General features: G+C 37.7%; 66 protein-coding genes, 3 tRNA genes and 1 riboswitch (1 of these 70 only partly in view). Of the genes, 63 read left to right on the top strand and 6 right to left on the bottom strand.

Features of this window, described 5'->3' with window-relative positions:
- The 7 genes from EYB29_RS11670 to EYB29_RS06730 form a co-directional block, all read left to right on the top strand.
- Positions 1 to 477, top strand: the end of a protein-coding gene (locus EYB29_RS11670) for an SEC-C metal-binding domain-containing protein (RefSeq protein ID WP_035855615.1). Its footprint begins 564 nt before the window's first position; the window shows 477 of its 1,041 coding nt (coding positions 565–1,041); its start codon lies off the left edge, out of view; its stop codon occupies positions 475 to 477.
- 50 nt (positions 478 to 527) lie between these two features.
- Positions 528 to 1,076, top strand: a complete 549-nt coding sequence (locus tag EYB29_RS06755; RefSeq protein ID WP_370545355.1) for a chromate transporter — start codon at positions 528 to 530, stop codon at positions 1,074 to 1,076.
- The gene (locus tag EYB29_RS06750) at positions 1,073 to 1,603 is read left to right on the top strand and encodes a chromate transporter (RefSeq protein WP_026866027.1); all 531 of its coding nucleotides are present in this window, start codon (positions 1,073 to 1,075) and stop codon (positions 1,601 to 1,603) included. The genes EYB29_RS06755 and EYB29_RS06750 overlap by 4 nt, the downstream gene beginning before the upstream one ends.
- A gap of 85 nt (positions 1,604 to 1,688) precedes the next feature.
- Positions 1,689 to 2,195: a GNAT family N-acetyltransferase gene (locus EYB29_RS06745; protein ID WP_026866026.1), complete on the top strand. Its 507-nt coding sequence runs from the start codon at positions 1,689 to 1,691 to the stop codon at positions 2,193 to 2,195.
- A 64-nt stretch (positions 2,196 to 2,259) separates the two neighbouring features.
- A complete protein-coding gene (locus EYB29_RS06740) occupies positions 2,260 to 2,469 on the top strand; it encodes a hypothetical protein (RefSeq protein WP_026866025.1) in 210 nt (69 codons plus the stop codon).
- A gap of 41 nt (positions 2,470 to 2,510) precedes the next feature.
- On the top strand, positions 2,511 to 2,855 hold the full coding sequence (locus tag EYB29_RS06735) for a carboxymuconolactone decarboxylase family protein (protein WP_051220440.1): 345 nt from the start codon (positions 2,511 to 2,513) through the stop codon (positions 2,853 to 2,855).
- A gap of 2 nt (positions 2,856 to 2,857) precedes the next feature.
- Positions 2,858 to 3,565, top strand: coding sequence for an ATP-binding cassette domain-containing protein (locus EYB29_RS06730; RefSeq protein WP_026866023.1), 708 nt, complete (start codon positions 2,858 to 2,860; stop codon positions 3,563 to 3,565).
- Here the strand turns inward: EYB29_RS06730 and coaW are convergent.
- Positions 3,558 to 4,358, bottom strand: coding sequence for a type II pantothenate kinase (gene coaW / locus EYB29_RS06725; protein ID WP_026866022.1), 801 nt, complete (start codon positions 4,356 to 4,358; stop codon positions 3,558 to 3,560). The genes EYB29_RS06730 and coaW overlap by 8 nt on opposite strands.
- Positions 4,359 to 4,430: 72 nt before the next feature.
- The gene (locus EYB29_RS06720) at positions 4,431 to 6,014 is read right to left on the bottom strand and encodes a BCCT family transporter (protein WP_026866021.1); all 1,584 of its coding nucleotides are present in this window, start codon (positions 6,012 to 6,014) and stop codon (positions 4,431 to 4,433) included.
- 162 nt (positions 6,015 to 6,176) lie between these two features.
- Here EYB29_RS06720 and EYB29_RS06715 point away from each other — a divergent pair, with 162 nt between their 5' ends.
- The 29 genes from EYB29_RS06715 to fabZ all read left to right on the top strand — a co-directional run bounded on the left by EYB29_RS06715 (position 6,177) and on the right by fabZ (position 30,070).
- Complete coding sequence (locus EYB29_RS06715) at positions 6,177 to 7,007, top strand: GNAT family N-acetyltransferase (RefSeq protein ID WP_035855590.1); 831 nt, start codon at positions 6,177 to 6,179, stop codon at positions 7,005 to 7,007.
- A gap of 73 nt (positions 7,008 to 7,080) precedes the next feature.
- A complete protein-coding gene (gene rpoE / locus EYB29_RS06710; RefSeq protein ID WP_026866019.1) occupies positions 7,081 to 7,593 on the top strand; it encodes a DNA-directed RNA polymerase subunit delta in 513 nt (170 codons plus the stop codon).
- Positions 7,594 to 7,720: 127 nt separating this feature from the next.
- A complete protein-coding gene (locus EYB29_RS06705) occupies positions 7,721 to 9,322 on the top strand; it encodes a CTP synthase (protein ID WP_166626941.1) in 1,602 nt (533 codons plus the stop codon).
- A gap of 171 nt (positions 9,323 to 9,493) precedes the next feature.
- The gene (gene fsa, locus EYB29_RS06700; protein WP_166626940.1) at positions 9,494 to 10,135 is read left to right on the top strand and encodes a fructose-6-phosphate aldolase; all 642 of its coding nucleotides are present in this window, start codon (positions 9,494 to 9,496) and stop codon (positions 10,133 to 10,135) included.
- A 34-nt stretch (positions 10,136 to 10,169) separates the two neighbouring features.
- Complete coding sequence (locus tag EYB29_RS06695; RefSeq protein WP_166626939.1) at positions 10,170 to 11,441, top strand: UDP-N-acetylglucosamine 1-carboxyvinyltransferase; 1,272 nt, start codon at positions 10,170 to 10,172, stop codon at positions 11,439 to 11,441.
- Between the two features lie 160 nt (positions 11,442 to 11,601).
- Positions 11,602 to 12,894, top strand: a complete 1,293-nt coding sequence (rho, locus tag EYB29_RS06690) for a transcription termination factor Rho (RefSeq protein WP_370545427.1) — start codon at positions 11,602 to 11,604, stop codon at positions 12,892 to 12,894.
- A 115-nt stretch (positions 12,895 to 13,009) separates the two neighbouring features.
- Positions 13,010 to 13,270: a type B 50S ribosomal protein L31 gene (locus EYB29_RS06685; RefSeq protein WP_026866014.1), complete on the top strand. Its 261-nt coding sequence runs from the start codon at positions 13,010 to 13,012 to the stop codon at positions 13,268 to 13,270.
- Between the two features lie 100 nt (positions 13,271 to 13,370).
- Positions 13,371 to 14,450, top strand: coding sequence for a peptide chain release factor 1 (gene prfA / locus EYB29_RS06680; RefSeq protein ID WP_026866013.1), 1,080 nt, complete (start codon positions 13,371 to 13,373; stop codon positions 14,448 to 14,450).
- On the top strand, positions 14,437 to 15,291 hold the full coding sequence (gene prmC, locus EYB29_RS06675) for a peptide chain release factor N(5)-glutamine methyltransferase (RefSeq protein ID WP_166626938.1): 855 nt from the start codon (positions 14,437 to 14,439) through the stop codon (positions 15,289 to 15,291). Before prfA ends, prmC begins: the two co-directional genes overlap by 14 nt.
- The gene (locus EYB29_RS06670; RefSeq protein ID WP_235678860.1) at positions 15,284 to 16,333 is read left to right on the top strand and encodes an L-threonylcarbamoyladenylate synthase; all 1,050 of its coding nucleotides are present in this window, start codon (positions 15,284 to 15,286) and stop codon (positions 16,331 to 16,333) included. The genes prmC and EYB29_RS06670 overlap by 8 nt, the downstream gene beginning before the upstream one ends.
- Positions 16,326 to 16,736 carry an arsenate reductase/protein-tyrosine-phosphatase family protein gene (locus EYB29_RS06665; RefSeq protein WP_026866010.1) on the top strand — a complete coding sequence of 137 codons (411 nt, stop codon included), beginning with the start codon at positions 16,326 to 16,328 and terminating at the stop codon, positions 16,734 to 16,736. The genes EYB29_RS06670 and EYB29_RS06665 overlap by 8 nt, the downstream gene beginning before the upstream one ends.
- A 62-nt stretch (positions 16,737 to 16,798) precedes the next feature.
- Complete coding sequence (rpiB, locus tag EYB29_RS06660; protein ID WP_026866009.1) at positions 16,799 to 17,227, top strand: ribose 5-phosphate isomerase B; 429 nt, start codon at positions 16,799 to 16,801, stop codon at positions 17,225 to 17,227.
- Entirely contained in the window at positions 17,196 to 17,744 is a 549-nt protein-coding gene (locus EYB29_RS06655; RefSeq protein WP_026866008.1) for a TIGR01440 family protein, read from the top strand. Before rpiB ends, EYB29_RS06655 begins: the two co-directional genes overlap by 32 nt.
- 16 nt (positions 17,745 to 17,760) lie before the next feature.
- Positions 17,761 to 18,996 (top strand): serine hydroxymethyltransferase, encoded by a 1,236-nt coding sequence (locus tag EYB29_RS06650; RefSeq protein WP_026866007.1) that lies wholly within the window; start codon positions 17,761 to 17,763, stop codon positions 18,994 to 18,996.
- Positions 18,997 to 19,058: 62 nt separating this feature from the next.
- A complete protein-coding gene (gene upp / locus EYB29_RS06645) occupies positions 19,059 to 19,688 on the top strand; it encodes a uracil phosphoribosyltransferase (RefSeq protein WP_026866006.1) in 630 nt (209 codons plus the stop codon).
- Positions 19,689 to 19,707: 19 nt separating this feature from the next.
- A complete protein-coding gene (gene wecB / locus EYB29_RS06640; RefSeq protein ID WP_166626937.1) occupies positions 19,708 to 20,847 on the top strand; it encodes a non-hydrolyzing UDP-N-acetylglucosamine 2-epimerase in 1,140 nt (379 codons plus the stop codon).
- Between the two features lie 118 nt (positions 20,848 to 20,965).
- Positions 20,966 to 21,334: an ATP synthase subunit I gene (locus tag EYB29_RS06635; RefSeq protein ID WP_026866004.1), complete on the top strand. Its 369-nt coding sequence runs from the start codon at positions 20,966 to 20,968 to the stop codon at positions 21,332 to 21,334.
- 4 nt (positions 21,335 to 21,338) lie between these two features.
- Positions 21,339 to 22,073 (top strand): F0F1 ATP synthase subunit A, encoded by a 735-nt coding sequence (atpB, locus tag EYB29_RS06630; protein WP_166626936.1) that lies wholly within the window; start codon positions 21,339 to 21,341, stop codon positions 22,071 to 22,073.
- A gap of 46 nt (positions 22,074 to 22,119) precedes the next feature.
- Entirely contained in the window at positions 22,120 to 22,335 is a 216-nt protein-coding gene (atpE, locus tag EYB29_RS06625) for a F0F1 ATP synthase subunit C (protein WP_026859255.1), read from the top strand.
- 99 nt (positions 22,336 to 22,434) lie between these two features.
- Positions 22,435 to 22,953, top strand: coding sequence for a F0F1 ATP synthase subunit B (locus tag EYB29_RS06620; RefSeq protein WP_026866002.1), 519 nt, complete (start codon positions 22,435 to 22,437; stop codon positions 22,951 to 22,953).
- Positions 22,953 to 23,495, top strand: coding sequence for a F0F1 ATP synthase subunit delta (locus tag EYB29_RS06615; RefSeq protein ID WP_026866001.1), 543 nt, complete (start codon positions 22,953 to 22,955; stop codon positions 23,493 to 23,495). Before EYB29_RS06620 ends, EYB29_RS06615 begins: the two co-directional genes overlap by 1 nt.
- A gap of 15 nt (positions 23,496 to 23,510) precedes the next feature.
- Positions 23,511 to 25,019 carry a F0F1 ATP synthase subunit alpha gene (gene atpA / locus EYB29_RS06610; protein ID WP_026866000.1) on the top strand — a complete coding sequence of 503 codons (1,509 nt, stop codon included), beginning with the start codon at positions 23,511 to 23,513 and terminating at the stop codon, positions 25,017 to 25,019.
- 26 nt (positions 25,020 to 25,045) lie between these two features.
- Entirely contained in the window at positions 25,046 to 25,921 is an 876-nt protein-coding gene (atpG, locus tag EYB29_RS06605; protein ID WP_026865999.1) for an ATP synthase F1 subunit gamma, read from the top strand.
- Between the two features lie 21 nt (positions 25,922 to 25,942).
- A complete protein-coding gene (gene atpD / locus EYB29_RS06600) occupies positions 25,943 to 27,358 on the top strand; it encodes a F0F1 ATP synthase subunit beta (protein ID WP_026865998.1) in 1,416 nt (471 codons plus the stop codon).
- A 16-nt stretch (positions 27,359 to 27,374) separates the two neighbouring features.
- Positions 27,375 to 27,779: a F0F1 ATP synthase subunit epsilon gene (locus tag EYB29_RS06595; RefSeq protein ID WP_026865997.1), complete on the top strand. Its 405-nt coding sequence runs from the start codon at positions 27,375 to 27,377 to the stop codon at positions 27,777 to 27,779.
- A 51-nt stretch (positions 27,780 to 27,830) separates the two neighbouring features.
- Entirely contained in the window at positions 27,831 to 28,061 is a 231-nt protein-coding gene (locus EYB29_RS06590) for a DUF1146 family protein (protein ID WP_026865996.1), read from the top strand.
- Between the two features lie 69 nt (positions 28,062 to 28,130).
- Positions 28,131 to 29,423 (top strand): UDP-N-acetylglucosamine 1-carboxyvinyltransferase, encoded by a 1,293-nt coding sequence (murA, locus tag EYB29_RS06585; protein WP_026865995.1) that lies wholly within the window; start codon positions 28,131 to 28,133, stop codon positions 29,421 to 29,423.
- 12 nt (positions 29,424 to 29,435) lie between these two features.
- Entirely contained in the window at positions 29,436 to 29,624 is a 189-nt protein-coding gene (locus EYB29_RS06580; RefSeq protein WP_026865994.1) for a DNA-directed RNA polymerase subunit beta, read from the top strand.
- An 8-nt stretch (positions 29,625 to 29,632) separates the two neighbouring features.
- Entirely contained in the window at positions 29,633 to 30,070 is a 438-nt protein-coding gene (fabZ, locus tag EYB29_RS06575; protein ID WP_166626935.1) for a 3-hydroxyacyl-ACP dehydratase FabZ, read from the top strand.
- A gap of 38 nt (positions 30,071 to 30,108) precedes the next feature.
- Here fabZ and EYB29_RS06570 read toward each other — a convergent pair whose 3' ends face one another.
- Entirely contained in the window at positions 30,109 to 30,534 is a 426-nt protein-coding gene (locus EYB29_RS06570) for a YwpF family protein (protein WP_166626934.1), read from the bottom strand.
- Positions 30,535 to 30,726: 192 nt separating this feature from the next.
- Between EYB29_RS06570 and EYB29_RS06565 the strand changes: the two genes are divergently transcribed.
- The 8 genes from EYB29_RS06565 to yidC all read left to right on the top strand — a co-directional run bounded on the left by EYB29_RS06565 (position 30,727) and on the right by yidC (position 38,215).
- On the top strand, positions 30,727 to 31,263 hold the full coding sequence (locus EYB29_RS06565) for a single-stranded DNA-binding protein (protein WP_166626933.1): 537 nt from the start codon (positions 30,727 to 30,729) through the stop codon (positions 31,261 to 31,263).
- A gap of 284 nt (positions 31,264 to 31,547) precedes the next feature.
- Entirely contained in the window at positions 31,548 to 32,354 is an 807-nt protein-coding gene (locus tag EYB29_RS06560) for a transglycosylase family protein (protein WP_166626932.1), read from the top strand.
- An 81-nt stretch (positions 32,355 to 32,435) separates the two neighbouring features.
- Positions 32,436 to 33,311, top strand: coding sequence for an ABC transporter ATP-binding protein (locus tag EYB29_RS06555; protein WP_166626931.1), 876 nt, complete (start codon positions 32,436 to 32,438; stop codon positions 33,309 to 33,311).
- Positions 33,308 to 34,876 carry an ABC transporter permease gene (locus EYB29_RS06550; protein WP_026865989.1) on the top strand — a complete coding sequence of 523 codons (1,569 nt, stop codon included), beginning with the start codon at positions 33,308 to 33,310 and terminating at the stop codon, positions 34,874 to 34,876. The genes EYB29_RS06555 and EYB29_RS06550 overlap by 4 nt, the downstream gene beginning before the upstream one ends.
- Positions 34,877 to 34,913: 37 nt before the next feature.
- Positions 34,914 to 35,012, top strand: a riboswitch (TPP riboswitch).
- Between the two features lie 66 nt (positions 35,013 to 35,078).
- Positions 35,079 to 35,873: a bifunctional hydroxymethylpyrimidine kinase/phosphomethylpyrimidine kinase gene (gene thiD / locus EYB29_RS06545; RefSeq protein ID WP_370545429.1), complete on the top strand. Its 795-nt coding sequence runs from the start codon at positions 35,079 to 35,081 to the stop codon at positions 35,871 to 35,873.
- A 2-nt stretch (positions 35,874 to 35,875) separates the two neighbouring features.
- Positions 35,876 to 36,646: a hydroxyethylthiazole kinase gene (gene thiM / locus EYB29_RS06540; protein ID WP_051220438.1), complete on the top strand. Its 771-nt coding sequence runs from the start codon at positions 35,876 to 35,878 to the stop codon at positions 36,644 to 36,646.
- Positions 36,639 to 37,253, top strand: a complete 615-nt coding sequence (gene thiE / locus EYB29_RS06535) for a thiamine phosphate synthase (RefSeq protein ID WP_166626930.1) — start codon at positions 36,639 to 36,641, stop codon at positions 37,251 to 37,253. The genes thiM and thiE overlap by 8 nt, the downstream gene beginning before the upstream one ends.
- Positions 37,254 to 37,351: 98 nt before the next feature.
- Entirely contained in the window at positions 37,352 to 38,215 is an 864-nt protein-coding gene (yidC, locus tag EYB29_RS06530) for a membrane protein insertase YidC (protein WP_166626929.1), read from the top strand.
- A 56-nt stretch (positions 38,216 to 38,271) separates the two neighbouring features.
- Here the strand turns inward: yidC and cls are convergent, their stop codons facing one another.
- A complete protein-coding gene (gene cls / locus EYB29_RS06525; protein ID WP_166626928.1) occupies positions 38,272 to 39,756 on the bottom strand; it encodes a cardiolipin synthase in 1,485 nt (494 codons plus the stop codon).
- Positions 39,757 to 39,888: 132 nt separating this feature from the next.
- Between cls and EYB29_RS06520 the strand changes: the two genes are divergently transcribed.
- Positions 39,889 to 40,038, top strand: a complete 150-nt coding sequence (locus EYB29_RS06520) for an Lmo0850 family protein (protein WP_166626927.1) — start codon at positions 39,889 to 39,891, stop codon at positions 40,036 to 40,038.
- Between the two features lie 43 nt (positions 40,039 to 40,081).
- Here EYB29_RS06520 and EYB29_RS06515 read toward each other — a convergent pair whose 3' ends face one another.
- Entirely contained in the window at positions 40,082 to 41,266 is a 1,185-nt protein-coding gene (locus EYB29_RS06515) for an FtsW/RodA/SpoVE family cell cycle protein (RefSeq protein WP_026867251.1), read from the bottom strand.
- Between the two features lie 92 nt (positions 41,267 to 41,358).
- Between EYB29_RS06515 and EYB29_RS06510 the strand changes: the two genes are divergently transcribed.
- The 15 genes from EYB29_RS06510 to EYB29_RS06440 all read left to right on the top strand — a co-directional run bounded on the left by EYB29_RS06510 (position 41,359) and on the right by EYB29_RS06440 (position 54,582).
- On the top strand, positions 41,359 to 42,711 hold the full coding sequence (locus EYB29_RS06510; protein WP_166626926.1) for a UDP-N-acetylmuramoyl-tripeptide--D-alanyl-D-alanine ligase: 1,353 nt from the start codon (positions 41,359 to 41,361) through the stop codon (positions 42,709 to 42,711).
- Positions 42,704 to 43,405 (top strand): alpha/beta hydrolase, encoded by a 702-nt coding sequence (locus EYB29_RS06505; RefSeq protein ID WP_371807500.1) that lies wholly within the window; start codon positions 42,704 to 42,706, stop codon positions 43,403 to 43,405. The genes EYB29_RS06510 and EYB29_RS06505 overlap by 8 nt, the downstream gene beginning before the upstream one ends.
- A gap of 70 nt (positions 43,406 to 43,475) precedes the next feature.
- Positions 43,476 to 44,972 carry a DEAD/DEAH box helicase gene (locus EYB29_RS06500; RefSeq protein WP_166626925.1) on the top strand — a complete coding sequence of 499 codons (1,497 nt, stop codon included), beginning with the start codon at positions 43,476 to 43,478 and terminating at the stop codon, positions 44,970 to 44,972.
- 103 nt (positions 44,973 to 45,075) lie between these two features.
- Positions 45,076 to 45,531 carry a PH domain-containing protein gene (locus EYB29_RS06495; protein ID WP_166626924.1) on the top strand — a complete coding sequence of 152 codons (456 nt, stop codon included), beginning with the start codon at positions 45,076 to 45,078 and terminating at the stop codon, positions 45,529 to 45,531.
- Positions 45,524 to 47,098 carry a PH domain-containing protein gene (locus EYB29_RS06490; protein WP_166626923.1) on the top strand — a complete coding sequence of 525 codons (1,575 nt, stop codon included), beginning with the start codon at positions 45,524 to 45,526 and terminating at the stop codon, positions 47,096 to 47,098. Before EYB29_RS06495 ends, EYB29_RS06490 begins: the two co-directional genes overlap by 8 nt.
- On the top strand, positions 47,040 to 47,528 hold the full coding sequence (locus tag EYB29_RS06485) for a PH domain-containing protein (protein ID WP_240921843.1): 489 nt from the start codon (positions 47,040 to 47,042) through the stop codon (positions 47,526 to 47,528). Before EYB29_RS06490 ends, EYB29_RS06485 begins: the two co-directional genes overlap by 59 nt.
- Complete coding sequence (gene acpS, locus EYB29_RS06480; protein ID WP_026867245.1) at positions 47,525 to 47,878, top strand: holo-ACP synthase; 354 nt, start codon at positions 47,525 to 47,527, stop codon at positions 47,876 to 47,878. Before EYB29_RS06485 ends, acpS begins: the two co-directional genes overlap by 4 nt.
- Entirely contained in the window at positions 47,875 to 49,026 is a 1,152-nt protein-coding gene (alr, locus tag EYB29_RS06475) for an alanine racemase (protein ID WP_166626922.1), read from the top strand. The genes acpS and alr overlap by 4 nt, the downstream gene beginning before the upstream one ends.
- Before the next feature lie 86 nt (positions 49,027 to 49,112).
- Complete coding sequence (locus tag EYB29_RS06470) at positions 49,113 to 49,298, top strand: hypothetical protein (protein ID WP_198687400.1); 186 nt, start codon at positions 49,113 to 49,115, stop codon at positions 49,296 to 49,298.
- Complete coding sequence (locus EYB29_RS06465) at positions 49,299 to 49,682, top strand: type II toxin-antitoxin system PemK/MazF family toxin (protein WP_026867242.1); 384 nt, start codon at positions 49,299 to 49,301, stop codon at positions 49,680 to 49,682.
- A 44-nt stretch (positions 49,683 to 49,726) separates the two neighbouring features.
- Complete coding sequence (locus EYB29_RS06460) at positions 49,727 to 50,743, top strand: PP2C family protein-serine/threonine phosphatase (protein ID WP_051220551.1); 1,017 nt, start codon at positions 49,727 to 49,729, stop codon at positions 50,741 to 50,743.
- Positions 50,744 to 50,825: 82 nt separating this feature from the next.
- On the top strand, positions 50,826 to 51,155 hold the full coding sequence (locus EYB29_RS06455; protein WP_166626921.1) for an STAS domain-containing protein: 330 nt from the start codon (positions 50,826 to 50,828) through the stop codon (positions 51,153 to 51,155).
- Positions 51,155 to 51,628, top strand: a complete 474-nt coding sequence (rsbW, locus tag EYB29_RS06450) for an anti-sigma B factor RsbW (RefSeq protein WP_026867239.1) — start codon at positions 51,155 to 51,157, stop codon at positions 51,626 to 51,628. The genes EYB29_RS06455 and rsbW overlap by 1 nt, the downstream gene beginning before the upstream one ends.
- A complete protein-coding gene (gene sigB / locus EYB29_RS06445) occupies positions 51,606 to 52,385 on the top strand; it encodes an RNA polymerase sigma factor SigB (RefSeq protein WP_026867238.1) in 780 nt (259 codons plus the stop codon). The genes rsbW and sigB overlap by 23 nt, the downstream gene beginning before the upstream one ends.
- A gap of 55 nt (positions 52,386 to 52,440) precedes the next feature.
- Positions 52,441 to 54,582 (top strand): Tex family protein, encoded by a 2,142-nt coding sequence (locus EYB29_RS06440; RefSeq protein WP_166626920.1) that lies wholly within the window; start codon positions 52,441 to 52,443, stop codon positions 54,580 to 54,582.
- A gap of 53 nt (positions 54,583 to 54,635) precedes the next feature.
- On the opposite strand, the gene EYB29_RS06435 is transcribed toward EYB29_RS06440, so the two are convergent.
- Positions 54,636 to 56,135, bottom strand: coding sequence for a catalase (locus EYB29_RS06435; protein WP_166626919.1), 1,500 nt, complete (start codon positions 56,133 to 56,135; stop codon positions 54,636 to 54,638).
- A gap of 304 nt (positions 56,136 to 56,439) precedes the next feature.
- On the opposite strand from EYB29_RS06435, the gene EYB29_RS06430 reads away from it, so the two are divergent.
- From EYB29_RS06430 to EYB29_RS06420, 3 genes are all read left to right on the top strand, one after another.
- Positions 56,440 to 56,514, top strand: a tRNA-Glu gene (locus EYB29_RS06430).
- A 199-nt stretch (positions 56,515 to 56,713) separates the two neighbouring features.
- Positions 56,714 to 56,802, top strand: a tRNA-Leu gene (locus EYB29_RS06425).
- A gap of 39 nt (positions 56,803 to 56,841) precedes the next feature.
- Positions 56,842 to 56,915, top strand: a tRNA-Gly gene (locus EYB29_RS06420).
- Positions 56,916 to 56,991: the final 76 nt, after the last annotated feature.

The raw sequence follows: 56,991 nt of genomic DNA, 5'->3' as shown, positions 1-56,991 counted from the left end.
GATGATATGACAGATGAACAGTACCAAATTATTAGAAAAAATCAGCAAAAATACAACTACTATGAACCAGAATTTGCTAAGTTCATACAGTTTTCAAACCCGAACTACATTGATGAGTCTATTTATCATGAGTCACTAAAATCTTGGGTTAGTAGTCACTTAAATACAGACGTAGCTTCACTAGAAGAATTATATATTCAAATGTTACGTATGATTATTAGTGGTCAAAAACGGACTGATATCATCGCAGAAATTAACAATCTAGGCTATGAATTTTCTACTAAACAAGAAGAAGATGACTTCTTTAATTTAGTGAGTGGCGTGCTAAAACATACTCGTCATTTCCAATATAGAGGTAAGTCAGAAGCAGAACTTGGACAAAAAACAATCGTCAATGAGTTCAAGGTCGGACGAAACGATCCTTGTCCATGTGGCAGTGGAAAGAAATATAAAAAATGCTGTGGTAAAGCAGTTTGATATAAAAGCACCAGCCATGCTGGTGCTTTTTCTGATAAGAGGTGAGAATGATGCACTGGCAAATATTTAAGGCGTTTTTTAGAGTAGGGATGCTCGGTTTCGGTGGGGGTCCTTCATCGATTCCGTTAGTTAAAATAGAAGTTGTTGATAAATATAAATGGATGTCGAATGAAGAATTCCAAGATGTACTGGCAATCGCCAATGTTTTACCAGGACCAATTATTACTAAAGTCGCTGGGTACATATGTTATCAAATAAAGGGTTGGCTTGGTGTAGCCAATGCCATGGTTGCGATGATTTTACCAACGGCAGTGATTATGACCATCCTTCTTGCTTTATTTACAGGTTTTAAAGACCTAGCCTGGGTACAGGGAATGAGTGCAGGGGTAGTGCCAGTTGTCCTAGTCATGCTAGCGATTCTAACAATTGAATTTTTACAATCAGCGAAAGCGGTCACGACGTGGGCATTTTTAATTCCTTTTACTATAGGTATGTTGATTATCTTAGAAGTGCTAAATATTCATCCGGCAATTGTTATCGCCATTATTATCGTTATTAGTCTTTTAAGGAAAGATAAGGTTAGAGGAGGGTCAACATGATTTACATGGAAATTTTTCTGGCCTTTCTGATTCCAGGTATAATTGGATATGGTGGAGGTCCAGCCTCAATCCCTCTAGTCGAAAGAGAGGTTGTTGATACCTATGGTTGGATGACAACTGGTGAGTTTGCTGAAGTACTTGCACTCGGTAACTCACTACCTGGTCCTATACTAACGAAGATGGGTGCCTACATTGGATACGAAGCCGGTGGCGTACTTGGTAGTATTGTTGCAGTAACTGCAAGTGTCCTACCTTCCTTGGTTGTCATGATTTTACTTGCTGCACTTTTATATAAGTTGAAAGGGACGAATAAATTCAGCACCTTAACAACATTAATTAGACCAGTGATTGCAATATTAATGGGTGTAATCGTAGTAGATTTTCTATTTAACTCTCTAGAGGTTTCAGGTGGCTTCCACACAATATTCTTAATTGTCATTGCTTTTATACTTTTACAGATTGTTAAAATACATCCTGCCTTCGTCATTATGATTGGCTTAATTTATGGTGCCCTGTTTATTAGATAAGAAGCATGATATTTAATGGAAAAGTAAACTTGTAATATAATGAATGGGAATGATTAAAAACCAAGCTAGAAGGAGACGACTAAGTATGGCATATGAAATACGTGAAATGAGAATATCGGACGCTAAAAGTATTGTCAGGCACAAACATATTGTGACTGAGGCGTATCCAGATATTCTAGCAACAGCAATTGAAAATCGTGAGATAACTGTTGAAGAAGAAGAAGCAACTATAAAATCTTTAGGCACCAATGACCTAGGTATTGTTGCTGTAGATGGTGATACGGTTATTGGTATGTTAAATATGCGCCAAGATCACCGTAAGAAGTTTGAACATATCGCACAATTTGGTATCAGTTTACAACCAGACTATACTGGCTCAGGTACAGGGACTGCGATGATTGAACGTGCCCTAGAATTTGCTAAAGCTAACGATATAATTGAAAAAGTCATTCTAACTGTTTTCTCTAATAATCCTGGAGCAATTAAACTTTACGAAAAATTAGGCTTTAAAGAAGAAGCTGTATTGAAGAACCAAGTGAAATTGAAAGAAGGCTATACTAATTTAGTCTATATGTCGAACTTTTTAGAATAGATGAGAAAATAGCGGAATGTCGTGATATTATAAAGTTAAGAAGAATAATATGGTGGGTGAGCACATGAAATTAAGAAATGTTTTCATTTACGCAATAGCATTAACTTTATTTACGGCAGGGGTTATCTTTTCAACGACTGCATCCTACACACAGGATGCGCCATTATCACTTACAACAATAGGTATCTTTATGATAGTCATTTTTGCTGCCTACATCTGGGTATTAATGTGTTACAGAAAAAGAACAATCCACAAAAAAGAGAATCGCATTTAAGCGATTCTCTTTCTTTAAATAAATTAAAAGGATGATTATTCATGGGTAATTTTGAAGAAATTAATAAACGTGCGCAAAAAAACACAGGTCGAATTCAAGAAACGCAACCCGATTTTATGTCTGCTTTCAGAAAGCTTCAAAAAGAAGGGTATAAAGCTAATGCTTTGGATGAGAAGACCAAAGAGTATATCGCTTTAACTTATGCTATCGCAGATAAGTGTGAGGGTTGTATTGGTAACCATGTCAACAAACTAGTTAAACTCGGTGCGACACGTGACGAAATTTCAGATATCGTTGCGGTCTCTATAGTGATGGGTGGCGGACCAGCTAGTGTATATGGTGGTAAAGCACTAGAAGCATATGATGAAGCGACGACAGAGGTATAATCGTGTTAGACATTCATTCTTTGGTGGTCGATTACGATGACTTTAAAATTATAGTGGAAAGTTTGATATTCGAACCTGGCTTACACGTTCTAATTGGGGAGAATGGAAGTGGTAAAAGTTCAGTTTTAACAGGTGTTACGGGTTTTAATACAAAGTCCATAAAAAAACGTGAACTCTATGTAGACAACCACAAACTTTCTTCTACAGCAGAATACATCAGCTATCTTCCTCAACACAACGTACCTTTTCAAATTAATGTAGAAGATTTTGTAGGTTTGAGCACAGAGAAGAAAATTTCTGGTGAACAGTTTATTGGAATTCTAAACGATTACGATTTAATACATTATCGAAATCACAGCATTGAAAATTTAAGTGGTGGGGAGTTCAAACGTGCACTTCTTGCGCAAATTGAATTGGAAGACAAACCCATAATCATGCTTGATGAAATTGAACAAGGATTGGATGTTAACTATCAACACATTATTTTATCGAGATTGAAAGAATTAGCTAAAAATAAAGTGGTCATTCTTGCCATGCATGATTTAAGTTTGGCGATGACATATGCAGATTCAATTTCCGGCATGAAAAAAGGTACTTTAACCGCAGCTAAAGTACCGAATCATCAAGTAACAGAAGAGATGTTGTCTCATATATTTTCACGTGAAATGAAGGTTATCAGGCAAGGGAATAAGGTAGCTGTCCTCAGTTAGTTTCTATGGCACCAAGGGCACCTGAAAATTCACCGTTGGGTACAACATAGGCCTCTGCGCCTTTTAACTGACTATAATTATAAATGATGTCCGTCATTACAGTGTTATCGAGTAAAGTAGAACCAATAAACACCATTTTTTTAGTGTCAAAGGCATCAGCTAGATTTAAAGCCATTGCTGTAACAGTTTCTGCTACAAGACCAATAACTGCGATCAGTTGATCTTCAATTGACTGGTCGCTTTTGTGATTAAGTACATTTCCGAAGTTACTTGCAGTAAGATCACCTGGAATTGGTGTAGGCTTACCATTGTAAATATGATGGACTTTTAAATCGACTTTGTTACGGTCACCTTTTTTTGCACGTTCTATAATCGTATGGTAATCCTCGATTCCTGTCAGTAAATGACTTAAGCCGAGTAAAGTTCCACCACCTACACCAGACCCACCAACACGTTTTTGATCCGTGGTTGTCGCTTGGTGGAAACTTGTTCCTGTACCAACATTTAAGTATACATAACGTTCAAAATTCAAATTACTTTCATTCAAGAGTTGAGTCAGACCTCTAAAGGTAGCATCGAATTCTATGGAAATTTTAGATTCAAAATTTAGCTTCTCTTGTATATATTCTGACTTGCCTCCTGTTAAATAAACTTCTTCTTCACTATAATCATTGTTTAATATCTCAATCACTTGGTCAATATCAGTGGAAGGGTATTTTTTAAAGGTACGATTTTCATCATCAAGAATGACCAATTTAATTAATGTACCGCCAGCATCGATGCCGATTTTCATAAGATCGCTCCTAAAGTTATAAATGAAACAGCGCTCAAAGTTATGAGCGCTGTTATTAACGTTTCTTCTATTTTAATATTTTTTTGGTTTTTGTCTACGTTTCATTGCATTATTAGGTTCTCTTCTTAATCCTTTAGAAACTGATGCAATCATCAAGATTAGTATGAGGCCAAACGGTAGACCTGCTAACAGTGAAGCTGCCTGTAAGCTGGTTAATCCACCTGCTAATATTAATGCGATAGTCAACAATCCGAGCAATAGACCCCAAAGGACTTTAAGTCGAATTGGTGGATTCTCTGTTGAACCAATACTCATTCCCGAAACAATAAATGTTGCTGAATCGGCTGATGTTACTAGGAAAGTAAAGATTAACAGGAGCGCAACAATAGATGTAAACCATGAAATAGGTAAGGTATCAAACAAGGCGAAGAGCGCCTGCGTTTGGTCATCTAGAACGATTTGTCCAATATTTGTATTATTCATAAGATCTGAATAAATTGCTGTACCACCGAGGGCGCCAACCCATAGGAAAGATAGCATTGGTGGGACAATCAGAATACCCAGTACATATTCACGAATCGTGCGACCGCGAGATACACGGGCAACAAATGAACCAATGAATGGACTCCAAGCAATTACCCATGCCCAGTAGAACACTGTCCAGTCTTGAACCCAAGTACCACCTGCATATGGTGTCATGCGTAATGAATAGCCAACAAAGTTTGTCAAATAGTCACCAAGCCCAAGAATAATACTTTCCATAATGAATGTAAATGGTCCAACTGCCATAATGAAAATGGTTAAGACAAGTGCAAGGATCATGTTTAAACTGGAAAGGAATTTCATTCCTTTCTTAAGTCCAGTTACTGTTGAAAATATAAATAGACCTGTCATAGCTGCTGTCAAAATGATTTGAGTTAATGGTCCTGATGGAACACCAAAGGCGATATCTAAACCACCATCCATCTGCATAATACCTAAACCAACAGAAGTCGACATACCCGTTACAGTTGCAATGATTGCTAATATATCAATTGCTTTACGTGCTTTTTGATTGTAATCCATACCGAATAGTGGTTCTAAAGCAGTTGAGACTAAACCATCACGGTTTTTACGGAATTGGAAGTAACCAATTGATAGACCAGCTACCCCGAATATTGACCATTGGGAGATTCCCCAGTGGAAATAAGTATAACCCATCGCGAGTCTAGCGGCTTCGGCATCCTCAACTGGACCACCTAAAAATGGTGAGGTCATAAAGTGTTCCATAGGCTCTGCGACACCAAAGAATACTAAACCAACACCTAGCCCACTTGAAAATAGCATTCCGACCCAGGCCCAAAATGAGAACTCTGGTTTGGAATTATCACCACCGAGTTTTACGCGGCCATAAGGTGATAGGGCAAGAAATAATAGAAATACACCGAATCCAAATACAACGAGTAAGAAAAACCAACTAAATGTTTCTGAGATAAGAGCATAGACATTTTCAGAAGCGACCTGGAACTGAGTTGGAATAATCATGGCAATTGCAGACACTACAATGATTATTGAAGCTGCAGTCCAGAAAACGACGCCTAGCTTATTAAACTGAAATTTTTCCGGTTGATCCTGGTTTTCCTGACTCTTTGTAGTTGTACTTTCTTCGTTTGTCACGAAAGTTCCTCCTAATATATTTGTAGTATACAAAGTTACTACCCGGCAATAACGACATGAAACGTTGAATTGGAAAATTTTGTGTTAATGTCTAAATTGTCACTAGAGAGGGTATGGACTTATAATAGCAAACTATAGAATCTTGTCAAAAAGGGGAAAATTATGGACATTAAAGTGAGAAAGTACAATGAAAGTGATAAGGACGCACTTCAGTCCTATGAATTAAGTGACAAGCAACAAATTTATTCTAGTTTACCATTAGATGTATTAAATGAAGCTCTAGAAGATAAAGATCGAACTGCCAATGTGGTTGTCACAGATGATGGAAAAGTTGTTGGTTTTTTTGTACTACATAAACATTATCAACACGAAGGGTATGATACGCCGCATGAGGTGGTTTACGTGAGGTCTTTATCCATCAATGAAAAATATCAAGGAAATGGTTACGGTACGAAAGTGGCTCAATTATTACCGGTTTATGTACAAGAAAACTTTTCTCAGTTTGAGCATTTATACTTAGTTGTTGATGGTGAGAATCAAGGGGCATGGAATCTATACGAAAGAGCAGGGTTCTTACACACTGCAACAAAGGAAGAAGGACCTATTGGTAAGGAACGTTTATATTATTTAGATTTAGACCGTAATTATGTACCGAACTTAAGAATCAATTTGGCAAGTGACGTGTCTGCTTCTACACTGAAATTCAATCTCATGCTAGGCGAGGAAGTTGCAGGCTATATTGATACGGTTAAAAACGGTAAAGTACTGGAAATTAAACATATATATGTTGAGGAGAAGCATCGTTCAAAAGGGATTGCTGAGAGCGCAATAAGGCAGTTTGCTACAATAGTTAGAAAATATTTGAAAGATGTTGAGATTGCTGAAGTTAACGTGACGAATACGGGCTTAGAAAAGCTGTTTACTGGTGCTGGATTTGTTCACCCTCATGATGCTGAAGATGAGAATTATTACCGGAAATTGGTGAGATACTAACTTAGCTCTTGAAACATTAGTAAAATATTTGTATTATATCCTAAGGTATTTACATCTTGAAAGGATGACGTAAATGAGACTGGACAGTTATACTAAGGAAATGATGGACGAAAATTCATTTATTGATATGTCACACATTTATTTAGAAGATAAAGGCGAAGATACTAACCTCTATGAAATGGTAGATAAATTTAAAGAAGTTGGGAATTATACTGAAAGTGAAATTGAAGACCGCATCTTACAATTCTATACGGATTTAAACACTGACGGTCGTTTCTTAAGTACAGGTGAAGGTGTTTGGGGCTTACGTGAATGGTATGCCGTGGATGATATCAATGATAAGATTGCACCGACCATCCATAAGATTGAGATTGCTTCTGAAGATGAGTATATTGATGAAGAAGAAGATTACCCTGGTGCCAAGGAACTAGGTGAAGACCAGGAAGAAATTGATGGCACACTTCATGGTGAAACTGAAGAAGATGATGATGAAGAAGCCATCGATTCTGAAGTCGATGATGAGTTGGAATTCGACGACAAAGAAAAGCTTGAAGATGAATATGATGACGAGGCAGATGCATATTAATAATTATTGACTTTCTTCTTGAAAGTGATAATATTTTAATTGGGCTCCCTTAAATTGGGACTAGTAAACGTGCTCCTTTTCACATTTGTGAAAGGGAGCTATTTTTATTTTATGCAGGAGGAAGACTATGACTAAATATATCTTTGTAACAGGTGGCGTGGTGTCATCTTTAGGTAAAGGAATAACAGCAGCTTCACTAGGACGTTTATTGAAAGATAGAGGTTTTAAAATCACAATTCAAAAATTTGATCCCTACTTAAATGTTGACCCAGGGACGATGAGCCCGTATCAACATGGTGAAGTATTCGTCACAGAAGATGGTGCGGAAACTGATTTAGATCTAGGGCACTATGAGCGTTTTATCGATATTAATGTGAGCAAGTACTCTAATGTCACTGCTGGTAAAGTATACTCTGAAGTCATTCAAAAAGAGCGCCGCGGAGATTATTTAGGTGGTACAGTGCAAGTGATTCCTCACATTACAAATGAAATTAAATCACGCATTAAAAAAGCGGGGGATTCATCACAAGCTGACATCGTTATTACAGAGATAGGCGGTACAACAGGTGATATTGAATCCTTACCGTTTATTGAATCAATTCGTCAGTTACGAAGTGACCTTGGTAAAGATAATGTTATGTTCATTCACTGTACATTGCTGCCTTATATTAAAGCAGCTGGAGAAATGAAAACAAAACCAACTCAACATAGTGTTAAGGAACTAAGAGGTTTAGGTATTCACCCTGACATGATTGTTGTTCGTTCTGAATATCCGATGACTGAAGATTTACGTGATAAGATTGCATTGTTCTGTGACATCGAAGAGAAAAACGTAATCAATGCAAAAGATGAAGAAACAATATATAAGCTTGTGATGTCATTGCAAGATCAAGATATGGATGATTTAGTTCTTGAAAACCTGAAACTTGAATCTAAGGGTGAAGCGGCATTAACTGATTGGAAGCATTTACTTGATAACCTAAGTAAAATTGATAAAACAATCAAAATCGGTTTAGTTGGTAAGTACGTGGAACTACAGGATGCTTACCTATCTGTAGCAGAATCGCTGCGTCATGCAGGTTATGAAGTCCATGCAGACGTTGATATCCACTGGATTAATTCTCAGGAAGTGACTGAGCAAAACTATATGGAAATACTCGGAGAAGTCGATGGTATAGTGGTACCGGGTGGCTTTGGTGACCGCGGTATAGAGGGTAAAATCTTAACGCTTAAATATGCGAGGGAAAACAAGGTGCCTGTTTTAGGTATTTGCCTCGGCATGCAACTCGCATCAGTTGAATTTGCTCGTAATGTAGTAGGCCTTAAAGGTGCAAATTCTTCCGAATTAGATGAACATACACCATACGCAATCATTGATTTAATGCCGGATCAAAAAGATGTTGTTGATCTTGGTGGTACTCTTCGCCTCGGTAGTTTCCCATGTGTGATTAAAGAAGGAACCAAGGCAGAGGCACTTTATGAGCAAAATGAAATTAATGAGCGTCACCGTCACCGTTTTGAATTCAACAATGCTTATAAGGAACAGCTGGAAGAACATGGCATGGTGTTTAGTGGGACTTCACCAGATGGTAGATTGGTGGAAATGATTGAATTAGAAGACCACCCATATTACATGGCTGTTCAGTTCCACCCAGAATTCCAATCAAGACCAACACGTCCACACCCACTATTTAGTGGTTTGATTCAAGCAACTTTAGACAACGAATAAGTTTAAGCTCAGCTGAAAATTCTAAGTAGAGTCTTCAGCTGAGTTTTTACCTTTATGGGTTAAATCGTGATTTTAATCAAGTTTAAATCAACCTTTAATAGTAAAGCATTGTCACTTTAATGAGCTTTAACTTATAATGGAGCTAACATAAAATTGTTTGGAGGATACAAAATGAAATTTTTTATAGATACAGCAAATATGGACGAAATTAAAGAAATCCATCAGTGGGGGATTTTAAGTGGTGTAACAACAAACCCATCACTAGTAGCTAAGGAAAAAGATATTTCTTTTCACGATAGACTCGTTGAAATCTGTGACCTTGTTAATGGCCCTGTAAGTGGAGAAGTCATTGCATTAGATGCAGAGGGTATGATTAATGAGGGTAGAGAACTCGCTAAATTACACGAGCACATCATTGTTAAAATCCCTATGACTGAAGAAGGTATGAAAGCAGTTAAAGTATTAACAGAAGAGGGAATCAAGACGAATGTCACTTTAATCTTTAATACAGTACAAGCTCTAACCGCAGCTCGTGCTGGTGCGACATATGTTTCACCATTCATTGGACGATTAGATGATATCGGTTTAGATGGCCTACAGTTAATCGAAGATATTGCAGCAATTTTTGCAGTCCATGATATCGACACAGAAATTATAGCAGCATCAATTCGTAACTCAGGTCATATGCACGGCGCCGCACTACGTGGTGCAGATATTGCTACAGTACCGTACAAAGTTATTAAAACATTAACGAAACATCCTTTAACTGATAAAGGCATTGAACAATTCCTTAATGACTGGAACCAAAAATAAGACCTTAGTAAACCAAAGACAAGGAGCTAAAGCTATGGCTAAAGAAGTAATCAAAGTCCGCGGTGGTGCTGATTTAACAGGTCAAGTGAACATCAGCGGTGCCAAAAATAGTGCAGTCGCACTTATACCGGCATCTTTAATGGCAAGTACAGGTTCTGTAAAGCTTGAAGGACTGCCAGAAATTAGTGATGTAAAGACACTGATGAGTTTATTAAATGACTTAAATATTAAAACAGAATTAGATGGAACAACCTTAGAAGTGAATGCAGAAGAAGCTGTAAATATGCCGTTACCAAACAACAAGGTACAGTCACTAAGAGCATCTTACTACATGATGGGTGCAATGCTATCTCGTTTTAAAAAATGTGTCATCGGCTTGCCAGGCGGTTGTCCGCTCGGGCCTAGACCAATCGACCAACACATCAAAGGCTTTGAAGCCCTTGGTGCTAAGGTCACGAATGAACATGGTGCAATGTATTTAACTGCAGAGAAATTAGTGGGCGCCAAAATATTCTTTGATGTTGTGTCTGTTGGAGCAACAATCAATATGATGTTAGCTGCGAGCTGTGCCGAAGGCCGTACAACTCTAGAAAATGTAGCCAAGGAGCCAGAAATTGTTGATGTCGCTTCACTATTAAATAATATGGGTGCGAATATTAAAGGTGCAGGTACAGACACGATTCGTATCGAAGGTGTTGAGTCCTTACATGGCACAATGCATAATATTATTCCTGACCGCATCGAAGCTGGTACTTATATGGTTGTTGGTGCCGCGACAGGTAAGTATTATAAAGTAAACAATATCATTCCAACACACATGGAATCTCTCACTTCTAAGTTAGAGGAAATGGGTGTAGATATTGAAATCGGTGATGACTATGCCATCATTAATAAACCGGAATCGTACAAAGCCGTATCTATTAAGACACAAGTCTATCCAGGATTTGCAACTGATCTTCAACAACCGATTACGCCACTAATGTTTAAAGCAGATGGTGTAAGTAAGATAACAGAGACAATTTATCCTGCGCGCTTTAGACATGTTGATGAATTAGCGAGAATGAATGCCCACATTGACAAGAAAAGTGGCAGTGCCTTGATTTACCCATCTGACCTAAAGGGTGCAGAAGTATATGCAAGTGATCTAAGAGCGGGTGCTTCACTACTCATTGCAGGATTACTTGCAGATGGTGTGACAACAATTCACAATGTAAACCATATTGACAGAGGTTATGCAGACATTGTTAAGAAACTTGAAGCACTAGGTGCAGATATTTGGCGTGATACAGTAGAAGAGGAAGACTAGAATCCAAGGATTCTAGTCTTTATTCTTACGGCGCTTATATTTATAAAAGTTTTGACAATGCTACTGTCTAACGGTAATATAATTATGTTTTAGATGAGACTGTAATATAAAATTAGTAATGGAAGTGGAAATATTGTCTGATAACCAAAAGACCGAGGATATGAAATATGAAACGTTTGATGCGCTTTATAAGAACAACACCACTAAAGCCTTAACCGAGCGCGCCAAACAACTAAAGCTGTCTAACTACAGTAAACTGAATAAAAAAGAATTAGTCCTAGCCATTCTAGAAGCTGAAATGGAAAAAGACGGTAACTATTACATGGAAGGCATACTCGATGATATCCAACAAGATGGATATGGTTTCTTACGAACGGTCAATTTTTCTAAAGGTGAAAAAGATATTTATATCTCAGCATCTCAAATTCGCCGTTTCGAGTTGAAAAAAGGAGACAAGGTTACTGGTAAGGTAAGAAAGCCAAAAGAAAATGAAAAGTATTATGGTCTCTTACAGGTTGACTTTATTAATGGACATAACGCTGAGGAAGTTAAAAAACGCCCGCATTTCCAAGCACTTACTCCACTTTTCCCTGATGAACGTATCCACTTAGAAAATAAACCTGAAGATCTGTCCACACGAATTATGGACTTAGTCACGCCAATTGGTTTTGGTCAACGTGGTATGGTCGTTGCACCACCTAAGGCAGGTAAAACTTCACTGTTAAAAGAGATTGCTCAAGCAATTACGAAGAATCACCCTGGAGTCAAGTTGTTTATACTACTCATTGGTGAACGTCCTGAGGAAGTAACGGATTTAGAGCGTTCCGTTGAAAATGCTGAGGTTGTACATTCCACTTTTGATGAACCTCCTCAACACCACGTCAAAGTTGCAGAACTATTGCTTGAACACTCAAAACGTCAGGTTGAGATGGGTGAAGATGTCATCATTTTAATGGATTCAATTACGCGTCTTGCACGTGCATATAACCTAGTTATTCCACCGTCTGGACGAACACTTTCTGGTGGACTAGACCCAGCAAGTCTTCATAGACCTAAGCACTTCTTTGGTGCTGCAAGAAACATAGAAGCAGGTGGAAGCTTAACAATTCTTTCTACCGCACTTGTTGATACAGGTAGTCGTATGGACGATGTTATTTATGAAGAATTTAAAGGAACAGGGAATATGGAACTGCATCTCGATCGTAGATTGAGTGAAAGACGCGTATATCCAGCCATTGATATTAGCCGTTCGAGCACACGGAAAGAAGAGCTCTTGTTAGATAAAAAAGAACTTGATGTTCTATGGCAGCTTAGAAATCTCTTTACTGACTCACCGGACTTTACAGAACGCTTCTTAAGAATTCTTAAGACAGCTAAAACAAATGAAGAGTTTTTCGATATCTTAAGAGAGCGTATGATTAGTTCTCAGAAGACAGGTAAACCTGTAATCTAATCTAAAAGAGATATTGATTTTTATATGCTGAACATGTATAATGGCAAAGTAATGCGTGGTGATAACCACAAATAACTCTGTTCCAGATGGTTCAGGGCAAAGGAGCTGACAAATTATGAAACAAGGAATTCATCCTGATTACAACAAAGTAATCTTCTTAGATTCTACTACGAATTTTAAATTCTTGAGCGGATCTACACGTACTTCAGACGAAACTATGGAGTGGGAAGACGGTAACGAATACCCAGTTATCCGTTTAGATATCTCTTCTGATTCACATCCGTTCTACACTGGTCGTCAGAAATTCGCATCTGCGGATGGACGTGTTGAGAAATTCAACAAAAAATTCGGTTTTAAATCAAGCAACGAACAATAAGTTAAATTCAACTGCACTGAGTGTCTCAGTGCAGTTTTTTTGTGTGCAATATATGCTATAATTAATAAATGAAAAAGTGACTAGAAAAGGACGTATTCTTATGTTTGATCAACTTGAAATAATTGAAAATCGATACGAACAGTTAACTGAGCTCTTAAGTGACCCAGATGTTGTAAGCGACTCGGACAAGCTTCGTAAATACTCTAAAGAACAAAGTGATATCCAAGAGACTGTAGAAGTATTCCGTGTTTATAAGGGACATTTAGAAACAATTGAAGAATCTAAAGGTATGTTAAAAGAGACAGATGATCCTGAAATGGTTGAAATGCTAGAAGAAGAAATTTCAACTTCTGAAGATGAACTACCTAAATTAGAGGAGCAATTGAAATTCTTAATTATCCCTAAAGACCCTAATGATGATAAGAACGTAATTATTGAAATCCGCGGCGCAGCAGGTGGAGATGAAGCGCAAATCTTTGCTGGAGATTTATTTAGAATGTATTCTCGTTATGCAGAGGATAAGAAATGGCGCATTGAAGTAGTAGATGCTTCAGCAAGTGAACACGGAGGTTACAAGGAAATCAGCTTTATGATTCAAGGTAACGGTGCGTATTCTAAGTTGAAATTCGAAAATGGTGCGCATCGTGTTCAACGTGTACCTGAGACAGAGTCGGGTGGTCGAATTCATACATCAACTGCAACAGTCGCAGTGTTGCCAGAAGTTGAAGATGTAGAAGTTGAAATCCGCAATGAAGATATTAAAATTGATACCTATCGTTCTTCTGGTGCTGGTGGACAACACGTTAACACGACAGACTCTGCAGTACGTATCACTCACTTACCAACAGGGACAGTTGTGACATCACAAGATGAGAAATCACAAATTAAAAACAGAGAGCGTGCAATGAAAGTGCTTAAAGCACGAGTATATGACATGATGCAACAAGAAGCACACGCTGAATATGCCGAAAAACGTAAGAGTGCGGTAGGAACAGGGGACCGTTCAGAACGAATTAGAACTTACAACTATCCACAAAATCGTGTGACAGACCACCGTATTGGTCTAACAATTCAAAAATTAGATCAGATTATCGATGGTAATTTAGACGAGGTTATCGAAGCATTAGCTATCGAAGAGCAAACCTCTAAACTAGAAGAGTTAAACAATGAAACGATATAAAGAAGTACTTAAAGAGGCGGAAGCCTCTTTAAGTATATCCGGACAAGAGACTCGGATTGCATCGATTTTATTAGAGGAAATGTTTGGTCTAACTTTAAGTCAATTGATGATTCACGAAAACGAATCTATGCCACAAGCTGACTATGATTACCTTATGGAAGTTATAGACAGAGTGAACGAGAACGAACCTTATCAGTATGTACTTGGAGAAGCTTACTTTTATGACACTTATTTTAAAGTGACCTCGGATACTTTAATTCCAAGACCAGAAACTGAAGAGCTTGTATATTATGTCCTTAAAAACGAAAGTGATCATGGCTTACAAGTCGCTGATATAGGTACAGGTACAGGGGCAATTGGCCTAACCTTGGCAAGGACTTGGAAGAATAATAAGGTGACTGTGACAGATATTTCAAGTGAGGCACTGAGTGTAGCCAAAGAAAATGGAGTGAACCTAGGTGTGGAAGTCACCTATAAACAAGGTGATTTATTAACACCTCTAAAGGAATCAGGGTGTCAGTTTGATGTTCTTATCTCTAATCCACCCTATGTCAGTGAAGACGAGACTCACCTCATGACACCATCAGTACTTGAATATGAACCACACCAAGCTTTGTTTGCAGATGATGATGGACTCGCGCTTTATAAAAAAATGATATTAACATTAGATGACGTGTTAACAAAAGGCGGTAGGGTGTATTTTGAAATTGGATATGCACAGGGAGCGCCCTTACTCGAGTTTGTAAAAGATATAAAACAGATATCTAATCCCGTAATTATAAAAGATATAAACGAGCAAGATAGAATATTACACTTTACATGGGGTGAAGATGATGACTAAAGTATGGAAAATAAATGAAAGTGACTTAACAGATCCAAATGAACAAGAATCTTTAGCACTTAAACTAGAAGAGATTAAAACAGCATTCACCTACGGAGAAGTTGTAGCCATTCCAACAGAAACGGTTTACGGTCTTGCTGCAGATGCAAGGAATCATGAAGCCATACACAAAATATTTCATGCTAAAGGACGCCCTGGAGATAACCCTTTAATTATACACATCCATGACATTTCTCAATTAGAAGCATTTACAACACCACTTGATGACAGAGTGAAGAAACTTATGGAGCAATTTTGGCCAGGTCCAATTTCTTTTATCTTACCTTTAACAGGAGATTACTTAGCTTCTAATGCCGTTGCTGAATTAAATTCAGTAGCAGTAAGAATGCCGAGCCATCCAGTAGGAAGAAAGATTATTCAATACGCAGATATGCCACTAGCAGCACCAAGTGCCAATTTAAGTGGTAAGCCATCTCCAACAAATGCAAAACATGTCATCGACGACTTAAATAATAAAGTTTTCGGTGTAGTTGATAGTGAATCTGCTAACTTTGGTATTGAAAGTACAGTTTTAGACTGCACTCAATTCCCTTACCGTATCGCACGTCCAGGTGCAATTACGAGAACGGATTTAGAAGCGGTACTTGAATCTGATGTTGGTAATTTCCATAGTGAGGATGATAAACCCATCTCTCCTGGAATGAAGTATAAGCACTATGCACCACGTCAACCATTGATTGTAATAGAAGGTGGGTTTACAAATAACACTAAACTTCCTATTGAACGTGGGCAGAAGGTTGGAGTAATTGCACCAGAGACATGTAGGGATTTTATTAGTGATGATATTCAATTTATTAGTTTATGTAGGGATACAACATCGTATAAAGAGGCGGCAAGGAATCTATACGCTGCCTTGAGAATTATGGATACATCAGATGTGGACACAATCTTCATACATGGGTTTGATAAAGTCTCTGAATCTGAAGGTTTGATGAACCGTATCTATAAAGCAACAGGTAATGAAGTGATTCAAAATGACTAAGTTAATTTTTGTGTGTACAGGAAATACTTGTAGGAGCCCGCTCTGTGAAAGCTATATGAAGACAAAGTATCCAGAAGCAAATATTTACTCAAGCGGTCTATTTGTTACGGCATATGATACGAGTGAAAACTCACAAGCAATTATAGAGAAAAACAATCTTATTTCACCAGACAAACCTACACCACTTACTGAGGATGAGTTAACAGATTCCGTACTCTTGGTAATGGGATCACACCATAAAGAAATGATTTTATCTGTAAACCCACAAGCCAATGTACATCTACTGTCAGAATATACAACAGGTGAGCAGGTTGATGTGGAAGACCCTTTTGGGGGAACAGTCGCGCAATATGAAAAAGTTTTTGAGCAGTTGAAATCCTATCTCGATAAAATAGAGCTATAATTCAGTTAATTTTTGAAAGTATCTGTACGTACAGGTATAATGAATGACAAGGAGATGAGCTTATGAAAATAGCAATTGCATCAGACCATGGTGGTGTCAACTTAAAAAAAGTGATTGTTGAATTTTTAAATGACAGTAATCTTGACTTTACTGATTTTGGACCTGAATCGACAGACTCTGTTGATTATCCCGACTATGCCAAGCCACTGTCTGAAAAAGTGGCTAATGGTGAATTTGATAAGGGCATTTTAATTTGTGGTACAGGTATCGGTATGAGTATTACTGCCAACAAAACAAAAGGTATCCGTTGTGCTTTAGTTCACGATACTTTTTCAGCTAAGGCAACGCGTCAACACAATGATTCGAATATCTTGGCTATGGGTGAGAGGGTCATTGGTCCAGGCTTAGCTATAGACATTGTAGATACATGGCTAAATACTGAATTCGAGGGTGGTAGACATGAAAGACGAATTTCTAAGATTGAAGCATGATTTAGAGCAACTCACTTCTGAATTAAAAGAAAATGATTTCTTTAAAAATAAAAACATCTTAGTTATTGGTTGTTCAACTTCTGAAACTGTCGGAAAAGCAATCGGTAAAGGCAGTTCTGAAGAAGCGGCAGTTGTTATTTATGAGCATCTTTCTAATCTAGCGAAAAACGAAGATCTACATTTATTATTCCAAGGGTGCGAGCATATCAACCGTGCCTTGACGACTGAAAGAGAAACTTTAGAAGCCTTACAGTTAGAAGAGGTTTCGGTTGTCCCTCACAAACATGCAGGTGGAAGTTTAAGTGAATATGCGTATCAACAACTTGACGACCCTGTTGTCGTAGAAGGTGTCGTCGCAGATTGCGGCATCGATATCGGTCAAACTATGATTGGTATGCATATGAAGAAAGTGGCCGTACCAGTGCGCACGTCAGTTAAAACGGTTGGCCAAGCAGTTGTAACAATTGCGGGTTCACGTCCGAAACTTATTGGGGGACCAAGAGCGCATTATAAATAATGAAGGGGTGTAAGTTATGTCTTACATAAGCAATCAAGATCCACAAGTACAAGAAGTGATTAATAAGGAACTGGATAGACAAAATAACAATATTGAACTCATTGCTAGTGAAAACTTTGTTTCACAGGCTGTATTGGAAGCTCAAGGGTCAATATTAACAAATAAATACGCAGAAGGTTATCCTGAAAAACGTTATTACGGTGGATGTGAACATGTTGATGTTGTTGAAAACCTTGCACGTGACCGCGTAAAAGAAATATTTGGAGCAGAACACGCTAATGTTCAACCACACTCAGGTTCTCAGGCGAATATGGCTGTTTACTTCAGTGTGTTAGAATCGGGGGATAAAATCCTTGGTATGAACTTGTCTCATGGTGGACATTTAACACACGGGTCACCAGTAAATTTCAGCGGTAAGTTATTTAATTTTGTTTCCTATGGGGTGACAAGAGACACTGAAGAAATCGATTATGATGCACTACGTGAAGTTGCTGTTAAAGAGCAACCAAAAATGATTGTTGCAGGTGGTAGTGCGTATGCAAAGACTTTGGACTTTGAGAAGTTCCGTGAGATTGCAGATGAGGTTGGTGCCTTCCTATTAGTAGATATGGCGCATATTGCTGGCTTAGTTGCAGCTGGATTACATCCGAACCCAGTTCCACATGCTCACTTTGTAACATCAACAACTCATAAAACATTGAGAGGGCCACGTGGAGGTCTTATTTTAACTACCGATGAGTATGCAAAAATAATCGATAAAACAATCTTCCCTGGTATTCAAGGTGGACCATTAATGCATGTTATTGCAGCTAAAGCTGTTGCTTTTGGTGAAGCCCTACAACCAGAATTTAAAGTATACCAGCAACAAGTGATTGATAATGCACAAGCCTTAGCGACATCACTTGAAAAGGGTGGTTTACGTATCGTATCGGGCGGGACGGATAACCACTTAGTACTCGTTGATGTAAAAGCGTTTGGTCTGACTGGTAAAGCAGCTGAAGAAGCGTTAGATGAAGTCGGAATTACAGTAAACAAGAATACAATTCCATTTGACGAAGCATCACCTTTCGTTACAAGTGGTATTCGCCTGGGTACACCAGCAATGACAACAAGAGGATTCACAACAGAAGATATGACAGAAGTCGGTAATATTATAGTAGAAACTTTAACTCGCCTTAAAGACGAGGAAAGTTTTGATGGAATTCAGGATAAGGTAACAAAATTGACAGGAAAGTATCCACTATATAAATAAAGTAAGTTATAATATAAACCGGATGGTATCATCCGGTTAATTTCTGGAGTGGAGGAAGTAATATGTCTAAAGTACAAGTAATGGATCATCCGTTAATTCAACATAAGATGTCTTACATACGTGATGAGAAAACTTCGACAAAACAATTTAGAGAACTCGTAGATGAAGTGGGTATGCTAATGGCATACGAAGTTACGAGAGATTTATCTTTAGAAGATGTCACAGTAAAGACACCTGTACAAGAAACAACGGCTAAAAGATTAAGTGGTAAAAAATTGGGTCTTGTACCAATCCTAAGAGCGGGACTCGGTATGCAAGAAGGTATTTTAAAACTTATTCCATCTGCCCGTGTTGGACACATCGGTTTATACCGTGATCCAGAAACATTAGAAGCGATTGAGTACTATGCTAAATTCCCGGGTGATATTGAAGATAGAGATATCTTTGTTATCGATCCAATGTTAGCGACAGGTGCTTCTGCAGTAGAAGCGATTACTGCTATTAAAAAACATGGTGCGACTAAGATTCGTTTTATCTGTTTAATCGCAGCGCCAGAAGGCGTTGAAGTATTAAAAGAAGCGCACCCGGATGTAGACATATATATTGCTGCACTTGATGAAAAGTTAAATGAGAAGAGTTATATCGTACCAGGACTTGGCGACGCGGGTGACCGTTTATTCGGCACACGATAATTAAATCTAGGAGATTGCTATGAAAAAAATAATGACTATTTTTGGTACTAGACCTGAAGCCATTAAAATGGCGCCTCTAGTATTGGAAATGAAAAAAGATGAAAGTATTGAACCTATTGTAGTAGTCACGGCACAACATAGAGAAATGCTGGACCAAGTATTGGAAACATTTGAAATCACACCTGATTATGATCTAAATATTATGAAAGCTGGTCAGACTTTATCTGAAGTAACAGGGCGTGTTCTTAATGGTTTAGAATCAGTAATCAAAGAAGTAAAACCTGATATGATTTTAGTACACGGAGATACAACGACGACTTTTGCAGGTTCTCTTGCTGCATTCTACAACGAAGTAGACATCGGTCACGTGGAAGCAGGTTTACGTACACATAACAAATATTCACCTTTCCCTGAAGAGGCGAACCGTCAAATGACAGGTGTCTTAGCAGATTTACACTTTGCACCGACTGATGATGCCCGTCAAAATCTATTAAATGAAGCGAAAGATGCGGAACGTATTTCAGTTACAGGGAATACAGCAATCGATGCATTAAAGACTACTGTTAATGATGACTATCATTCAGAAATTATTGAAAAACATAAAGATAACAAAGTCGTATTGCTCACTGCACACCGTCGTGAAAACATTGGTACACCAATGCACAACATTTTTGGAGCGGTTAGACAACTTGTGGATGAGTTTGAAGACGTTACTGTCGTTTACCCAATGCATAAGAATCCTAAAGTGCGTGAAATTGCTGATCAATATCTAGGTGGACATGACCGAATTGAGTTGATTGAGCCATTAGATGTTTTAGATTTTCACAACTTTGCAGCGAAGAGTCATTTAATCATGACAGACTCTGGAGGGGTTCAAGAAGAAGCGCCTTCACTAGGTAAACCTGTCCTTGTTTTAAGAGATACAACTGAACGCCCTGAAGGTGTCAAAGCAGGGACTCTAAAACTTGCTGGTATTGATAAGGAAAATATCTACCAATTAGCCAAAGAGCTTTTAACTGATGAAGCGAAATATAACAACATGGCTCAAACTCAAAATCCATACGGAGATGGGCAAGCATCACGAAGAATATGTGACAATATTAAGTATTACTATGGAATACTAAAAGAAAAACCTATCAGTTTCTCTGTAAACGATTAGTAATTGTGAACAACATGTTAAGATTCTGAGATTTTGTTGACACAAAAAACACACTCCGATAAAATTATTAGAGCATGTAATTGTTTTCACAACTTTTACATTTAGTCAGGGAGTAACCATGACATCACAAATTTTTAAAAGCTATTTTCAGCTCTTTTTGAAATATTTAATAGTACTTTTTATAATCAGTACTATTGTTTATATATTTACATTTTCACCGTTTTTTCTAGGTTTATCACTTGGTATAATTGGCTCGATGTTTACATCATATAGTTGGTTTTATCATTTAAAAGTGGCACAAGAGAGCAATGGTGAAAGGGTGAAGACAGGGACTTTGACGCGCATGCTCGTCGTCATTGCACTCTGTTTAATCTGGGTAAGATTCCCCGACTATATTAATATCTTTGGTATGTTAGTCGGACTCTTACTGACTTATGCGCTGATTGTCTGGCGTGCAGTACTTGAACTTTATAAACGGAAGAGGTGAAGAAATGGAACACGGAAGTCCAACCTTGGAACTTAATTTATTTGGGATACCAATCATTTTTGAACTTGCAACTTCCTTGATGATTATCATCACATGTCTAGTCATATTTTTTACACTGTTTTTCATGACGCGAAAACTCGCGGTAAGACCTACAGGTAAAGGGCAAGTCCTTGTCGAAGCGCTGATGAACTTTGTCAAAGGAATCATCAAGAGTAACATGTCGTGGAAAGATGGTGGACAATTCCACTTTTTAGCATTAACACTGTTCTTATTTATTTTAGTCGGAAACTTAATTGGTATACCATTTACGTTTATCGCACCAGATGCAGATCACACATTGTGGGTTAAATCACCGACAGCTGATCCAGTAGTCACACTGACATTGGCAGGCTTGATGATTGTTTTGACACACTATTACGGCGTGAAGCAACAAGGTGTCGGCGGCTATTTAAAACAGTATGTTACACCGATGTGGTGGTTAGCACCAATCAAATTCATCGAAGAATTTACATATAACTTAACGTTAGGTTTACGTCTTTACGGTAACGTCTACGCTGGGGAAATCCTACTTCTGTTACTACTTAATTTAGTAGTGAGCGGTAGCGTGTTAGGTGCTTTAGGATTTATTCCGATGATGGTATGGCAAGGATTCAAAGTATTTATAGGTGCAATTCAGGCATTTATATTCGTAATGTTATCAATGGTTTATCTATCACATAAGGTGAGCGATTATCATTAATATATAATAAAAACTAATTATTTAAATTTCTAGGAGGAAATATTTTATGAATTTACTAGCAGCTGGTATTGCAGCAGGTTTAGCCGCTCTTGGCGCATCATTTGGTATCGGTATGGTTGTTTCAAAAACTGTAGAAGGTGTTGCACGTCAACCTGAATCACGTGGTCCATTACAAACGATTATGTTCATTGGTATCGGGGTTGTTGAGGCCGTTCCAATCATGGCGATCGTTATTGCATTCTTACTTATGTTCACGTTCTAAGAGTCGTTATAAAAGGCGAAGTCTTACTTTAAAGATTTCGCCATCTTATTATGTAAATAATTACAGGTGAAAAGACTTTTTTGAAAGGAGTGTACATAGGTGGAACTATTAATTTTAGGTGCTGCTGGTGAGAGTATGGGTACTGCAGTCGGCACATCATTTGTCTTGTTAGTCAGTTTCATAGCATTACTTTTAGTGCTTTCATATTACGTTTGGAAACCAGTTAAAAAAATCATGGATGATCGCGAACAGCTAATTCATGACGATATAGATTCTGCAGAACAAAGAAAAGCTGAGGCAGAACGCTTAAAAGCAGAGAACGATGCATTGTTAAAACAAACACAAGCAGAAATTTCTGAACTGATGGAAAATGCCAAAGGTCAAGCGAAGAAAGAACAAGAAGCAATTATCACTGATGCTCAAACTCGCGCGACACAGATGATTCAAGAAGCGAAAGTTGATATTGAGCGTGAGAAAGAACAAGCAGTCAGAGATATCAATGATCAAGTAGCTGAACTATCTGTACTTATTGCAGAGAAGATGATTGTAAAAGAACTCAATGTTGAAGATCAAAAAGGCCTTGTTTCTAAGTATTTACAGGAAGCGGGCGATAAATAATGGCGAGAGCGAGTCAACAATATGCCAATGCATTATATGAAGTAGCGGTAAAAGAAGATGTTTTAGAAGAAGTTAAAAATGATTTTTTTGAAGTGACTAAAGCAATCGCTTCAGTTGAGAGCTTTAAAGAATTCATGAATAACCCTAAAGTATCTATTGAAGATAGAAAGAATGTAATCGAGACAACATTTAAAGATAGTCACAGACTGCTTTTGAACTTATTGAGGATTTTAACGGATAAGCATCGCGTCTCATTAGTAGACGAAGTTTACAGTGAATTCCTTCATCTATATGATGAACAACATAATCAGGCGCGTGTGACTGTAGAATCTGTATATAAACTTTCCACTGAAGAGCTAGATCAGCTTGGACAGATTTTTATCGATAAAACAGGCTATGAAAAACTGCTCATTACAAACAATATCAATGAGGCGCTCATTGGTGGTGTAAGAGTACTTATCGGTTCGAAAGTATACGACGGTTCAGTACAGAATCAACTTGAAGGCATCAGAAATAAATTTAAAGAACATACGAATAGCTAAAGGAGTGACATTTTCATGGCAATCAAAGCTGACGAAATAAGTGCTCTCTTAAGAAGTCAAATTGAAAACTATGACAAGGACATGCAAGTCACAGACACTGGTACTGTAATCCAGGTTGGTGATGGTATTGCACTTGCTCACGGTTTAAACGATGCGATGGCTGGAGAGTTAATTGAGTTTCCTAGTGGAGTATTAGGACTTGCTCAAAACCTTGAAGAAGATAATGTTGGTATAGTAATTCTTGGGCCAAGTGACGACATTAAAGAAGGCGATGAAGTTAAACGTACAGGACGTATTATGGAGGTACCTGTTGGTGAAGAACTTATTGGCCGTGTTGTAAACCCACTTGGTCAACCAATAGATGGTAAAGGGCCAATCAACACAAGTAAAACGAGACCTATTGAAAGTCCAGCAACAGGGGTTATGGATCGTAAAAGTGTTGATGAGCCACTACAAACAGGTATTAAAGCAATCGATGCGCTAGTACCAATTGGTCGTGGACAACGTGAATTAATTATCGGTGACCGTCAAACTGGTAAAACGACTGTCGCGATTGATACAATCTTAAACCAAAAAGATCAAGACATGATTTGTGTATATGTTGCGATTGGACAAAAAGAATCTACAGTACGTTCAACAGTAGAAACGCTACGTAAAAACGGTGCGCTTGACTACACAATTGTTGTAACTGCAGGTGCTGCAGATCCAGCGCCATTACTATACATCTCACCATATGCTGGTGTATCAATGGCAGAAGAATTCATGTTCAATGGTAAACACGTTCTAATCGTATATGATGACTTAACTAAACAAGCAGCTGCTTACCGTGAGTTATCTTTACTATTACGTCGTCCGCCAGGTCGTGAAGCTTTCCCAGGTGACGTATTCTACCTACACAGTCGTCTTTTAGAACGCGCAGCGAAATTAAATGACGATTTAGGTGGCGGTTCGATTACAGCACTACCATTCATCGAAACACAAGCTGGCGATATCAGTGCCTTCGTTCCAACAAACGTTATCTCAATCACTGATGGACAGATCTTCTTACAGAGTGATCTATTCCACTCAGGTGTACGTCCAGCAATCAACGCCGGATTATCAGTATCACGTGTTGGTGGTTCTGCACAAATTAAAGCAATGAAAAAAGTTGCCGGTACATTACGTCTAGACTTAGCGTCTTACCGTGAACTTGAGGCTTTTGCTCAGTTCGGTTCAGACTTAGATGAAGCAACTAAAGCGAAACTTGACCGTGGTGCACGTACTGTTGAAGTACTTAAACAACCGGAAAACGCACCGTTAAAAGTTGAAAAACAAGTTGCAATTTTATTTGCACTCGTTAATGGTTATTTAGATGATGTACCTGTTGAAGATGTGACTCGTTTTGAAGCTGAATTCCTAAGCTGGATGGATGCAAATCAACCGGAACTATTGAAGCAAATCGCTGATACTAAACAGTTACCAGACGGAAATGCATTTGACGAAGCAATCAACAGCTTTAAAAAGCTCTTTAACCCTTCTAACTAATTAAGTAAGACTAAGGTGGTGAATTCATGGCTTCATTAAGAGAAATTAAAGGCCGGATTGGCTCAACGAAAAAGATGAGTCAATTAACAGGCGCAATGCACATGGTAGCAAACTCTAAACTTAGTAGGGCGGAGCAAAATGCGAAACAGTTCCAACCCTATATGGATAAAATCCAAGAAACTGTAAGAGGAATTGCTGCTAGCGATAATGAAAGCTCACACCCTATGTTAGAAGAGAGACCAATTAAGAGAACGGGTTACATCATTATTTCAAGTGATACCGGTAAAGCAGGGGCTTACAATAGTAATGTTGTCAAAGCAATTTCACAAGAAGTTGCCAAGAAACACGACAATAATCCGGATTCATATGATCTATTCGTCCTCGGTAAAATTGGCTATGAGACTTTAATAGGGCGTGGTTTTGATATAACGAACTATCGACTTGGCCTACCGGATCAGCCTGATTTCGCAAGCGTGAAAGAAATTGCGAGCCAATCGGTAAACGAATTCGTTAATGAAGATATTGACGAATTGTACATTGTGTATAATAAATTCGTAAACGTCTTACAACAAGATATTACTGTAAGAAAACTGCTTCCACTAACAGAGCGCGATATTCAAACTGAAAGTGAAGAATCAGCACTTGCAAGTTACGAATTTGAACCAGATAAAGAATCAATTCTTGAAACAATTTTACCTCAGTATGCTGAGAGCTTAATATATGGTGCTTTACTTGATGCGAAAGCGAGTGAGCATGCAGCCCGTATGACAGCAATGAAAGCAGCAACTGACAACGCCAAGGAACTTATTGGCGATCTTACACTGCAGTATAACCGCTTAAGACAAGCTGCGATTACCCAGGAAATTACGGAAATCGTTGGCGGTGCTTCTGCATTAGAATAAAAGAGATTAGGAGGAAATTAAATGGCTTTAGGTCAAGTAGTCCAAATTATGGGGCCAGTTGTTGATGTAAGATTCAACGAAGGCGAACTACCTGAAATTAATAATGCGCTTACTGTAAAAATTGACATTGCCGGTTCAGAACCAATCTCACTGACTTTAGAAGTTGCGCTTCACCGCGGAGATAACATTGTTAGAACGATTGCGATGAGTTCAACAGATGGCTTACGTCGTGGTGCTGAAGTTGTTAATACTGGTGCGCCAATTTCTGTACCAGTTGGCGAAAACACACTAGGTCGTGTATTCAACATCCTTGGTGAAAATATTGATTTAGGTGAACCAATCCCAGCCAGTGAGCGTCGTGACCCAATTCATAGATTAGCACCTAAATTCGATGAATTATCTACTTCAACTGAGATTCTTGAGACTGGAATTAAAGTAGTAGACTTACTTGCCCCTTATACCAAAGGTGGTAAAGTTGGGTTGTTCGGTGGTGCCGGTGTAGGTAAAACCGTTCTTATTCAAGAACTAATCAATAACGTTGCCCAAGAGCACGGTGGTATTTCTGTATTCGCCGGAGTTGGTGAACGTACACGTGAAGGTAATGACCTTTACTACGAAATGAAAGATTCAGGTGTAATCGAGAAGACTGCAATGGTCTTCGGTCAAATGAATGAACCACCTGGTGCGCGTATGCGTGTTGCACTTTCAGGATTAACAATGGCAGAATATTTCCGTGATGAACAAGGTCAGGACGTATTGCTATTTATCGATAACATTTTCCGCTTTACACAAGCTGGTTCAGAGGTGTCTGCACTTCTTGGACGTATGCCTTCAGCGGTTGGTTATCAACCTACACTTGCAACTGAAATGGGTCAGTTACAAGAACGTATTACATCAACAAATGTTGGTTCAGTAACGTCAATTCAAGCGGTATTCGTACCTGCCGATGACTATACTGACCCGGCACCAGCACAAACATTTGCTCACCTTGATGCAACAACAAACTTAGAGCGTAAACTTTCTGAAATGGGTATTTACCCAGCAGTGGATCCACTTGCTTCAACATCACGTGCGCTTTCTCCTAACATTGTTGGAGAAGAGCACTACAATGTAGCTAGGGGCGTTCAAGAGACACTTCAGAAATACAGTGAGTTGCAAGATATCATTGCAATCCTTGGTATGGATGAGTTATCTGATGAAGACAAAAATACAGTCGCACGTGCGCGTCGTATTCAGTTCTTCTTAAGTCAGAATTTCCACGTTGCTGAACAGTTTACAGGGCAAAAAGGTTCATATGTACCAGTTAAACAAACTGTACAGGATTTCAAAGAGATTTTAGAAGGAAAATACGACCACGTTCCGGAAGATGCATTCCGTCTCGTAGGCGGCATCGAAGATGTTCTTGAAAAAGCACGTCAACAAGGTGCGGAAGTCTAAAACGGGAGGGTAAATCATGGCAACAATTGCACTGGATGTAGTTACTCCTAATGGTTCTGTCTTTCATGAAGAAGACTGCGAGATTGTGGTTCTTCAAACTGTACAGGGCGAACTTGGTGTGATGGCAGGACACATTCCTACAGTTACACCACTTAAAATAGGTGTCCTTCGCGTTAAGATTGATGGAAAGTTTGAGTACTTAGCGGTTACTGAAGGCTTTGCTGAAATCAAACCAGAACAAGTCACAGTACTTGTTCAAGCTGGCGAATTCTCTGCTGAAATTGATACAGAGCGTGCTGAGGCAGCGAAAAAAAGAGCAGAAGAACTCTTAAATCGTGCCCAGGACGAGCGCGTTGATAAGTACCGCGCAGAACTTGCACTTCACCGTGCAGTAAATCGCCTAGAGGTTTCAAAATATTAAACTAAAAGACTGGATAATCCAGTCTTTTTTTCATTTAAAGGAGATTAAACTATGGGTTATTCTGAACTTGCATTTATGCATATAATTCTTCACTTCCTGTGTATAATACTCGCATTTTGGGTATTAAAAGGAGTGAGGCTTGAACTACTCTTCAAGCAAGGAGAAGTCGCTCGTGGACGAATGTTAATGATCTTGCTCAGTGTATTGATTGGGACAGCGCTAAGTAACTTTATAATGGACGTATTCAGATATACTCAAGAGGCGGCTATTATGTTTAGCTAATCGCTTTACAAAGGCAGTGTTAACATCGTATTATTGACATGAGTGGTAGAGAATTTATGGAGTGAGAAGATGGAAAAGATTATAGTTAAAGGTGGTAACAAGCTATCTGGTTCCGTTGAAATAGAAGGGGCTAAAAACGCAGTACTACCGATTTTGGCAGCATCTCTATTAGCATCAGAGGGACAGTCAATTATTAAAAACGTACCAGAATTATCAGATGTAGATACATTAACTAACTTAAATAAAATTTTAGGCGCAAAAGTAGAACGAGGTAAAAATCAAGTTACAATTGACGCTTCAGGTGAACTTACCTGCATCGCACCATATGAACTTGTCAGTAAAATGCGCGCAAGTATGCTCGTAATGGGACCATTACTGAGCCGTTATGGCTATTGTAATATCGCGATGCCAGGTGGTTGCGCAATTGGTTCAAGACCGATTGAACAACATATTAAAGGTCTAGAAAAGATGGGTGCGTCTTTCCAACAGACTGCTGGTTACATCGAAGGTAAAATTGATGGTCGTCTACAAGGAACAAAAATTCACATGGACTTCCCAAGTGTTGGGGCGACTCAGAACTTAATGATGGCTGCGAGTTTAGCAGAAGGCGTTACTCATTTAGAGAATGCTGCAATGGAGCCTGAAATTGTAGATTTAGCAAATTACATTAATGTAATGGGTGGTCATGTCACTGGTGCAGGAACTGGACACATTAAAATTGTAGGTGTTGAATCCTTGAAAGGGACTGAGCATTCAGTTATTCCTGACCGTATAGAAGCTGGTACTTTTATGATTGCTGGTGCCATTACTAGAAGTGAAATTACCTTAAAGAATGTAGTCATTGAACACTTATCTGCAGTCGTTTCAAAACTAGAGGAAATCGGCATTACATTCGTTGAAGAAGGCAATGATGTTCGCCTTATTCCAGCTGACACATATAAAAATGTAGATATTAAAACGATGCCACATCCTGGTTTCCCAACAGACATGCAAAGTCAGATGATGGCTTTATTAACGACGATTGAAGGTACGAGTATCGTCACAGAAACAATATTTGAGAATCGTTTCATGCACGTTAGAGAATTCTCCGCAATGAATGCTGACATTACGTTAGAAGATAACCACGCAGTGATTCGTGGTGGTGGTCAGTTATTTGGCGCTCAAGTAAAAGCGACTGATTTACGTGCGGGTGCTGCTTTAGTACTTGCAGGACTTGCTGCAAAAGACTATACTGTCGTATCGGAACTTCAACATTTAGATCGTGGTTACGTCCGTTTCCATGAAAAACTTAAAGCACTAGGTGCGGATATCGAACGTACAGATGATAGTACTTCTATAGAGCATTTGGTGACATCAAAGTAGAGGGGTAATACTATGGCAGAACAAGAACAAAAAATCGTTCACCGTAGATTCCCATTGTTAGTTAGAATTTTACTGTTTCTATATGTTGCTATTGTGCTTATCTTTTTAGGCCTAATGATTGGCTATGGCATATTAGATAATCCGTTTGGTGTATTTAGAATAGAAACATGGGAACATATCATTAACTTGACTAGGGGTTGACGACAGCAATGCTGACATATAATCAAATTAAAGCGATTTTACCTCACAGACCACCATTTTTACTTATTGATAGAGTAACGGAAGTTGATCCTGGTGTAAGCTGTAGAGGAATTAAACAAGTATCAGGTAATGAAGCATTCTTTGAAGGTCATTTTCCTGAATATGCAGTAATGCCTGGTGTGTTAATTGTTGAGGCATTAGCACAGGTTGGTGGCGTTGCACTGTTACAACAAGAGGAATATAAAGGGAAACTGGCTTTTTTTGCTGGTATAGATAAGTGCCGTTTTAAAAAACAAGTCACACCAGGTGACACACTTGACCTATACGTAGAAATTACGAAGATTCGTGGTCCAATTGGTAAAGGAACTGCTGTTGCCAAAGTAGACGGTGAAATTGCTTGCCAATGTGAGATTACATTTGCGATATCAGATGTTAAAAGTGAATAGAAAAATGCGTATGACTTAATGTTGTCATACGCTTTTTTTTATTCCTCTTCTTTCTCAAAATCTTCTTTTGATTCCATACGAACATTGAATTCGTTAATGAGAGACTCACCTTCATACCCTTTTTCAACAAGGTAGGCAAGTAGGTTCTCAGCATAGTTTGGACCATGAGTGACTATCGCCCCTTTAAAAATAACTGAGGTTTTATCTTCCTTATCATGAATATCCATTAAAGTAGCTGAAAATTTTGCTGGTGTGTTGGTCGGTCTAGTAATTGTCACCATCATATCAAGTTGTTGATCTTTTAATTTGGTGAGCACTGATGATAGATGACTGGAGGTCACAATCTCAATAATCCATGGTTCCTCGCCTTCTTCTAAGTTAATGATGACACCATCTAGTACTTCTGGAACGATAAAATTCTGTTCTTGAATAATTTTTAGATCAATCACCTTAAATGATTTCATTTTGATTACCCCTTCATAAAATACAAATTATCTTTTTTCGTATGCTAAAATTTACTATTTTTGAATTCTTGCTATATTTTAAGTGGTCTTTTGTCATTATTGTATATTATTCTAAGCGGAAATGAAATTATTGCTTTTTGCAGAATATTTCATCCTCACTTACATTGGTAACAGGAAGGGTGGTGAAATAAGATGATGAACAAAGTATTGCTTGTCGGTGAACTTATTAGCAACAACGTCATTGCGAAAAATGCCCAAGGTAGTGTCAATGCATTTATTATTGCTACAGTTCGTGTGCCGAAAGATAGTCGTCGTGAAAAAGAAGTACATTTTCTTTACTGTAAAGCCTTTGGAAAGAGTGTACCAAAAGTATTAGAAATGACAAATATAGGTGACATATTATGTGTCAGTGGACAGTTAGCAACCACTACAACTACAAGTGATGATGGTACTAGAGAGTACCGCATGGAAATTTGGGTAGAGAGTGTTAAACAAGTGCCTGAAAAGATTCAAAATCGTACAGATATTTCTAATCCATCTCGGTTGATTGAACAAGCAGTCAATCACTACAACATCCAAGACGCACTCGGTGAACAGTACGTACATACTATAACTGAGTCAAAACAAGCAGCAAATACTGATAGAGAAAAGCAAATTGAAGTGATTCAAAGCATAGTTGAAGAAGCAGAAATTAAAACAGAAGAAAGTAAAGACAAAGTAATCGCTTAATTTTACCCCACTTATGATGCACCAATTCATCTCACTCACAAAGCATATCTAATGAGCTGCTGCGGCTCATAGATATGCTTATTTTTATGATATAAAATATTCAGATTAATGAAATCTAATTGTATTAAACTGAACTTTTTGTAATATGATTGTAAAGAAACGATTAAATTTTTAAATTGCTGTAACCTATGTAATGACTTTTTTCCCTATAATAAATATCGTTAATGAAAAAGAGCGGCGAGTATTGGTAAAAATGAATTAAACATTATGGAGGAAATATTCTTATGAAAAAGGTTTTAGCATTTGGAGCAGTTGCAGCAGTTTCAACTACTATTGCATATTCGGCAGAAGCGGCGTCACACACAGTAGAATCAGGTGACTCATTATGGGTACTAGCAGAAGAGAACAATGTAACAGTTGAATCACTTAAAAAAGATAACAACTTAACTTCAGATATTATCGTTCCTGGTCAAGTATTAGAAATTGATGGAGATAAAAAAACTGAAGCTAAAGAAGAAACATCTGACAAAGACAATAAAGAAGTAAAAGATACATATGTAATTGAAGCAGGTGACACACTTTTTGATATCGCTGTAGAATTCGATGTCTCTGTAGCTGAACTTAAAGAATGGAACAACCTATCATCAGATATTATTTTTGTAGGTAAAGAATTAGTTGTTGCCGCTGATGCAGCACCAGATGCAGCAACTCCAGTTGCTGAACCAGCAACTGAGGTGGAAAAAGTTGAAGAAACAACAACTAATGCGCCAGCTGAAGAGGTTCAAGAAGAAGAAGTTCAACAACAAGCACAACAACAACAGCAGCCACAACAACAAGCACAAAGTACAAATACAAATAGCGGCTTAAACTGGGGTGCTTTAGCAGCTTGTGAATCTGGCGGAAACGCGAGTGTCGTAAGTGCTAATGGTCTATATCACGGCCTATACCAGTTTGATGCTCAAACTTGGCAGTCAGTAGGTGGTTCAGGTGTTGCTTCACAAGCATCTGCTGCTGAACAAACACAAAGAGCACAAATGCTATATGATCAAAGAGGATCATCACCTTGGCCTGTATGTGGTTCAAGACTATAAGATAAAATCAACATCGGCACTCCTATAGTGTCGATGTTTTTTTGTGGTAAAATTAAGCCAATAGATTAAGGAGGGTTCAGTATGCTTGAACTGGTGAATTTATCTAAACATTTTGGCAAGGTTAAAGCAGTCAAAGACGTATCGTTCACTCTATATCCTGGAGAAGTTTTTGGTTTTATCGGACCGAATGGAGCGGGGAAATCGACGACAATTCGTATGATTATTGGTGCTTTGGAACCAACGAAAGGTGATATTCTTTTCAATGATAAAAATATTAAGGAAAATAAAAACTATATTGAAAAGATTGCATACGTTCCTGGGGATGTCAATCTGTGGGGAAACTTAACAGGTGGTGAGGTCATCGACTTCATGATGGCTGCTAAAGGCTATCATAACGATGACAGAAAAGCGGCATTAATTGAACGTTTTAGATTAGATATACATAAAAAATGTAAGACGTATTCCAAGGGAAATAAACAAAAAGTTGCATTAATTAGTGCTTTTCTCAGTGATGCAGATGTATTTATCTTTGATGAACCAACTACTGGTCTTGACCCATTAATGGAGCGAGTGTTTCATGAAGAAATCATCAACTTAAAAAATAATAACAAGACCGTCTTATTATCGAGCCATATTCTTTCTGAGGTTGAAAAGCTTGCGGATCGTATTGCTATAATCAGAGACGGTAAAATCATAGAAGCTGGTACTATGAATGATCTTAGGCACATTACTCGAGTAGAATATATCATCGAAACTGATGATAATATTGATGCGTTAAAACATCAAAAATTTATTCATGATTTTTCATCTGACAGTGATGGTTACCATATGTTCATCGATAATAATGATATTCCTCAGTTTTTAAGATATTTGAAGATCTATAATCTCAAATCATTAAAAACAACACCACCAAAACTTGAGGATATCTTCATCAGATATTACGAGGATGCAAAATGACATATTTTAGATTGATCGGACGTAATGTGCGTTTTCAGGTCTTCTTATGGCTTCTGATTTTATGTGGTATCTCACTGTCGATACCCAGTGTATTTAACACACTATATGGGACTGAAGAAGAACGCTTAGGTATGAAAATGACCGTTGATAACCCTGCAATGGTGGCCTTAATTGGACCGATTCCAGAGGGGGATTACACATCACCGGTAATGTTTGCGCACCAAATGTTGTTAATTATGGCAATCTTCCATGGTCTGTTTAATATTTTAATCGCAAACGGAATTGGGAGAAAAGCAGAGGAAGAAGGTTTAACGGAATATATTCTAACGACAGGTACGAAGAAATCGACGATCATCAGTTCACAAATCATGTTAGGTATCATAATCAATATACTTGTCTGTTTTATCCTAGTTGTCGGATTACAACTTATCAATGTTGAAGGATTAAGCTTACCTGGAAACTTATATTACGCACTAGGTCTGAGCTTATTTGGACTCTCATTCTTTGTACTGACGCTTTCTTTCGGACAATTATTCCAAAGTGCAGATCTAACATTTGGTCTGACACTCACCGTTCTCCTTGCTTTATACCTGTACAGAGCAATGACGGATGTGGTGGATACAAGATTTTCTGTAATCTCTCCTTATCACTGGTTGTCTCGTATAGAAGCCTATGGTATAGAATCATCTGGACTATGGCTCATGCCATTCTCAATCGTCATTCTATTAGTGGCCTTAAGTTACGTATTGTTTTACAAGCGTGATTTAGGAAGCGGTTATTTTAATATCGATAAAAAACCGAAGGAAAGAAAAATCTCAAGCTACTTTAGATTAGCCTTCATCAATAGTAAGGTCTTGATGATGTCATGGATAGTGGGTCTCTTTATAGTTGGTTTATCTTACGGTTCTATTTTTGGAGATCTTGATCAAGTCATCGGTCAAAATGATATGCTTAAAGCCGCATTTGAAGGTCAAGATGGCACCATGTTTTTTATAAATTTACTATTTATAATCTCTGCACTAATTGCGACGGTACCTGCCTTAATGGTGAATGGTAGATTTTTAATAGAAGAAAAATCAGGACGTTTAGAGATGATGAACGCGGCGACGTTAAATAATAGAATTTCACTTACAACGGCATATTTAATACACTGGTTTTACGCGAACTTAGTGGGTATACTGAGTTATTTACTGACCTTAGTTGGAATGTATTTAGCTAGTATTAATGTGACAGGACTAGAGCTCACAGAAGTCGATTACATTAAAGGACTTATTAATTACAGTGCTGCAATGGTATTTATTATAGGAGTCTCTTCATTACTCATTGGTATATATGCTAGACTTCATATATTTGTCTGGATATATCTGGCATATATATTCTTGGTTAATTATTTAGGAAGTTTGATTGACTTAAATGAAAACTTCTTAAAACTGAGTCCATTTTATTACTTGAGCGATGTTCCTATAGAAGGTTTAGATGAGTTAGCAGTTGTAATTGTTACAAGTCTAGGTATTGTGATGATGCTTATCGGTTTAATATGTATAAGGAAACGGAATCTTCTTTGACACTAAAGTACAATGTGATACAATACATTTAAATAACATTTACCACTAGGGGCGCCAATTGGCTGAGATAGTGAAAACTTGTCCCTTTTTACCTGATCCAGGTTATGCTGGCGGAGGGAAGTGCGAATAAAATGAATACAGCATTCGTTTTGATAAGCCCACTTCTTTTCAGGAAGTGGGCTTATTTTTTAGGAGGAATCTAATAATGACTTTACCAACTGCGTTAACAATAGCTGGAACTGATCCAACAGGTGGGGCAGGTGTCCCTGCTGATATCAAGGCATTCTCATCAAGAGATGTATACGGCATGGCTGTTATCACCTCACTTGTTGCACAAAATACATTAGGCGTTCAGGATGTCTATAACGTACCGATAGATTTTATCGAAAAGGAACTTAAGAGTGTTTTTGATGATCAAGTGCCAAAAGCAATGAAAACGGGCATGATTGCTGAAGCGGATATGATGACCTTAATTGCAAAATACATAAGAGAATATGATATTCCTTATGTCATGGATCCTGTGATGATTGCAACAAGTGGGGACCGTTTGATGACCGCAGCATCGATGGATACGCTCATCAATACACTCATTCCGCTCGCTGATATTGTGACACCAAATCTACATGAGGCAGAGGCAATTACAGGACAGAAGATAGAAAACACATCAGATATAGAACATGCTTTAAAATTCATCGTTGATGAAATGGGGGCCAAAAGTGTCATTATTAAAGGTGGTCACTTAGACGGCGATGCGACAGACTATATGTATGATGGGGAGCGTATTACGACACTATCCAGTGAAAGAATCGACACAGATCAAACACATGGTACAGGATGTACATTTTCAGCGGTACTTACTGCAGAGCTCGCTAAGGGTAATACTAAGGAAGATGCGTTTAAAACAGCGAAGGCGTATATAACAGATGCTATTAAACATGCACCTGGTATCGGGCAAGGTAGTGGGCCGGTAAATCATTTTTCATATAAAGGAGAATAACAATGATTGAACTCTTAAGACGCATTAATCCACTCGTTCTATGTATTACCAATGATGTAGTAAAACCATTCACTGCAAATAGCCTACTTGCACTCGGTGCATCACCAATTATGAGTGGCGAGAAGAAGGAGATGGCTGACATAATTAAGCATAGTGGCGCTGTACTCATCAACATAGGAACTTGTAGTGAAGATAAAATCGAACTCTATGAAACAGCGGCAAGAGAAGCGAATCAGAGTCAAGTACCTCTGATTATAGATCCTGTTGGATATGGTGCTTCCACTTTTAGAAGAAACGTCATCAACCATATATTAGAAAACCATAAGGTCGATTTAATTAAGGGAAATACAGGAGAAATTATGGCCTTAGCAGGTTTAGATGTTGAGTCTAAAGGCGTGGACTCTATTGCAGAAGGTAAAGCAGAAGAAATCGTTAAAGTTGCCTATGATAAATTAAAGGTGCCAATTTTGGTAACCGGTGAGACCGATGCATATACCAATGGTGAAACGATTATTTCTATGAACAATGGTCATGAATTCCAAGAGAAAATTACAGGATCAGGCTGTGTTTTAGGTGCAATTTGTGCATCATTTTTAGCAGTCGACCGAACCCAAGATGCTATTGTTAAAGCAGTGAGCTTATATAACATTGCTGCAGAACAAGCTGCTTTAAGTACGTCAGGACCAGGCATGTTTCAAGTTCAATTGATTGATGAAATGTATAAATTCTCTGAAGCGGACTACCAAAAATCTAAGGTGACTGTGCATGAATAGATCGGTATTAAGGTTATATCTCATCGCTTCATCTTCGAGCTTTAAAAACCCTTTAAAAGATTTAGAAACTGCCTTTAAGGCAGGAGTGACGTGTTTTCAGTTGAGAGAAAAGGGAGAAAATATTAAAAGTGGCGAAGATTTAATTAAATTTGCGATGGAAGTAAAAGACCTGTGTCAAAAATATAAGGTCACTTTTATAATTAATGATGATGTAGAGCTTCAGAGAATTGTAGACGCTGACGGTGTGCATGTCGGGCAAGCTGATATCAATCCTAAAGATTTACCAGCATTCTTAAATAATAAAATCATCGGCTTATCTGTCGGTAATTTAGAAGAACTAAAACAGAGCGATTTGAGTCGTGTTGATTACTTGGGATGTGGGCCTGTTTACCCGACCAGTTCTAAAGATGATGCTGGTCAAGCCATCGGTTTATCTGGGTTAAAGGAAATTTCAAAAAAGACAACCTTGCCGATAGTGGCTATCGGTGGCATTACTGTAGATAATTTTAAGTCTTGTTTGTTGAATGGTGCAGATGGGATTTCTGTGATCTCTGCAATTACTCAGTCAGCTAATATTGACCAAACAGTGACACAATTTCTCTCCTAACCTTGTGAAAAATTAACCATTTACATTGAAATTGGTTTTTATACACTTCAATATATGGTACAATCTTTTTTATGCGAGATATTATTTGAGGTGAAGAAATGATTAAAAAATGGCTATTTCCTGCTTCTATGATTTTAGTCTTATTCCTTGCAGGATGTGATTATTCTCAAGAAGAGAATAGAGACGGCTTCTTCTATAACACATTAGTTAGCCCAATGGATACATTATTACATTGGCTAGGAGATAACTTAGATTACAATTATGGTTTAGCAATCATTATTATTACATTGATTGTTCGTCTAGCAATCTTCCCGTTCATGATGCGTACATACAAGAATCAGATGATGATGAGAGAAAAAATGAAGATCGTCAAACCTGAGATGGAAGAAATTCAACAACGAGTTAAGGTCGCTACGACTCAAGAGGAGAAGATGGCGGCACAGCAAGAAATGATGGCATTGTACAAAAAACATGATATCAACCCCTTAAATATGGGTTGTCTACCGATATTAATTCAAATGCCAATCGTTATGGCCTTATACTTTGCACTTAGATTCCCTTCAGAAGGTGGGATTGAAGCACACCCAGAGTTCCTATGGATGGACTTAACGCAAACAGACTACTTCATGGTTGCAATTGCAGGTATTGTATATGCAGTTCAAGCATGGATTTCAATGAGATTTGTACCAGAAGAACAACGTCAACAAATGAGACTATTTATGTTTATTTCACCGTTGATGATTATCTGGATTTCAGCAATTTCTCCTTCAGCCTTACCATTATATTGGGCAGTTGGTGGTCTATTCCTAATCTTCCAAACTTGGGCAGGTAATACTTTCTATCGTAAGAAAGTACATGAAGAAATGGCACCAATTATTGAAGCACATGAGAAAGAAAAAGCTGAAAAGGAAAAACGCTTGAAAAACTCAAGAGTTAAACCTAAGAAAAAACGTAAAAAATAATTGTTAAAATAAGAAAGCCGATGTATGAATTATAATTCATACATCGGCTTTTAGTGTTATAGGATTGGTGATATGAGATTGGCTAAGCCTTCTTTTAACTTAATCCATAAACCTCTATCATCATACTTTTCTTCAGTTAATATTTCACAATACTGAATATCATTTTCGAATATGAGACGATGCTTTTTAGCTTCTTCCTTATCATACATAAATGCATTGACTTCAAAGTTTAAGATAAAGCTTCTGTTGTCAACATTAGTCGTACCCACAGATACAACTTCATCATCAATAATAAATACTTTTTGATGTAAGAATCCTGGTTGATACATGTAGATATTTGCCCCCATACGCATCAAAGCACCAACATTTGAATAAGTTGCCCAGTAAACAAAGGGATGGTCTGGGAAGCTTGGAATCATGATGTATACTTTGATCCCTGCTAGAATGGCAATTCTTAAAGCTTCCATTATTGACTGATCTGGAATGAAATATGGAGATTGAATATATATCGTATCTTTCGCGTTATAAATCATTTTTAAGTAACCATATTTAATTTGTTGATAGTTCTCATCTGGCCCACTTGAAGCAATTTGCATCGTCGTGTCACCAACAGATGGTAGCTCAGGAAAGAATCGCTCAGTATTGTGCATATTATAACGTGTATCATGAGAGTTCCAGTCTAACATGAAACGAATCTGTAAAGATTTCACGGCATTACCTTCGATACGTAAGTGTGTGTCACGCCAAGCACCCATTTTAGGACTCAGCCCGATGTACTCATCACCGACGTTTGACCCGCCGATATAACCGATACGTCCATCGATAACCACAATTTTCCTATGGTTTCTGTTGTTGATACGTGGGTTGATGAGTGGTAGTTTGCTAGGGAAGAAAGCCTCAACTAAACCGCCTTGCTCTCTTATATCAGAGAAATTTCTTAAAGATAAAGACCGTGAGCCTATATCATCGTATAGTATTCTCACAGAGACGCCTTCTTTTTGTTTCTTTAAAAGTGCTTTATACAAACGGTTCCCAATACCATCGAGTTTGAAGATGTAATATTGGAAATGAATGTGATCTTCTGCATCATCTATATCTCTGATCATTTGGTCAAATTTGTCATTCATGTTGGTATAGGTTGTCACATCATTGTTACTTGTGACAAAGGACTGGTTGTTATAAAGGAGCATATGTATTTGTTTTTTATGCTTCTCTGCGGTGCTATTAGAAAAGGATAGGTGATTCTCTCTGATTTCCTCTAGTTGTTCACTGACTAAGTGTTCGAGACCAACCTTATCTTTTTCATCTATTTTAAATATTTGTTGTCGATAAATCGTTCTACCAAAAAGTATATATAATAAGAAACCGACAATCGGTAGGAAGAACAGGACGAGCATCCAAGCCCAAACACTTTGTGCACTACGTCGTTCTAAAAATATTAGACCAATGGCGAGTAAGAAGTTTACAAAAAATATAATAGCAGTAATAACTGTAAACACCACTTGGTCCGTTATATAAATGTCTGTAAACGGAATATACATGCTTGAATCCCTTTCTAAAAAATAATATAAAATAGTTTTGTAATAAGTCTGTAATATTTTCTCTCTGAAAAGTATAGATAATTATATTATAAAGAAGTACAATAAAGTTAGCTATAAAAAGGGAGTGTCCATATGCGCAAAAACGACACAAGTAAAGTTAAGGAAGTCGTCCAGATGCTGCATGAACTCGGTGTGAAGGTCTCATCTTCGAAATCTCGTTTTGAAATTATGAACCGTATTGCTAACAAGGAACAACTTAGACTGAAAGAAAATAATATTTAAAAGAAAACTGCTGTAGATGCATAACGCCTCCACAGCAGTTTTTTTATTTTAATTTTGGACCGGATAGGTGATGGAAGTACATACTTAAGAGTACACCAACTGCGACCATGTTCGACCAAAGTCCACTACCACCATAACTTATAAACGGTAAAGGTAATCCTGTAATTGGTACAAGCTGAATCGTCATACCGATGTTCTGGAAGATGTGGAAGACCAAGAGTGCAATATAGCCGATTATAAAATAAGATGCAAAGCTATCAGTCGCTTGAAAAGCCATACGAATCAAATGCATAATCAACATAAATAAAATCAGAATTACAATAGTTGATCCTATGAATCCGAACTCCTCGCCGATAATCGTAAAGATAAAGTCTGTGTGATTTTCTGGAATATATATAATACCATCTGTATAACCTTTACCAGTAATTCCACCTGAACCAATTGCAATCAGTGAATTGGTCAATTGGAAGCCACTGTCTGATTGGAAGGCCTCAGGCGTTAACCAAGAATAGATACGCTCGAATTGATAGGGGTGAATACCTAAGTATTTCTCAAGAATATCTGGACGGTAAAGTATGCCTAAGATTAATGCAATTCCAGTCGTTGCAGCAACAGTAAAAGTTGGAATGATGAGCCACCAACTAATACCGGATACAATGACTAAGCCGAGGAAAATTGCAATCATCACGAGTACAGTACCCATGTCGTTTTGTAGAAGAATTAAGATCATCGGCAACACTGAAACTAAAATTAATTTGAGCAACAATCTTAAATCCATGGCCAGTGTGTCGGTGAGCTTGTATTTATTGTGCTGACTAATCACGTAAGCCATCGTTAAAATATAAATGATTTTAACGAACTCTGAAGGTTGGATGCTGAAGAACCCGAACTGATACCAACTCTTAGCCCCGTTAATAATCGGTGTAATTGATGAGACTGGCGCAATATATAGGATGAGTAAACTCAGGACGCCTACTGTATATAAGATCCAAGTATAGGACTTTATTAATTTAAAGGGGATACACATTAAGCCGAGTGCTATAACAAAACCGAGTGCGTAGAACATGATTTGACGCGTACCAAAATCTGTACCGTACTGACCACTCGTCATCGCAGAATGGATGGCAATCACACTGACAGTTGCTAATAACAAGATTAAAATGATTAAAATCCAGTCGACGCGTGCGAATATATTTATATTTTGTCGTTGATATTTATTATTACTCACGTAAGTCACCTAATTCATATAGAAATCATGACATTTAGTATACAACTATTTTATAATTATATCAGTAAATAAGAAAAATTAGGATGAAGAAAATGATAAAAAGAACGTTTGAGCAAATCGCTTTGGCCTGTGGCGGTACATTAAATAAGAAGGCTGAAACTTTAAAAGATAATTATATCGAGGGTGTCTCCATCGATACACGCACAATTGAAACAAATAACTTATTCATTCCGTTCAAAGGTGAAAATGTCGATGGTCATCGTTTTATAGATATGGCTTTTGACAAGGGTGCAGCGCTAACCTTAAGTGAACAAGACGATATGGAGTCGAGTTATCCTACTATACTTGTTGAGGATGGATTAAAAGCCCTTCAGAAGATTAGCCAGGTATATTTGAATGAAATTGCACCGAAGGTTGTTGCTGTGACAGGGTCAAATGGTAAGACGACGACCAAGGACATGATTGAATGTGTCTTAAATAAACGGTACAAGGTGCAAAAAACAATCGGTAATTTTAATAATGAAATTGGTATGCCATTAACGATCTTACAGCTTGAAGCGGATACTGAGGTTTCAATTTTAGAGATGGGGATGGACCGACTAAAAGATATTAGTTTTTTAAGTCAGCTTGCAAAACCAGATATTGCAGTGATTACTAGTGTCGGTGAATCCCATATAGAAATGTTAGGTTCTAGAGAAAATATTGCTAAGGCAAAATACGAAATAGTTGATGAATTAAAAGATGAGGGTACATTCATTTATTCTAAAGATTATCCACTCTTAGAAAACATCGTTAAAAAAGATGTACCATATACATTAAAAACAGCTGGTTTAAATGAAGAAAATGAAGCGTTGATTACGGATATCAGCGCAAATGGTGAAGGTACGCAATTTACATTTAAAGGCGAAGTGGTTTCGATTCCTCAACTTGGTGCCCATAACGCACTGAATGCATCACTCGCTATTTTAGTTGCTGAAAGTTTAGGTGTTAGCTTAGCTGAAAGTAAAGCAAATCTGGAAAACTTAAAAGTGACAACAATGAGAATGGAACGTATTGAGGACAAGAGTGGTGCTCTAATTATTAATGATGCATACAATGCATCTAAGGCTAGTATGATCAGTGCAATTGATACAATGAGTCAACTCGACTACACCAACAAAATTCTAGTGCTCGGTGACATTCTAGAACTCGGTAGTTATTCTAAGGAACTTCATGAGGCAGTTGGGCACTTCATCAATGAATTGCCAACAGACTTCACCTATATATATACATTCGGTGAGCATACAGAGTACATTCATAATATTTTAGAGACTAAAAACAAAATGCATATCTGGACAATTGAGGACTTGAGAGATCAGGTGACAGAACATCTAAATAAAGATACAGCAATCTTACTAAAAGGTTCTAGGGGAATGGCCTTAGAAAGGGTGATACAAGATCGCTAAAGTCGGCATCTTATTTCTACATGGCTATACAGGTGGGCGTTTTGAATTAGAGCCAACATTTAAATATTTAAAAAAGCGATATGATTTTGATTATGAATTTCCTGTGTACCCAGGTCATGGCTACACTTTAAGCTTAGTGGGCCTAGCTGGTGATGATTGGTATCAAGAAGCAGAAAAGGCGTATTTTAATCTAACTAAGAGAGTGGATGAAATATACATCATTGGCTACTCTATGGGTGGCGTCTTTGCATCTTACCTCGCGCAAAATTACCATGTTGATAAATTAATTTTAATCGCACCGGCCTTCGATCACACTAAAATTTCAAAGTTGCATCGTTTAAACCTCTCATCAAGTGTTGTGAAGGATCATTTGAGATATAATATGATTAGAAGAGTGAGTCCACGATTAAAAAATATCCCACTTCGAGCGATGAATGAATTCGTCAAAATAGTGGAAGCAAAAACTGGTGATTTAAGAAAAGTGACATGTCCTGTTATATTCATACACGGCAAGATTGATTTATTAGTGCCTTATCAAGCAAGTGTAAAAGCGCATGAACAAATGCCTAACTCGCAATTGTTTTTACTTGAGCATGGGCCGCACCTATTGATGTTTACAGAAGAGAAGCTGCTGGAGGCCAATATTTTAGTCGAGCGTTTTTGCTTTAAGGGTAGTCAAGAAAAGAGCTTGTGAATTGAGGCGTGAAGTGTTACTATAGAGAAGTTGTACATGCGAGAAATGAATAGTCAAAGGAGACTAAAGTTTGAAGATTTTTAAAGAATTAGGAATCAGTGATGAGACAATACAGGCCATTACTGATATGGGGTTCACTGAACCTACTCCCATCCAGGAAGAAAGTATTCCATTAGCATTAGAGAGAAAGGATATCCTTGGGCAAGCACAGACTGGTACTGGTAAAACTGGTGCTTTCGGTATCCCAATCGTTGAAAACACAACTAAAGGTGCAGGTACTCAGGTGATTGTTCTAACACCGACAAGAGAGTTAGCTGTACAAGTAGCCGATCAGTTAAAGGCATTTGCTAAGAGAAAGAAATTAACGACTGCCGTTATTTTTGGTGGTATGAGCATTGAACGTCAAATCAAAGATTTGAAGAGAAAACCGGAGATCATCGTCGGAACGCCAGGACGTATGATTGATCATATTAATCGCCGCACACTAAAATTAGAAGATGTACAGACACTTGTTTTAGACGAAGCGGATGAAATGATGAACATGGGCTTTATTGATGATGTTAAATTCATCATGAGTAAAGTACCTGAAGAAGGCCGTCAGACACTTCTATTCTCTGCGACGATGCCACGTGCAATCCAAGACTTAGTGACACGTTTTATGAAGAATCCGACAGTTGTGAAGACGATGAATCAAAATAACTCAGATCCTTTAATCGATGAGTTTTATACAATTGTTAAAGAGTTAGAGAAATTATCTGTATTTACATCTTTCTTAGATGTTCACCAACCAGAACTTGCGATTGTTTTTGGTCGTACAAAACGCCGTGTTGACGAATTAACAAGTGCATTAATTGCCAAAGGTTACAGAGCTGAAGGCTTGCACGGTGACATTACACAATCCAAACGCCTTGAAGTATTGAAGAAGTTTAAAAACAACTCTCTCGATATTTTAGTTGCAACTGATGTTGCAGCAAGAGGTTTAGATATTTCAGGAGTATCACATGTGTACAACTTTGATATTCCACAAGATACTGAATCTTATACTCACCGTATCGGTCGTACAGGTCGTGCAGGTAAAGAAGGTATGGCATTAACTTTCGTTAACCCAATTGAGATGGATTTCTTACGTCAAATTGAAAACGATAAGAAAAAAGCAATTCGTGCCCTTCGTCCACCAAGTAAAAAAGAAGTGGAAAAAGCACGGGAACAAGAAGTCTATGAAAAAATTGGTAAATGGTTAGAAGAAAATAATAACCAACATACCGGAGAAATCGCTGAAGGTCTTATGACTCAACATGAGCCTAAAGCAATTATTGCAGCACTAGTTAATGAGCTTCTGTATTCTAAAGAAGATGACAATATTCAATTGTCATTTGAAAAACCACTTTCTCGCAAAGGTCAAGGACGCAGAGGCAAACCAAATTATAGTAAAGGTAACCACAGAAGTGGTAACCAAAGACGTGGTAGAGACAACTTTAAATCACGTGGCAGCAAAAACAACAAACGCCAAGGACAAGGCGGACGTACAAGTAAACAAGGTCGTGTATTTAAAGATCACGAAAGATAAAAACGTCAGAGCTAGGAATCTCAATTTCCTAGCTCTTTTTTCTATTTTGTGACTGTTGTATTATAGAAGTAAATAAATTTTGGATGTGTTAGCGATGATACAAATGGACAAGCGTGTAAGACCCTACTTAATGATTAAAGCCTTACTCACTTGGATGATCGTATTACTAGTGCTTATTGGTGCATCAGTAGGTGTCTATTTTCTAGATTGGCCAACTTGGTTGTACTATATATTTTTAGGTATCATAGTCCTTTGGCTAGTAAGCTTTGTAATATTAAGGCCAATCATATATTCACGGGTGACTTCTTATCAGTTACATGAAGATAGAATCGTTGTCCGTCAAGGATTTTTTACAGTGAAAACACAAATGATCCCAATTAAACGCGCACAAGGTGTGACGTTCAACAGTGGTCCTTTATCTAGAAAATATAATTTAAGTATCGTTGAAATTAAGACTGCTGGTACAGGTATAATGATGCCACCACTCAAAATTGAAGAGGCGAGATCCTTAAAACAAAATATAGTTGATCTTGTAAAGGGGGAGTCTAGCGATGTATAATCCTCAGAAATTACACCCTGTTGCATATTTAGGCAGTGTCGTTAAAGGAATTAGAAATATGTTCATACCGACACTGATTATTTTGTTTAATATGAGAGAAGAGCTGTTCTCAGGTACAGTCAGTCCAAAATTATTATTTAGTGGTATTGGTATTCTAGTTTTAGTATTTATCTTATTAACTGGTTATGATGTGATCAATAAATACCGAACTAGATTTTGGATTGAGGATAATAAATTTGTTTTTAAAGACGGTGTCATAACAAGAAATGAGAAAGATTTAGACATCAAACGCATTCAGTCTATTGATTTTAATGAGCCATTTTTCCAAAGGATTTTTGGTGCCGTTCAGCTTGATATTTTAACACCAGGTGATGGCATTAAAATTGATACCATAAAAAAATCTCAAGCAAGAGAAATACAAAGTGCAATCTATGAGGAAAAAGAAGAGAAAGAGGAAGTGACATCACTTGATGAAACAGAAATCAATATAGGTGATGCGAGCCCTTGGCCAAGAGAAACTGCAACTAAAAGTATTGAAAGCTTTGAAACGATTAAAAAGATGTCCTTTAAGGAATTATTACTCATGGCAATGACGAGTGGAGGCCTAGGTGTCTTTTCTGCAATATTCTTCGGTTTAATTAATATCGTAGGTGGCGAAATTGTCATTGAGAATTACTTTGAATACTTCGAGGATATTATTAGAAGTGTTGTGCTGGCAGTCGTTCTTGCCTCACTGATCTTTGTCGTAATCGGTTATATTATTGGTACGACGATTATTATGGTTCGAAACTATGATTACACCTTGAAACGTTGGGGTGATGATCTGTCTATCGAATATGGGTTATTATCTAAGAAGAACAAGAGCGTGAATATAAATCGAGTACAAAATGTCGTTATTTCTGACAGTTTATTACGCCGATTAATTGGTTATTATGCACTGTCTGTTTCGATAACAAGTGATTCTTTAGAATCAGATGAGGTTGATGGTAAGGTTCAATTACTCCCATTCATTAAAAAGAAAGAATTATATGAGATAATAGGGGACATATTCCCAAACTATCATATGACCACGCCTAAAAGAGTAGTGCCGGTTCGATCTTATAGAAGATACTTCCAATTTACGATTCTGTTTTTCTTAATCGCGGTGGGCGTACTCGCTTATTTCTTCCACGATGAGTCATTCATGACCTATATCTATATTGGTGCGGTAGTACTCTTAGCTATCTTTGTAATAAGTGGTATTTATAGTGCTAAGAATGTTGGTTATACCATTTATGGAGATGAAATTAACATGATGACGGCATCAGCCTTTACGCGTCGTCACTTTGCGATTAAGCATGATAAAATTATAGATACAACGTATCGTAGAAACCCGTTCCTGCACCGAGCAGACCTCGGGCATATTGAAGTGTCGACACCGGGTGGTGTACTAAGTTCGTCAGCGGAAATTAAATTTATCGAAAAAGATGATATCGAGAGAATATGGAAATATATAGAGAGGGGGACTGATGATGAAGCGGATATCACCGAAAGCAATCAAACTATGGAGAATTCGAGCACTGATTAATGCAGGAATTTGGTTTGTGATTGCTCTAGCAATAGGTATTGCTACGTTCTTTTTCGACTTTATACCTTGGTGGATCTTTTTAATACCAGTCGGTCTCGGCCTCTTGGTTCTATTGATTAGTGCATGGATTACGCCGAAATTAAAGTACAAATACTTCCGTTATCAAGTGTTAGAGGATGAAATACGTATACACAGCGGTATTTGGTTTAAATCAGAAGTTTCAGTACCATTATTTAGGGTGCAAAACATCGATACGACGGTCGGTCCCATTATGAAAAAAATGAGTTTAAAAGGTATTTCCTTACAAACATCGGCTGAAAGATTATATATTCCTGAGTTGGAAAATCAAAAGGCTGACGAACTCCGAAGTGATATTCGAACGTTGATCAATCGAAATAGTCAACAAAAAAATGCAGGTAATATTTTATGATAAGTGGACTTGGAACAGATATAATTGAACTTTCTAGAATTCACAAGGTCAATAAGGATGATCGATTAGCTAAAAGAATTCTAAGTGATTTAGAATTTACGCACTATCAAACAATCAATAATTTAGATAGAAAAACTGCTTACTTAGCGGGTCGTTTTGCTGTTAAAGAAGCTTATAGCAAAGCGCTCGGTACAGGTATTGGTAAGGCAATTAGCTTTAATGATATCTGTTGTATAAATGATGAACAAGGTAAGCCGATGATTAAAGGTGACCCTAACGTCCATGTTTCAATCTCTCATTCTAGAGATTATGCGGTTGCGACGGTGATTATTGAGGAGGAAAATAGATGAGTGATAGGTACTATAGAGATACCGTACTCGACGTTGATTTAAGAGCCATAGAAAAAAATTATAAGGCGATTCAAGCAAAGAATCATGACAAAACGTTTATTGCAGTCGTTAAAGCTGAAAGTTATGGCCTCGGAGCTGAAGTTGTGGCTAACTTTCTTGCAGATGCGGGAGTAACATTTTTTGCTGTTGCCACACTTGATGAGGCAATTGCTCTAAGAATGCACGGTATCAAAGAGAAGATTCTCGTGTTAGGTACGATTAATCCTGAACAGATTAACAAGGCAATCCAGCACCGAATTGCAGTGACTGCACCAAATTTAAATTGGGTTAATGTTGCGATTGATAATGTAGATGATAAGTACGATAAATCGGTATGGATTCATATAAAAGTTAACAGTGCCATGAACCGTTACGGAACTGATGATATTGATGAAATTTCAGCAATGATTAATCGCATTAATCACTTTGAGAGTTTTATTTACGAAGGTATATATAGTCACTTTACCTCTAGCGATATTGAAGGTCCTGAAACACTTGAAGAATTTGAGAAGTTTAAAGGTATTGTTCAAGCTGTCGAACAGCCTACCTATATTCATATGAGTAATTCTGGTGGAGCTCTACTGTTAGAAGAAGACTTCACAACCGCTGTAAGAAGTGGTATTTCTTTATATGGATATTACCCAAGTGATTATGTTAAAAACAATACATCTGTGAAGCTGATTCCTTCAGCTCGACTCACAAGTGAAATTTGTGGGTTACATCAGCTTAAAGCCGGAGATAGTGTAAGCTATGGAAGAACTTATACAGCAAATCAAGATGAGGTCATTGCGACACTACCAATCGGTTATGCAGATGGACTAATGCGCCAACATCAGGGCTATACAGTACAGTTGGGAGACGGGGGAGAATGTCAAATCGTCGGCACAATTTGTATGGATGCTACAATGATTAAAGTACCCGATGGTACTGAGTTAGGGCAGATCGTAACAATTGTTGATGATAAGGCAGATTCGAAACAGTCCTTAGAACAGTATAGTGAATATGTCAATACAATTACTTACGAGTCACTATGTGCCTTTAGTAAACGATTACCACGTAGGTATAAAAATGAGACTGAAACATTTATTCTAAATGAAGTCATCAATTGATATTCAAGCGTAACATGGCATTAAGAACATCTAAATGTTATGATGAGAAGTAAGTATGATATAAATGTATTTTGGAGCTGAGTGTATTGATGAATTTATCAGGATACAGCGATTTGGAAAAGGACTTAGTCATAGGATATATAGAAATGGCTGAGCTTAATTTGATGATTGCCCAGGAAAGCTTCAATGCCGAAAGTGAAGCGTACCGGATCAGCTTAGGAGAGTCTAAGCGTAATGGCGCAGCATGCAATGACAGAAAAGATGGTGAATAGATGAAAAGAGGAGAAGTGTATTTAGCTGATCTTTCACCTGTGCAGGGTTCTGAACAAGGGGGCAAACGCCCTGTTGTTATTATCCAAAATAATGTAGGTAACCTTCACAGTCCAACTGTGATTGTTGCCGCCATTACTGGTAAGATAAACAAAGCCAAGATACCTACACATGTTGAAATTTCCAAGGAAAAGTACAACCTTGACATGGATTCAGTAATACTGCTCGAACAAATTCGAACGGTGGATAAAACCCGTTTGCAAGAAAAACTTACATATTTAGATGATGAAAAAATGCTAGAAGTTACAGAGGCTCTAAAGATTAGTTTAGCGCTTGAGCCGAAGAGTAAGAAGAAAAAGAAAAAATATAAGAAGACTGCAAACTAGACTTTTGTTATCAAAAGTCTTTTTTAAAATAGGAGGTGATCGTTGTGACATATATTGATGACTTAGTTGAAGATTATAAGACATTGATAAGGGAACATCTAGAGTCAAAGGATGATGATGTACTTTATAATAAAGCGCACGACTTTAGTGAGCGCGCGATTGATATGGATATATCACCTGATGAAATGATTGCTTTACATATTGAACTAATTGATGTGATGGAACTTAATAGTTACACCTTAATTAAAGATTCCCTAGAAGTCCTACAAGAAGTGATGATTCGTTTTGGTTTTACATACAAGGACTATAAGGCCATGCTAAACAAGATGGAACGCCATGACCAAGAAATGGATGTCGCTGCTAGTTTACAAGAGACGATGTTAAAAACGTCTATACCTGTTATGGAAAACGTAGAACTCGGTGCCATTAGTGTACCTGCTAGAAAAGTGAGTGGAGACTACTACAATATTATTGAACACGCTGATGGTAAATTAACGTTCGCGGTAGCGGATGTCATCGGTAAAGGGATTCCTGCAGCGATTGCTATGTCCATGCTGAAATTTGGGATGGATTTAACATCTTCATCGAACCCACCCTCACAATCATTACAACGTCTCAACCGCTTAGTTGAGAAAAACGTGAATAAAAATATGTTCGTTACGATGTTTTACGGTCTTTATGACTTTAAAAAAGCTAATTTATGTATCTCCAGTGCAGGTCATGAACCTGCATTCATTTATCGTCATGAAGAGGATGTTTTTGAAGAGTTAGATGGTAAGGGCTTGGTACTTGGTGTTATGCAAGAGGCGGAATACGAGGAAGTATCTACTGACTTAGCAGTGAATGATATGTTATTTGTCTTTACCGACGGTGTATCTGAGTTAAGAAAGCATGACGGTTCATTTATCGATATGGAAGATATTAAAGATATGATTCGAGAATATAGAGATCAGCATCCTCAAGATATAGTGCAGTACATCTATGAGAATTTAACCCGTATGCGTCATCAAAGCTATAGAGATGATTTAACGATGTTTATTATAAAAAATAAAAAATCTTAGTAAGTTTCAAATTTTATGTTTTAGGGTAAAAATATGGAGCCATACTTTTTACAAACGAATCGAATGGAGTGCGTACATAATCATGAACATTAGTATTGATGTGACAGAAAATAAAGATGAATATCTAGTGACTGTAAAAGGAGAGTTAGATGTTTATACCGCGCCTGAACTCAAGCAGGTTTTTGAACCGATCGCAGCTACCGGAGAACACAATTTAATTGTAGACTTAAGTGAATTAAACTACATGGACTCTACCGGTCTAGGTATTTTTGTTGGAACTTTAAAAGATTTAAATAAGCATAACAAGGAGCTCCATGTACTTGGAGTAAATGATAGAATCATGAAACTCTTTGAAATTACTGGTTTACGTGACTTGATGTATGTAAACAAGAATTCGGAGGTCGAAGAATAATGACGCGCGAATATGATTTTATAGAAATGAAGTTTCCGTCGAACCCTGAATACGTTGGTTTAATCCGTCTAACCTTATCTGGTGTGTTGTCAAGAGCTGGTGCAACTTATGATGACATTGAGGATTCTAAAATTGCCGTATCAGAAGCAGTAACAAATGCTGTTAAGCATGCTTATAGTGCAGATGAAGCAGGAGATATCTCCGTTGGCTTTGCTGTATTTAATGATAAGGTTGAAATTATCGTTGCTGATAATGGGCAAAGCTTTGATTATGAACAGATTAAAACAGAGCTTGGTCCTTATAATGAAGATGATAATATTAACTATTTGAGAGAAGGTGGGCTTGGGCTTTTCCTTATTGAAACTCTCATGGACAAGGTGACATTCAAAAAAGAACCGGGTGTTACAATTAGCATGACGAAGTATATTAGCGAAAGTCAGGTGCAACCGAATGGAGAAGCAATCTCAAAATAAAAATTACGGACTGCCACCTGAAGAGGTTAACCAGCTTATTAAAAGCTATCAGGAAAATGAAGATCAGTTAGCTCAAAGTAAACTGGTCGATAACTATACGAAACTAGTTGAATCTTTAGCTTTTCGATATTCAAGAGGGCAGTCTCATCATGAGGATTTAGTCCAGGTCGGCATGCTTGGCCTACTCGGGGCAATTAAACGTTTTGATACGTCTTTTGACCGTCGTTTTGAAGTCTTCCTAGTACCGACCGTAGTCGGGGAGATTAAAAGGTATCTACGAGATAAGACATGGAGTGTTCATGTTCCAAGACGTATAAAAGAACTCGGCCCCAAAATTAAAAATACGACAGACCAACTTACAAATGAACTGGAGCGTTCACCGACAATTTTAGAGCTTGCAAACAAATTGGAAGTGACTGAAGAAGAAATATTGGAAGCAATGGAAATGGGTCAAAGTTATAATGCATTAAGTGTCGATCATTCAATCGAAGCGGATAAGGATGGCTCAACAGTTACCTTGCTCGATGTAATGGGTGAACAAGATGACAATTATGACTTGGCTGAAAAACGTATGATTTTAGAGAAGGTTTTACCGATTCTCTCAGATAGAGAACAGGAAATTATTCATTCTACATTCATCGATGGGCTCAGTCAAAAAGAAACTGGAGAACGCATAGGCTTAAGTCAAATGCATGTTTCACGTTTACAACGTTCTGCAATTAAGAAGCTGAGAGAAGCAGTCAAAGAAGTAGAATAAATTTACTAAAGCCCATCTGTATAGATTGGGCTTTTTATATTAGGAGATTATGTATATGACAGAGGAACTCATTAAACAGATTAGCCAGAAGATGAATATCAATCAGCAACCTATTGAAATAGTACTTGAACTCCTGGCGGACAAGAATACCGTCCCTTTTATTGCGCGTTACCGTAAAGAAGCTACAGGGGGACTTGATGAAGTTGCGATTAAAGAAATTGAAACAGAATATTTATACCTAGAAAACTTAAACAAGCGTAAAGATGAAGTCATACGTTTAATTGACGAACAAGGCATGTTAACAAAAGAGCTACGTGAAGAAGTATTAAAACAGACCAAACAAAGTCGTGTGGAAGACTTATATCGTCCTTATAAACAGAAGAAGAAAACCCGTGCAACAGAAGCGAAACGTCTCGGCTTAGAACCACTGGCTAAAGAAATATTAAAAGGAGATACTGAAGATATACAAGCACTTGGGGCAACTTATCTTAACGAAGAAGTTACTACAGCAGATGACGCAATTCAAGGCGCGAAAGATATCATTGCTGAAATGATATCTGATAATCCTTATTATCGTTTGCATATTTTAAAAAGTATTAAAGCAACTTCGAGTCTTGTATCGACTGTGAGAAAAAATGCAGACGATCCTGAAGGTGTCTTTGAGATGTATTATGATTATACGGAGCGTGTGAAAAATATTGTACCTCACCGTATTCTTGCCTTAAATCGGGGAGAAACATTAAAGGTACTCAGTGTGAAGTTTTCTCATGACAACGAGAAATTTATTGAGTACTTAAGTGGAAAAGTTATTAAACATGGTGCTAAGACGGCTGACCTAATAACTGACGCAATTGAAGATAGTCTGAAGCGTTTATTACTACCTTCACTTGAGAGAGAGATCCGTTCTGATTTAAAGGAAAAAAGTGAAAAGCACGCTGTTGACGTCTTTGAAGAAAACTTAAAACGTCTTTTATTACAACCACCGCTAAAAGGAAGAATTATTCTCGGTTTAGATCCTGCCTATAGAACAGGTTGTAAGCTGGCAGTCATTGATGAGACAGGAAGTTTTTTAGCTAAAGATGTTGTTTACCCACATAAGCCTGTAAATAAAAAAGATGAAGCGAAGAAAAAGATAGTTAATCTAATTAAACAATATGATGTGTCTTTAATTGCTATTGGTAACGGGACCGCATCAAGGGAGTCAGAGGAATTTGTCGGCTCACTCATCAGTGAAGAGAATTTAGATTTGAGTTATATTATCGTTAACGAAGCAGGGGCGAGTGTGTATTCAGCCTCAGAAATAGCGAGAGTAGAGTTTCCTGACTTTAACGTAGAAGAACGTAGCGCGGTGTCGATTGCGAGACGTGTTCATGACCCGCTTAGTGAACTTGTAAAAATTGATCCAAAATCAATTGGTGTTGGGCAATATCAACATGATATTAATCAGAAATTCCTAACGGAATCTTTAGATTTTGTCGTTGAAACAGCTGTTAACCAAGTAGGTGTCGATTTGAATACAGCATCAGTGACGCTTTTACAACATGTTGCAGGGCTCACGCCGGCTATTAGTAAAAATATTGTCCTATATCGTCAGGAAAATGGTGGCTTCAAAAAGAGAAGTGAGCTGAAGAAAGTTGCGCGCTTAGGTAATAAAACCTATGAACAATGTGTCGGGTTCTTAAGAATATTCAACGGTAAAGAACCGCTGGATATGACTCAGATTCACCCTGAGCAATATAAAAAAACATATGAATTAATTAAAATTCTAGGTTTAACTATTGATGATTTAGGAACAGAAAAAATCCGAGGAAAACTGTCATCAATCAACGTTAGAGAGCTTGCTACAACATTAGATTTAGGTGTACCTACCTTGGAAGATATTATCGAAAGTTTGAAAGCACCACTTAGAGACGTACGTGATCAGTACGATACTCCACTCTTAAAATCTGATGTTTTAAGTATTGAAGACTTAAAATCTGGTATGACTTTATCAGGGACAGTAAGAAATGTAACAGATTTTGGGGCTTTTGTTGATATTGGTGTGAAACAAGATGGACTTGTTCATATTTCTCAAATTGCTAATAGATATATCAAACATCCTTTAGACGTAGTAAATACTGGAGATATTGTAGAAGTAAAAGTAATGGATGTAGATGTAAAGAAAAATAGAATTGCTTTAACAATGAAGGATGTATAAAAAATGGCGGGAAATCTATTTAAAGATTTCCCGCCATTTTCATATTTACTTTTTTACATGTTGTGGAAGTAATCAGGGTTTTCAAGATCTACATCATTGATGTCGATACCAAGTGCAGCTGCAACACCTTTACCGTAATCCGGATCTGCTTGGTAGCAGTTATAGATATGACGGTGTTTAGTACGTGTTGTTGTTTCAGCCATATCGTCAGCAGTATTTCTGAATAGACGTTGTTTCTCTTCATCAGACTGTAAACGGAAGAGTTTACCAGGCTGTTCGAAGTAGTTATCATCGTCATCACGGAAATTGTGCTCATAGATTGATGCAGTTTCAAGATCTAATGCAGGCTGTTTTGCGTCAGGATCCGAGTTATGCGCACCGTAACTGTTAGGATAGTAGTTAACACCAGAGCCCATGTTACCATCTACACGCATTGCACCGTCTCTAGAGAATGGGCAAACATTCGATGCACCTTTTGGTGAGTTCACTGGAATTTGGTGGTGGTTCACACCAAGACGGTATCTTTGGGTGTCTCCATATGAGAAGATACGACCTTGTAGCATCTTATCTGGAGAGAATCCGATACCAGGCACAATATTTGTTGGTGCAAATGCTGCTTGTTCTACTTCAGCGAAGTAGTTTTCAGGGTTTTTATTTAATTCAAACTCACCAACTGGGATGAGTGGGTAGTCACCTTTGTACCATACTTTAGTTAAATCGAATGGGTTATCTGGGTGAGTTTTAGCTTGTTCTTCAGTCATCACTTGAATGTACACTTTCCATTTAGGGAAGTTTCCTTCTTCAATTGCATTGAATAAATCTCTTTGTGAAGATTCACGGTCTTTACCAACAACTGATTCTGCTTCTTCATTAGTATAGTTTTCAATACCTTGTTGAGTTCTGAAGTGGAATTTAACCCACACGCGTTCATTATCTTCATTAATCATGCTATAAGTGTGTGAACCGAAACCATGCATGTTTCTGAAACCTTTAGGAATACCACGGTCTGACATTACTATAGTAACTTGGTGTAATGCTTCAGGAAGGTTAGTCCAGAAGTCCCAGTTACTTTCAGCATTTTTCATGTTTGTTTTAGGATCACGTTTAACAACGTGGTTTAAACTTGGGAAAAGTTTAGGGTCACGGAAGAAGAATACAGGTGTGTTGTTACCAACTAAATCCCAGTTACCATCTTCGGTGTAGAATTTAAGTGCGAAACCACGGATGTCACGTTCAGCATCTGCAGCACCACGTTCACCAGCTACTGTAGAGAAGCGAGCAAACATTTCTGTTTCTTTCCCAACTTCACTAAAGATTTTAGCTTTCGTGTACTGTGTAATGTCATGTGTGACTTTAAATGTACCAAATGCACCTGAACCTTTAGCGTGCATACGACGTTCAGGGATAACTTCACGGTCAAAGTGAGCCATCATATCTAAGAAGTAAGGATCTTGCATTACAAGAGGACCACGTGGTCCAGCTGTCATTGTATTTTCACGATCACCAACGGGATTGCCGAAAAGAGTAGTAAGTCTATTATCTTTATTAGTCATCAATAACTGCCTCCATTAATTAGAATTATTATAAATAAACTATATCAAGTATAAGTAACAAAAGCAAGCTTCTAAACCGAAGTAAATGAATATCTTTACAAGTATTTTACACAAGGAAAACGTAATGCTTATTCTTAATGAACATAGTGCTTAGCTAACTAAATGAGAATAAAATGATACTTAAAAGTTACATTATATAGAAGGGAGTCAATAAAGATATAAAACATAAAATAAATTGTGAAGAATGTATTGACTTAATATAAGAATGTCTGTATATTAGTAAACGTTGTTATTTTAATAAGTTGGCCCGTTGGTCAAGCGGTTAAGACACCGCCCTTTCACGGCGGTAACACGGGTTCGAGTCCCGTACGGGTCACCATTAATTTTAAAAAAATATAAATTAATCATTGACTTATACTTTATAAGAAAGTATAATTTTAAATCTAAACTGTTAGAGCTTAAGCAACTAAGCGAAAGTACTTACAGAAAAATCACAAAAAAGTTCTTGACATCATACTCTCGAAAGGTTATAATGAAAGATGTCGCTAAAAAGAACAAACATCTTAAATATACTTTTAGCGGTTGTGGCGGAATCGGCAGACGCGCTAGGTTGAGGGCCTAGTGGGAGTTAAATCCCGTGGAGGTTCAAGTCCTCTCAGCCGCACCATTAAGACGCTTTAAATCTTATACTCAATATTATACCTATGCGGGTGTAGTTAAATGGCATAACCTCAGCCTTCCAAGCTGATGTCGTCGGTTCGATCCCGATCACCCGCTCCATTTATTAAATTGTTTTAAAAACGAGAACATTGAAAACTGAATGACAATATGTCAACGTTTAATTCCGAATAAAAAG

This window comes from Jeotgalicoccus sp. S0W5, assembly GCF_011634875.1.
Lineage (GTDB): Bacteria > Bacillota > Bacilli > Staphylococcales > Salinicoccaceae > Jeotgalicoccus > Jeotgalicoccus marinus.
The sequence above is the reverse complement of the archived record's forward strand: the minus strand, read 5'-3'. Positions and strand labels throughout refer to the sequence as shown.

Bases quoted from the DNA above. Each gene is read 5' to 3' on its own strand.
- EYB29_RS06755 (WP_370545355.1), top strand. From the start codon at position 528: ATGCACTGGCAAATATTTAAGGCGTTTTTTAGAGTAGGGATGCTCGGT.
- EYB29_RS06750 (WP_026866027.1), top strand. From the start codon at position 1,073: ATGATTTACATGGAAATTTTTCTGGCCTTTCTGATTCCAGGTATAATT.
- EYB29_RS06745 (WP_026866026.1), top strand. From the start codon at position 1,689: ATGGCATATGAAATACGTGAAATGAGAATATCGGACGCTAAAAGTATT.
- EYB29_RS06740 (WP_026866025.1), top strand. From the start codon at position 2,260: ATGAAATTAAGAAATGTTTTCATTTACGCAATAGCATTAACTTTATTT.
- EYB29_RS06735 (WP_051220440.1), top strand. From the start codon at position 2,511: ATGGGTAATTTTGAAGAAATTAATAAACGTGCGCAAAAAAACACAGGT.
- coaW (WP_026866022.1), bottom strand. From the start codon at position 4,358: ATGAAAATCGGCATCGATGCTGGCGGTACATTAATTAAATTGGTCATT.
- EYB29_RS06715 (WP_035855590.1), top strand. From the start codon at position 6,177: ATGGACATTAAAGTGAGAAAGTACAATGAAAGTGATAAGGACGCACTT.
- rpoE (WP_026866019.1), top strand. From the start codon at position 7,081: ATGAGACTGGACAGTTATACTAAGGAAATGATGGACGAAAATTCATTT.
- EYB29_RS06705 (WP_166626941.1), top strand. From the start codon at position 7,721: ATGACTAAATATATCTTTGTAACAGGTGGCGTGGTGTCATCTTTAGGT.
- fsa (WP_166626940.1), top strand. From the start codon at position 9,494: ATGAAATTTTTTATAGATACAGCAAATATGGACGAAATTAAAGAAATC.
- EYB29_RS06695 (WP_166626939.1), top strand. From the start codon at position 10,170: ATGGCTAAAGAAGTAATCAAAGTCCGCGGTGGTGCTGATTTAACAGGT.
- rho (WP_370545427.1), top strand. From the start codon at position 11,602: ATGAAATATGAAACGTTTGATGCGCTTTATAAGAACAACACCACTAAA.
- EYB29_RS06685 (WP_026866014.1), top strand. From the start codon at position 13,010: ATGAAACAAGGAATTCATCCTGATTACAACAAAGTAATCTTCTTAGAT.
- prfA (WP_026866013.1), top strand. From the start codon at position 13,371: ATGTTTGATCAACTTGAAATAATTGAAAATCGATACGAACAGTTAACT.
- prmC (WP_166626938.1), top strand. From the start codon at position 14,437: ATGAAACGATATAAAGAAGTACTTAAAGAGGCGGAAGCCTCTTTAAGT.
- EYB29_RS06670 (WP_235678860.1), top strand. From the start codon at position 15,284: ATGACTAAAGTATGGAAAATAAATGAAAGTGACTTAACAGATCCAAAT.
- EYB29_RS06665 (WP_026866010.1), top strand. From the start codon at position 16,326: ATGACTAAGTTAATTTTTGTGTGTACAGGAAATACTTGTAGGAGCCCG.
- rpiB (WP_026866009.1), top strand. From the start codon at position 16,799: ATGAAAATAGCAATTGCATCAGACCATGGTGGTGTCAACTTAAAAAAA.
- EYB29_RS06655 (WP_026866008.1), top strand. From the start codon at position 17,196: ATGAAAGACGAATTTCTAAGATTGAAGCATGATTTAGAGCAACTCACT.
- EYB29_RS06650 (WP_026866007.1), top strand. From the start codon at position 17,761: ATGTCTTACATAAGCAATCAAGATCCACAAGTACAAGAAGTGATTAAT.
- upp (WP_026866006.1), top strand. From the start codon at position 19,059: ATGTCTAAAGTACAAGTAATGGATCATCCGTTAATTCAACATAAGATG.
- wecB (WP_166626937.1), top strand. From the start codon at position 19,708: ATGAAAAAAATAATGACTATTTTTGGTACTAGACCTGAAGCCATTAAA.
- EYB29_RS06635 (WP_026866004.1), top strand. From the start codon at position 20,966: ATGACATCACAAATTTTTAAAAGCTATTTTCAGCTCTTTTTGAAATAT.
- atpB (WP_166626936.1), top strand. From the start codon at position 21,339: ATGGAACACGGAAGTCCAACCTTGGAACTTAATTTATTTGGGATACCA.
- atpE (WP_026859255.1), top strand. From the start codon at position 22,120: ATGAATTTACTAGCAGCTGGTATTGCAGCAGGTTTAGCCGCTCTTGGC.
- EYB29_RS06615 (WP_026866001.1), top strand. From the start codon at position 22,953: ATGGCGAGAGCGAGTCAACAATATGCCAATGCATTATATGAAGTAGCG.
- atpA (WP_026866000.1), top strand. From the start codon at position 23,511: ATGGCAATCAAAGCTGACGAAATAAGTGCTCTCTTAAGAAGTCAAATT.
- atpG (WP_026865999.1), top strand. From the start codon at position 25,046: ATGGCTTCATTAAGAGAAATTAAAGGCCGGATTGGCTCAACGAAAAAG.
- atpD (WP_026865998.1), top strand. From the start codon at position 25,943: ATGGCTTTAGGTCAAGTAGTCCAAATTATGGGGCCAGTTGTTGATGTA.
- EYB29_RS06595 (WP_026865997.1), top strand. From the start codon at position 27,375: ATGGCAACAATTGCACTGGATGTAGTTACTCCTAATGGTTCTGTCTTT.
- EYB29_RS06590 (WP_026865996.1), top strand. From the start codon at position 27,831: ATGGGTTATTCTGAACTTGCATTTATGCATATAATTCTTCACTTCCTG.
- murA (WP_026865995.1), top strand. From the start codon at position 28,131: ATGGAAAAGATTATAGTTAAAGGTGGTAACAAGCTATCTGGTTCCGTT.
- EYB29_RS06580 (WP_026865994.1), top strand. From the start codon at position 29,436: ATGGCAGAACAAGAACAAAAAATCGTTCACCGTAGATTCCCATTGTTA.
- fabZ (WP_166626935.1), top strand. From the start codon at position 29,633: ATGCTGACATATAATCAAATTAAAGCGATTTTACCTCACAGACCACCA.
- EYB29_RS06570 (WP_166626934.1), bottom strand. From the start codon at position 30,534: ATGAAATCATTTAAGGTGATTGATCTAAAAATTATTCAAGAACAGAAT.
- EYB29_RS06565 (WP_166626933.1), top strand. From the start codon at position 30,727: ATGATGAACAAAGTATTGCTTGTCGGTGAACTTATTAGCAACAACGTC.
- EYB29_RS06560 (WP_166626932.1), top strand. From the start codon at position 31,548: ATGAAAAAGGTTTTAGCATTTGGAGCAGTTGCAGCAGTTTCAACTACT.
- EYB29_RS06555 (WP_166626931.1), top strand. From the start codon at position 32,436: ATGCTTGAACTGGTGAATTTATCTAAACATTTTGGCAAGGTTAAAGCA.
- EYB29_RS06550 (WP_026865989.1), top strand. From the start codon at position 33,308: ATGACATATTTTAGATTGATCGGACGTAATGTGCGTTTTCAGGTCTTC.
- thiM (WP_051220438.1), top strand. From the start codon at position 35,876: ATGATTGAACTCTTAAGACGCATTAATCCACTCGTTCTATGTATTACC.
- thiE (WP_166626930.1), top strand. From the start codon at position 36,639: ATGAATAGATCGGTATTAAGGTTATATCTCATCGCTTCATCTTCGAGC.
- yidC (WP_166626929.1), top strand. From the start codon at position 37,352: ATGATTAAAAAATGGCTATTTCCTGCTTCTATGATTTTAGTCTTATTC.
- cls (WP_166626928.1), bottom strand. From the start codon at position 39,756: ATGTATATTCCGTTTACAGACATTTATATAACGGACCAAGTGGTGTTT.
- EYB29_RS06520 (WP_166626927.1), top strand. From the start codon at position 39,889: ATGCGCAAAAACGACACAAGTAAAGTTAAGGAAGTCGTCCAGATGCTG.
- EYB29_RS06510 (WP_166626926.1), top strand. From the start codon at position 41,359: ATGATAAAAAGAACGTTTGAGCAAATCGCTTTGGCCTGTGGCGGTACA.
- EYB29_RS06495 (WP_166626924.1), top strand. From the start codon at position 45,076: ATGGACAAGCGTGTAAGACCCTACTTAATGATTAAAGCCTTACTCACT.
- EYB29_RS06490 (WP_166626923.1), top strand. From the start codon at position 45,524: ATGTATAATCCTCAGAAATTACACCCTGTTGCATATTTAGGCAGTGTC.
- EYB29_RS06485 (WP_240921843.1), top strand. From the start codon at position 47,040: ATGATGAAGCGGATATCACCGAAAGCAATCAAACTATGGAGAATTCGA.
- acpS (WP_026867245.1), top strand. From the start codon at position 47,525: ATGATAAGTGGACTTGGAACAGATATAATTGAACTTTCTAGAATTCAC.
- alr (WP_166626922.1), top strand. From the start codon at position 47,875: ATGAGTGATAGGTACTATAGAGATACCGTACTCGACGTTGATTTAAGA.
- EYB29_RS06465 (WP_026867242.1), top strand. From the start codon at position 49,299: ATGAAAAGAGGAGAAGTGTATTTAGCTGATCTTTCACCTGTGCAGGGT.
- EYB29_RS06455 (WP_166626921.1), top strand. From the start codon at position 50,826: ATGAACATTAGTATTGATGTGACAGAAAATAAAGATGAATATCTAGTG.
- rsbW (WP_026867239.1), top strand. From the start codon at position 51,155: ATGACGCGCGAATATGATTTTATAGAAATGAAGTTTCCGTCGAACCCT.
- sigB (WP_026867238.1), top strand. From the start codon at position 51,606: ATGGAGAAGCAATCTCAAAATAAAAATTACGGACTGCCACCTGAAGAG.
- EYB29_RS06440 (WP_166626920.1), top strand. From the start codon at position 52,441: ATGACAGAGGAACTCATTAAACAGATTAGCCAGAAGATGAATATCAAT.
- EYB29_RS06435 (WP_166626919.1), bottom strand. From the start codon at position 56,135: ATGACTAATAAAGATAATAGACTTACTACTCTTTTCGGCAATCCCGTT.